Source organism: Streptomyces sp. NPDC054796 (genome assembly GCF_053611545.1).
The window spans coordinates 173,015-229,724 of sequence record NZ_JBSHAO010000004.1 but is presented as its reverse complement, the minus strand read 5'-3'; the positions used below and the strand labels follow the sequence as shown (position 1 = coordinate 229,724).

The following is a 56,710-nucleotide window of genomic DNA, read 5'->3' as shown; positions in this document are numbered from 1 at the left end:
GGCTCGGGGCCATGACGACCGAAAATCAAGCACCAATTTCCTTCCGGAATTCGGAATGCGGGCCAGAACCTGAACTCTCCGTAGTCAAGGAACGTTTCGCCATGCGTTTCACGTCCACCCCGCGCGGAGCGCGTCTCGCGCGCAGGCTCGTGACGCGGCGGCTCGACGGGTGGGGGTATCCGCAGGGGTCGGAGATCAACGACACCGTCACCCTGATCGCGGGTGAGCTGACCGCCAACGCGGTGCGCCACGGGCACGTTCCCGGGCGGGACTTCCAGCTCTGTCTGTTCACGACGGAGGACCACATCCGCGTCGAGGTGACGGACACGAGGGGCGAGCGTCGGCCGTCGTGCAGGGTCACAGGGCCCGACGCGGAGAGCGGGCGCGGGCTGTATCTCGTCGCGCGGCTCGCGGACCGGTGGGCCGTCACGACGGCCGGGCCCACGACGCCCGGCAAGACGGTGTGGGCGGAGATCTCGGTCCGCTGACCGCCCGTCGACGGAGGTCGGCGACGGGCCTCATAGCCTGTGACGCCGACAGCAAAGCTCCCTCTCACGGGATGTCCACGAGGAGTGTTCGCAGTGAGCCACCCCGGCCCGCCGCCCCAGTCGCCATACGGCTACCCGCCCCAGCAGCAGCCGTACGGGGCGAACGGGAGCCCCTACGCCATGCCACCCCAGCCCGGACTCCCGTACGCGTCCGCGTTCGCGCCGCCGCTCCCTCCGCGTGCGGGCTGGGGGCAGCGTGCGGGCGCGTTCCTGCTCGACGTGGCGATCAACTTCGGGCCGATGTGGCTGCTGATGGGCATCGCCATCGGCATCGGGGAAAGCTCGGGCGAGAGCAGCGAGGTCGTCGCGAGCATCCTGTCCTGGCTGGGGATCCTGGCGATGATCGTCGCCGTGGTCTTCCAGTTGATGCGCGAGGGCCTGACCGGGCAGACGGTGGGCAAGGGGGTGCTCGGCATCCGGGCCGTGCGCGAGCGCAACGTGCGGCAGCCGCTCGGCATCGGTCTCGCGCTCGGCCGCCGACTGCTCCAGTGCCTCAACTACGCGGTTTTCGGGCTCGGGTGGTGGTGGCCCCTGTGGGACGAGAAGAACCAGACGTTCGCCGACAAGCTCACCAGCGTGGTGGTCGTCCCCGTCGACGCGGTGCCCCTTCCTCAGCCCGGCCCCGGACCCACCGGCACCTGGCAGTAGCCGACCGGTCGAGTGACCGCGCGACGACGGGCCGTCAGCACCCCATCGGGGGGTTTACGCCGCCGTCGCGCCTCCCGTACGGGGGACTTCGCGCATCCCGTCGTCCGCGACCGGCAACGCAGGCTCCATGAACCGTTGTTCTTCGCCCGCCGCTCGTCGCGGCTCCCGTACGGGAGCCGCTCGCCGCACGGCCGCTCGCCGCGCGATACGGCGTTCCCCGTACGCCGGGACGGGCAAGGCGCGGCGCCGTGCGCCCTGACGGCAGGGCGGCGCGTGGGGCGCGGCGGCGGGCGTGGGGCGTCGCGGGGATGGTGGCCGTGGTCACCGTGCTGTGCGCGCTGGTGGCGGGCGGTACCTGGGACAAGCTCGTCAGCGGGGGCTTCGACGCGTCGGGCACGGAGGCCGTACGCGCCGAGTCCCACGTGGCCGAGCGCTTCCACGCGGGGCCGCCGCACCTGACGCTCCTCGCCCGCACGGGCAAGGGCGGGCGCGGGGTGGACGCTCCCGGCGCCGTACGGGACGGGCGGAAGCTGACGGAGCGGCTGCGGGACGCGCCCGGAGTGCTGTCGGCGCACTCGTACTGGACGACGGGCGACCGCACCCAGCGCGCCGACGACGGCGACGCCGCGCTCGCCACCGCCGTACTGTCAGGATCCGACGCCGAACGCACGGAGACGGCGCGCACTCTCGTCCCTCAACTCACCGGCAAACAGGGCGGGTTGAAGGTGGGGGCGACGGGCACGGCGTGGACGGCCGTCCAGTCGACCGACGGCAGCGAGCACGATCTCGTACGGGCCGAACTCCTCACCGCACCCCTGGTGTTCCTCGTCCTCGTCTTCGCCTTCCGCTCTCTCGTCGCGGCCTTTCTGCCCGTGGTCGTGGCCGCCGTCGCCTCGGTCGTCACGCTGGCGCTGCTCAGGCCGCTGTCCTCGGCCATGTCCCTCTCCGTCTTCTCCGCGAACCTCACCACCGCGCTCGGGTTCGGCCTCGCCGTCGACTACTGCCTGTTCCTCCTGACCCGCTACCGGCACGAGACCGCCCAGGGCCTCGCGCCGCCGGACGCCGTGGCCGTGTGCCTGCGCACGGCGGGCCGGGCCGTCGGCTTCTCGGTCGCGACGATCGCGCTCGCGATGGCGGCACTGTTCGTCTTTCCCGTCGGCTTCCTGCGTTCGATGGCGTGCGCGGGCATCGTCGTGACGGTGTGCGCCGGGCTCGTCGCGCTGATCCTCCTCCCGGCGCTGCTACTGCTTCTGGGGCCGTATCTGGAGCGTTGGGACCCGGCCGCGCGGCTGCTGCCACGGGGCGGCGGCGCCGGTTCCGGCGGGGACCCCTGGGAGTCCAGCCCCGGCTGGCGCCGTGCGGCGCGGGCCGTGTGCCGCAGGCCCGTCGCGTGGGGTGCGGCGGCGCTCGCCGTCCTCTGCCTCCTCGCGACGCCCGTCGCACACCTCACGCTGGGCCCGATCGACGAGCGGACGCTGCCGAGGTCCGCCGAGTCCCACGCCGTCGCGGAGGAGATCAAGGACGGGTTCACGGGCGCGTCGGGGACGACGGCCGTCGTGGTCCTCCCCCACCTGGAGGCGGCGGGCAAGGGCGCGGACGAGGGGCCGGGCGAGGGTGAACTCGGCGACTACGCGCGGCGGTTGTCGACGGCCGGTGCCGTCACGGAGGTGGCCGCGAGCACGGGTGACCGGTACCGGGAGGGGCGGCGCACCGCCGAGGGCCGCTCCGGGTCCGGGTCCGGACCGGGGGCCGAGGGGGCGTGGCTGTCGCTGCACGTCGACGCGACGCCGGAGTCGGAGACGGCGGCCGACACCGTACGCGAGGTGCGGGACACGCCCGTCGCGCACACCGCGTGGGTCGGCGGCGACGCGGCCCGGTTCGCGGACACGCAGCGGGAGTTGCGCGACGCGCTGGGCACCGCCGCGGCCCTGATCGGCACGGCAACGGCACTCCTGCTGTTCCTCTTCACCGGCAGCGTGCTGATCCCGGTGAAGGCGGTCCTGGTGGGGGCGCTGAGCCTGGGCGCGTGCTTCGGCGCGGTGGTGTGGGTCTTCCAGGACGGCCACGCGGCCGGTGCGCTGGGGGTGTCCGCGCAGACCGGCACGGTGGACGCCTGCATGCTGCTGCTCGTGTTCTGCGTGGCCTTCGGACTGTCCATGGACTACGAGGTGTTCCTGCTCTCCCGCATCCAGGAGGAGTACCGCCGCACGGACGACAACCGGCTCGCCGTGGAGCGCGGCATCGAGCAGACCGGTCGGCTGGTGACGGTGGCGGCGCTGGCCGTGGCCATCGCGATGGCGGCCCTGGCCACGTCGGGGATCACCCTGCTGAAGCTGCTGGGCTTCGGCCTCGCGCTGGCGGTGGTCGTGGACGCCACGCTCGTACGTGCCGTGCTCGTACCGGCCGCGATGCGGCTCGCGGGGCGGGCCAACTGGTGGGCGCCGCGGCCCCTGCGGTGGCTGCACGGGAGGTTCGGGCTGCGGGAGGAGGGGGCGGGGGCGGGCCCGGGTTGTGGGGGTGGCGGGCCGAGACCGGGGCCCGATCCGACGGGCTGAGCCCCGCCCGCCCGCCCCGTCACCCCCGTCCGCGCCCCGTCGCACTCAGGAAGGAAAACCCGCCATGCACGTCCCTCACCACCACCTCGTACGACCCGCCCTCCGGGCGCTCGGGCACCAGGTGTGGCTGGCCGAGGTCTCGTACACCTTCTGGTACGACCTGTGCCTGCTGCGCACCCGCATCGAAGCCCTCGGCCGCGGCGCCCCCACGGCCGCGCCCCACCTGCGCCGCGCGGGTCGCGCGCTGACCCGCGCCCGGTTGGCCATGGCGGTGCGATGGGGGCACGGGGCGGTACGGGAACTGGAACGGTCCCGCCGTGAACTCCTGTGCGCGACACGGCGGTTACCGGTGCGGACGCCAGTGGGAGTACAGATCGCCGGCCACCTGGAGGGCCTCCCCCACATCTGGTCCTACGCCGCGGGCTTCCCCGCCCCGCCCCTCGCGGGAGACCGCCCGTGAGCCTCCCCCTCGTCACATGTGTGCGTCCCGTCGACGCGCCGGGCCAGTACCTGGCCCGGCCAGGTGCCCGCGTCTCCGGCCAGGAAGCGGGCGGTGGGGGTGAAGCCGTTGCGTTCGTAGAACGCGACGAGTTCGCCTCCGCCGCCCGCCCAGCAGTCCACCCGCAGCAGGCCGACACCCGCCCGGCGGGCCTCCTCCACGGCGCGGGCCAGCAGCGCGGCACCGATGCCCAGACCGGCGTGCCGCCGGTCGGAGACCAGCAGGCGCACATAGCGCTCGGGTTCCCCGGCCGGGGCGATCGGCATGTGCGGGCTGGGCCCGGTACCCAGGATCAGGGCGCCGACGGGAGCCCCGGACAGCTCCGCGATGTACGGGTCGTCCTCGGCCGTGTACCGCTCCACCCGTGCCGCCCCGCCCGGCCTCCGCGAGTACGGTGTCGTGCCCCACTGCTCGGTGTTGCCCCGCGCGTTCATCCACGCCACGGCGCCGTCGAGCATGCCGAGAACGGCCTCCGCGTCGGAAGGGCCGCCCGGTCTGATCCGTATGCGCTGTGTGCTGGTGTCCTGGGCGCTCGTGTCTTGTGTGCTGACGTCCATGTCTGTGCTCTCGTCCACGGCGGAAGCCTAGGAGGGCGCGGGCGATACGTCAGGGACGGGCCGACGCCACCGGGAAGACCGAGGACATCCCCGCGTTACCGTGGCGGAAACCCGCTGACAGCCACGCGGCGGACCCGGTGAAACCGTCCCAGGACCTGCCGGTGCCCGCCGCCGCCCCGAACGACACGAGAAGAGTTCCATGGTGGCCCGCGCTCTCGACCCCCAGATCCTGGAAGCCCTTACGGCCGGCGCGGACGGTGGATTCCGCCCGCCCCGGCCCGCCGCCCGGGGCGACTGGAAGACCCTGCGCGCCATCACCGAGGAGTCGATGGCCCAGCTGCTCGCGCTGCCGCCCGAGCACACCGATGTCGCGCGGGCCACCCACCACGTCACCTCCCACGACGGCGCCACCGTACCGGCACGCTGGTACACCCCCGCAGGCCACACCACCGGCGCGGCCGGACCGGCGGTGGTGTATCTGCACGGTGGCGGAATGATCGCCGGAACGGTGGACCTCTACGACAAGGTGGTCGCCGCCTACGTGGCCGACAGCGGGGTGCCCGCGCTGGCCGTCGACTACCGTCGCGCCCCGGAACACCCGCACCCCACCCCCGTCGAGGACAGTTACGCGGGCCTCGTATGGCTGGCAGCGCACGCCGGTGAGCTGGGCGTCGACAGCCGCAGGATCGCCTTGATGGGAGACAGCGGCGGTGGCGGTCTCGCGGCTGCCGCGGCGCTGCTGGCACGGGAGCGGAGCGGTCCGGCAATCGCCAAGCAGATCCTGGTCTACCCGATGCTGGACGACCGCACGACCGAGCCCGAAGCGGCCCTGGCCCCGTTCGTCGGCTCGTCCTACGACGACAACCACACCCGCTGGCAGGCCGTTCTCGGCGACACCGCGGAAGGCCCCGGCGGCCCCGGGTCTCGCGGGGTTCCCGGTGTTCCCGCCACCGCCGCTCCCGCCCGCGCACACGACGTGTCCGGACTGCCTCCCGCCTACGTGGAGGTGGGCGAGCTGGACATCTTCCGCGACGAGTCCATGGAGTACGCCCGGCGCATGGCCACGGCGGGAACCCCCGTCGAACTGCACGTCCACCCGGGCTGCCCGCACGGATTCGACCTCCTGGCCCCGCAGGCCGACGTCGTGCGCCGCTCACGAGCCGACAGGCTGCGCGCGCTCACCACCCTCTGACCGCCGCCCGGCAGCCGCAGCCACAGCCACAGCCGCTCTACGGTGCTCCAGGTCCGGGTGACTCGCCCGGTGGGGAAGGGGCGGGTGCAGGCCACGGGGTCGGCGATGTTGTCGAGCGTGCTGCCGTGACGTCGGTAGAGGGCCGCGAAGACTTCCTGGACCACGTCCTCGGCCGTGGGGATGTCGGGTCGCGGCCTGCAACCTCGGTCAGGTCCGCGCGTCTGTCAAGGCGTAGGAGATGTTCCGCCCTGGTGGGGACGTGCGTGTCCAGCATGCGCGGGACACGTCGCCGTCGGATGTGAGACCTGAGGAAGATCATGCGGAAAGTCGGAGCTGTCGCCGCCGCCCGCTGAGGACGGCCTTCACCTTCACCCGGGCCCGGCCCCGTACTCACCCGCACTCACCGAGAGAGACATGATGAAGCGACACAAGCGCACGAGGGCTTCGGCCCGTCTGCTGGGCCTGTCGGCGGCGGTGCTGTCCGCGGCAGCAGCGGCCTTCACGTATACCGCTGCAACCGGCGCCGCGGCGCCGAACGAGGCGACGGAACGGAGCACGGGCCCTTCGTCCGGGGCCACGAGAACGGTCCGCTACGACTTGGGCGACGAGGCATGGAAGCTGCCACAGACAGGTGAGCCGGCCGAGCTGAGCGGCGTGGTGCACTACCCCGCCAACCTGGGCACGGGGCGGCATCCACTGATCGTGATGCTGCACGGCTGGCACGAGACCTGCGCCGACCGGAAGGCGGACGCGGCACGCACCGCCGCCGAAGCCAGCGGGGACGATGCCGCGTACGAAGCCGCCAGCGCCAAGCTGTTCGCCTGGCCGTGTGCGAAGGGAACACCCGCCCTGCCCAGCGAACGCGGATATGACTACGTGGCCCGCGAGTTGGCCGCTCAGGGGTTCGTCGTGGCCTCGGTCGGCGCCAACGGCATCAACGCCTCCCCTCTGTCGGGGGATGACAACGCTGCCGCGCGGGCGGATGTCATCAACCGGCATCTGCGCATGTGGCAGGAGCTCAGCTCCAAGGGCAAGGGCGAGCTGGCCGGGAAGTTCGTCGACCCGGCGACCGGAGCGGCACGACACGTCGGCTTCGCCCACCACGTGGACATGGGCAACGTGGGGATCATGGGGCACTCCAGGGCAGGGGCCGGAGCCACCTGGCAGGCGGCCGACAGCCATCGGAGGCAGTGGCCCAAGGGCGTCGACGTCAAGGCGGTGGCGGCAGTGGCACCCGCCTACAACGTGATGACGGAGGACATGTCCCCGTACACGATCACCAAGACTCCCTTCGCCGTCTTCCGGGGAACATGCGACGGGCAGGTCGGCGGTGAGGCGTTCTCGTTCGCGGCCGACGCGGCCAAGGGGAACCGCAGCGGCTTCTACCGGTTCGCGATCCACGGGGCGAACCACAACTACTTCAACACGCAGTGGTCGCCTCAGAGCCGTCAGGTCGCGGCCTTCGACGACGCCACACCGGTGAAAGGACACCCCGGGCAGTGCACCGACCGCGAGGACGCGGCGCCGACCAGACAGCTCACCGAACCGCAGCAGCGCCATGTCGCCACCACATACCTCGGCGCCTTCTTCCGCCGCCACCTCCTCGGCGACACCGGGCAGGACCAGGTGCTGACGGGGGTGCGACACCCCGACGCGGCCATCACAGATGTGGACGCCACCAGCACCGCTCCCTGAGAGGGGGCGGCGACCGGGCCCCGGCCCGGATCCGGGTTCGGGTCCGGGTCCGGGTCCGGGTCCGGGTTCGGGTCCGGCATGTGCGGGGCCTCTCCGTGGGGCGCGTCTACTTGCGCTTGTAGACCTCGTGGCCGCCGATCTCGTGCATGAGATAGAGCTTCGAGGGCGTATCCGGGTCAGGGAAGGACGCCCGCATCCGGCACTTCTCCACCCGCCCGCTGTCGGGTCTGAACGCGATGTCCGCGCCGGGCCCTTCGTCGGGGAAGTCCTCCAGCTTCCAGGTGCCCGTTCCCGAGATGCGCGCGCCCTCCGCCGGGGCGCCCTCGCCGGGCGCGCAGTCCGCCCCGAGGCTGATGTTCGTCGCGCTGAACCCGCCGTCCTCGCGGAAGTGCATCTCGCCGCCCTGGTCGCCCTTCCAGACCCCGGTGAGGTCGGACTCGTCCACGTCGGGCGGTGGGCCGCCGAGGAAGCCGAAGTACACGATGACGCCGAGCGCGACGACCGCGACCGTGACCCCGCCCACCGCGATGCCCAGAGGGCGCAGCCACCTCCTGGCGCGGGAAGCGTCGGTGGCCGGTGCGTCGTCAGTCGAAGTCATTGAAGTGGTCCTCGTGTGCGTAGTCGTCCGACTGCGCGTAGCGGCGGGCTTCGTCCAGGATGCGCTCCTCGGCCTGCGCATCAGCGCTCGGGCCACCCGGGGTGATCGGTTTCGCCGGGCCCTCGTTCTCCGTCTGACGGCCGAGGTTTCTGCCGTATTCGTTGTTGACCAGGTCCGCCATGTGGTCCGGGTGTGCCGATTTCGGGTGGTACGCCTCGTGCGCGTCGGCCCAGAGCTTCGCCTTGTCCTCTCCCATGAGGTAGGTCAGTTTGGCCTGCCAGATCGCGTGACGGAAGGCGTTCTTGTCGAGGTTCGGGTTCTGCGCTGCCTCTTCCTCCGCCGTCTTCGACGCCCACTCCGAGATCTTCAGATAGGCGGTGCCCTCCAGCGGTCTGCTCTTCATCAGGTCCCGCTCCGCCCATCCGACCTGGCCGACGTACTCCGAGTCCCCCCACCTCGGGTGCTCGCCGTTCTCGTCCCACTCGTACGGCCACCTCGTGTCCTTCTTGTACTGCTTCTCCAGCTCGATGCCGCGGTGCCGGATCGCCGCCCGTCTCAGGTCCGCGAGCGCGTGGTCGCGGTCCTTGATGACGGGTGCGTCGGCGAAGCCGGTCTTCGAGAGGTCGGCCAGCTTGCGCAGGGCCTTCGCCGCGTCGTCGTCGGATGTGGTGGCCTTGTCCAGGAAGCCCGTGACCTCGGTCTTGACGGCCTCCAGCTCGGCGGTCGTGGGCGGGTCCTCGCCCTTGTCCGTCAGCGGTCTGACGAGGAACGCGCCCTCGCCGATGTCCTCGACCGCGATGCCCTTCTTCTTGGCCCGGTCCAGCGCGTCCAGCAGGTCGTTCTGGTAGCCGAAAATCTCGCCCCGCGCGTCCTTGAGGATGTTGTGGACCGAGGTCGCCTGGGAGACCGCGTCGCCGAACTCGGCCGCCGTCTTGGTGACGAACTCCTTCGTGACCGTGGCGTTGAGGCCCGACCAGGTCGCCTTCTTCGCCTTGGCGTCCAGCTCGTCCTCGGCGCGCTTCTTGAGCTTCTCCAGCTTGCGCACCATCTCTTCCCAGTCGGTGATGGCCGCGTCGAGCTTCTTGATCTCGCCGTCGCGTAACGCGCTGAGGTCCATCAGCGGTCGGCCCCCTTGTCGAAGCCGTCCTCCAAGGAGGAGATCTGGCTGATGACGGTGCCGAGATAGCCGTCCCGGTCCTTGTGGACGTGCTTCGTGTAGTCCAGGTGGTTGGAGATGTGGGCGCACGCGTCGAGTACGTTGCGCAGTTGGTCGATCCAGCGCGTCGCCACGTATTCGAGCGCGCCGCCGACGGCGAAGTCCTTCGCCAGTTCCCCGCCCGCCTTGAGGCTGCTGGCGCGGGCGTGGTCGCCGTCCTTGTCCAGGTCGTTGTGGAGCTTGAAGGCGGCATCCCCGATCGCCGCCAGCTCTTTCTGATCTACCGTCAGGTCACCCTTGGGCGGTGGCCCTCCGCTGGGAGGAGCCTGGTTGAGCCGCATCCCCACGGGCTCCCGCTCATTCCGCCCGCCCGTGCCCGCGTTCGTGTCCGGCCCCGTACCGGACTTGATCTGCGCCCATTCGTCCTCGAACGACACGCGTACCACCCCCGTGTGGTCGACCGGCCGTTCCGGCCGATGCGCGGAACGTAGCAAGGGGGACGCACCACACGCACCCCCCTTCTCGGCCAACGCACCGTCAACTCCCCTACGCGTAACGGAGGTTGACGTACCGTCACGCCACCGAGCCGATGCGCCCCGGCAGCGTCGTCACGTCGTGGTGGATGGGGGTGTGCGCGCCCGTGAGGGAGGTGCCCGAGCCGCCGCGGCGGACGGCGACGATCTCGGAGGCGATCGACAGCGCCGTCTCCTCGGGCGTACGCGCCCCCAGGTCGAGGCCGATCGGCGAGTGCAGGCGGGACAGCTCGATCTCCGTCAGCCCCGCCTCGCGCAGCCGCCCGAGCCGGTCCTCGTGAGTACGCCGCGAGCCCATCGCGCCGACGTACGCGACGGGCTGCCGCAGCGCCCGCTCCAGCAGCGGCACATCGAACTTCGCGTCGTGCGTGAGGACGCAGACCACCGTGCGCCCGTCGAGACCCCCCGCGGCGGCACGCTCCTCCAGATGGCGGTGCGGCCAGTCGACGACGACCTCGTCGGCCTCCGGGAAGCGGGCCGCCGTCGCGAAGACGGGGCGCGCGTCGCACACCGTGACGCGGTAGCCGAGGAAGCGCCCGGCGCGCACGAGCGCGGCGGCGAAGTCGATCGCGCCGTACACCAGCATCAGCGGCGGCGGCACGCTCGACTCGACCAGCAGCGTCAGGGGGCTGCCGCAGCGGCTGCCCTCCGCGCCGATCGCGACGGTCGCCGTGCGCCCCGCGTCGAGCAGGGCGCGGGCCTCGGCCGCCGCCGTGGCGTCCAGCGCGGGGTGGCCGCCAAGGGTGCCGGACACCGTGCCATCGGCGCGTACGTGCAGCGCTCCGCCCAGCAGGTCGTCCGGGCCCTCCACGACGCGGGCCACGGCCGCGCTCTCCCCGCGCGCCGCCGCGCCGAGCGCGGCGGCGAAGGTGGCGCGCCGCGCGCTGTCGGCCCGTACCGGCGTGACCAGGATGTCGATGACGCCGCCGCAGGTCAGGCCGACGGCGAACGCGTCCTCGTCGCTGTATCCGAAGCGCTCGGACACGACGGTGTCCTCGGCCAGCGCCTGCCGGCACAGTTCGTAGACCGCGCCCTCCACGCAGCCGCCCGACACGCTGCCGACCGCCTCGCCCGCCGCGTCGACGGCGAGCGCCGCACCCGGCTGCCGGGGCGCACTGCCGCCCACGGCCACGACCGTGGCGACCGCGAAGTCGCGCCCCTCCTCGCACCACTGGTGCAGTTCGGCAGCGATGTCCAGCATCTGGTGCTCCTTAACGTGTAGGGGACGGGTTCGTGGCCGCGCGGTCGTACAGGCGGGCGTTTCGTACGAGCGAGCGTACGGCCGCGCGGCCCGCCCGTTACCTGCCCAGCCAGCCCTCGATCGGGCTGAGCGCGAAGTAGACGAGGAACACGGCCGCCAGTGCCCACATCAGCCAGCCGGGGTCGCGCCACTTCCCCTGGACCGCCTTGATGAGGACGTACGAGACGCAGCCTGCCGCGATGCCCGCCGTGATGGAGTACGTGAACGGCATCAGCACCGTCGTCAGGAAGACCGGGACGGAGGTCGCCGGGTCGTTCCAGTCGATGTGCTGTGCGTTGGTCATCATCATCGAACCGATGACGACCAGCGCGGCAGCCGCCACCTGTGTCGGGATGACCTGCGCCAGTGGGGTGAAGAACAGGCACAGGGTGAAGCCCAGCCCGGTGACGACGCTGGCGAGACCGGTACGCGCTCCGTCCCCGACACCCGCCGTCGACTCCACGAAGACGGTCTGCCCGGAGGCCCCGGCGACGCCGCCGACGACGCCGCCCGCGCCATCGATGGCCAGCGCCTTGTTGAGCCCCGGCATCTTGCCGTCCTTGTCGGCGAGGTCCGCCTGCTGGCCGATGCCGATGATGGTGCCGATGGCGTCGAAGAACCCGGCGAGGACGAGAGTGAAGACGATGACGCCCACCGTGACCGCGCCGACGTCGGCGATGCCGTCGAAGGAGACATTGCCGAACAGCCCGAAGTCGGGGGTGCTGACGACACCGCCGGTGATCTCGGGCGCATTCCTGCCGCCCCAGTCCTTCTTGTCCAGCCCGGCGAACTGGTGCACCGCGGCGGCGAAGAGCGTGCCGCCCACGATGCCGATCAGGATGGCGCCCGGCACGCGCCGCACCTGGAGCATGAAGATCAGCAGCACGGTGACCGCGAAGCACAGCACCGGCCAGCCGGTGAGCATGTCGTGCGTGCCGAGCTGGATCGGCTTCTCGCCCGCGAGCCCGCCGGGCCCCGGCATGCTGGTGACGAAGCCCGCCTGCACGAGCCCGATCAGGGTGACGAACAGGCCGATGCCCATGGTGATGGCGTGCTTCATCGCCAGCGGGATGGCGTCCATGATGAGCCGCCGCAGCCCGGTGACGACGAGCAGGATGATGACGGCACCGTAGATGACGCACATGCCGAACGCGTTGGCCCAGGTCATCTCGGGGGCGACCTGGAAGGCGAGCACGGCGGAGACGCTGAGCCCGGCCGCGAGGGCGAGCGGCACATTGCCGAGCAGGCCCATGACGATGGTGGTGGCCGCGGCGGCGAACGCCGTCGCTGTGGTGACCTGGCCCGCGTCAAGGGTGGCCTTGCTCGCGTCGGGGACGGAGAGGATAACGGGGTTGAGCAGGACGATGTAGGCCATCGCCATGAAGGTGGTGACACCGCCGCGCACCTCGCGGGCGAGCGTCGAGCCTCTGTCGGAGATGTGGAAGTAGCGGTCGAGCCAGGACCGTCCTGCGGGGACGCGTGAGCCGGGGCCCGCGTCCTCCGCCGAGGTCTTCGGCTCCACTTGCGAGTGGGTCATGGTGTGCTGACTCCCAAGGTTCATAGGGGCACCCCTGGCGGAGTGCCGGGGATTTGGGATGCACGACCCGGGGGACGGCCCGAGACGAACGGTGGGGTGGGGGGTATGGGCGGGGGCGGCTGTTGTGAACGCCCCCGCCCGTCGAACGGCCACGCGCCGGCGGGACTACGTGCCCGTCAGGTGCTCCGGGCGGACCGGGACGCGGTTCAGCGCCAGGCCCGTCGCGTCGCGTATGGCCGCGACGACGGCCGGGGTGGACGAGAGCGTCGGGGCCTCGCCGATGCCGCGCAGCCCGTACGGCGCGTGCTCGTCCGCCAGCTCCAGGACATCCACGGGGATGGTGGGGGTGTCGAGGATGGTGGGGATCAGATAGTCCGTGAAGGAGGGGTTGCGGACCTTCGCACTCGGGTCCACCACGATCTCCTCCATGACGGCCAGGCCCAGGCCCTGTGTCGTACCGCCCTGGATCTGGCCGACGGTGGACAGCGGGTTCAGGGACTTGCCGACGTCCTGCGCGCAGGCCAGTTCGATGACCTTGACCAGGCCGAGGTCGGTGTCGACCTCGACCACGGCGCGGTGCGCGGCGAAGCTGTACTGCACGTGCCCGAAGCCCTGCCCGGTCTTCAGGTCGAACGGCTCGGTCGGCCGGTGCCGGAACTCCAGCTCCAGGTCGATGGCCGTGTCGCCCAGCACCTCGGCCAGGTCCGCGACGACCTCACCGCCGTCGGTGACGACCTTCCCGCCCTCAAGGAGGAGTTCGGCACGCGCCCACGCCGGGTGGTACGAGCCGAACTTGGCCCGCCCCAGCTCCAGCACCTTCGCGCGCACGGCCTCGCAGGTGTTCTTGACCGCGCCGCCCGTCATGTACGTCTGCCGGGAAGCGGAGGTGGAGCCCGCCGAGCCGACCTGCGTGTTCGCGGGGTGGATGGTGACGTCGGTGACACCCAGTTCGGTGCGCGCGATCTGCGCGTGCACGGTGACACCGCCCTGGCCGACCTCGGCCATCGCCGTGTGCACCAGCGCGACGGGCCGGCCGCCGACGACTTCGAGGCGCACCCGCGCGGTGGAGTAGTCGTCGAAGCCCTCGGAGAAGCCGACGTTCTTGATGCCCACCGCGTAGCCGACGCCCCGCACGACACCCTCGCCGTGCGTGGTGTTGGACAGGCCGCCCGGCAGCGCCCGCACATCCACGGTCGTACCGCCCGTGCCGGGGTCACCGGAGCCGCCTGAACCGCTCTCCCACTGCTTCTCCGGGGGCAGCGGCATGGCCTTGACGCGGCGCAGGATCTCCGCCACCGGCGCCGGGGAGTCCACCTCCTGGCCCGTGGGCATGACCGAGCCCTGCGACATGGCGTTCTTCTGGCGCAGCTCGACGGGGTCCATGCCCAGCGCCTCGGCGAGCCGGTCCATCTGCGACTCGTACGCGAAGCACGCCTGCACCGCGCCGAAGCCGCGCATGGCCCCGCAGGGCGGGTTGTTGGTGTAGAGCGCGAGTGCTTCGACGTCGACGTTGGGGATGTCGTACGGGCCGACCGCGAGCGAGGCGGCGTTGCCGACGACGGCCGGGGACGAGGAGGCGTAGGCGCCGCCGTCCAGGACGATGCGCGCCGTCATGTAGAGGATCGTGCCGTCGCTGGTGGCGCCGTGCTCGTAGGTGAGCTTGGCGGGGTGGCGGTGCACATGCCCGAAGAACGACTCGTACCGGTTGTAGACGATCTTCACGGGCTTGCCCGTGGCCATCGCCAGCAGGCACGCGTGCGCCTGCATGGACAGGTCCTCGCGGGCCCCGAAGGCGCCGCCGACGCCCGAGAGCGTCAGCCGCACCTTGTCGGCGGGGAGACCGAGGACGGGCGCGAGCTGGTCGCGGTCGACGTGCAGCCACTGGGTGGCGATGTACAGGTCGACACCGCCGTCCTCGGCGGGCACGGCGAGCCCCGACTCCGGGCCGAGGAACGCCTGGTCCTGCATGCCCACTTCGTAGTCGTGCCGCACGACCACGTCGGCCCGCGCCTTCGCCGACGCCACGTCACCGCACTTCACGGGCTGCCGGTGGACGACGTTGGGGTGCGGGGAGTGGGGCGCGTGGTGGTCGTCGCGGCCCGGGTGCAGGAGCGTCGCGTCCGGGCCCGTCGCGCTCTGCTCGTCGTGGACGGGAGGCAGCTCCTCGTAGTCCACGACGATCTTCGCCGCCGCTCGGCGCGCGGTCTCCGGGTGGTCGGCGGCGACGATGGCGACGGCCTCGCCGTGGTAGCGCACCCGGTCCTTGGCCAGCACCGGCTGGTCGTGGATCTCCAGCCCGAAGTGGGTCTTGGCGGGGAGGTCGTCGTGCGTCATCACCGAGTAGACGCCGGGTGTCTTCAGCGCCTCGGACACGTCGACGGAACGGATCAGCGCGTGGGCGTGCGGGCTGCGCAGGGTGAAGCCCCACAGCATGTCCTCGTGCCACAGGTCGGACGAGTAGGCGAACTCGCCGGTGACCTTGAGCGTGCCGTCGGGGCGCAGCGTGGACTCGCCGATGCCGCCCTTCGTGGTGCTGCCCTGGGTGATCTCGGTGGGGGTCCTGGTGGCTCCGGCCATGGTCAGACCGCCTTTTCCGTCGTGGCGTGGTCGCCGCGTGCCGCGGCCAGCCGTACCGCGTCGAGGATCTTCTCGTAGCCGGTGCAGCGGCACAGGTTGCCCGAGAGCGCCTCGCGGATGTCGGCGTCGGACGGCTGCGGGTTGCGCTCGATCAGCTCGTCGGCCGCGACGAGGAGTCCTGGCGTGCAGAAGCCGCACTGGACGGCGCCCGCGTCGATGAACGCCTGCTGGACGGGGGCGAGTTCGGCGCCCGCGTCCTGGGTCGGCTTCGCCTCCCAGCGCTGCTCGGCGGCGGCACTGGTGCGGTGGGCCGCTGCGGCGGGGCCGCCGGTGGCGTCGCTTCCGCAGGCGCCGCTCGCGCAGCCGCCCGCCGCGCGTGCACGTGCCTTCGCGTAGTCCGCGAGCCCTTCGACGGTGACGACCTCGCGGCCCTCGACCTGACCGGCGGCGACGAGACAGGCGCAGACGGGCTCGCCGTCGAGCCGGACCGTACAGGAGCCGCATTCGCCCTGCTCACAGGCGTTCTTCGAGCCGGGCAGGCCCATGCGCTCGCGCAGGACGTAGAGCAGGGACTCGCCCTCCCACACGTCGTCCGCCTCGTGCCGCCGTCCGTTGACGGTGAATGTCACGCGCACTGTGCGCCCCCTTCGCTGGTGTTTCCGCTCGTACGGGCGCCGGTTCCGGCTCCGGTGCCGGTTCCGTTTCCCGAGCCGTTCGCCGGGCCCGTGGCCCGGTAGCTCTCCCAGGCCCAGCCGAGCGTGCGGCGGGCCATGACGCCGACCGCGTGGCGGCGGTAGCGGGCGCTGCCGCGTACGTCGTCGATCGGGTTGCAGGCCCCCGAGCACAGCTCGGCGAACTGCTTCGCGACCGACGGAGTGATGATCTTCCCGCTGTCCCAGAAGCCGCCCTCCTCCAGCGCCGCGTTGAGGAAGTCCTCGGCCGCCGTGGCGCGGAAGGGGGTGGGCGCGGCCGAGCCGACGCCGGTCCGCACGGTGCGCGTGTCCGGGTGCAGCGCGATGCCGAACGCGCAGACCGCGATGACCATGGCGTTGCGGGTGCCGATCTTCGAGAACTGCTGGGGCCCGTCCGCCTTCCTGATGTGCACGGCCCTGATCAGCTCGTCGTCGGCCAGTGCGTTGCGCTTGACCCCCGTGTAGAACTCCTCGGCGGGGATGAGGCGGGTGCCGCGCACCGAGACCGCCTCGACCTCGGTCCCGGCCGCGAGCAGCGCCGGATGCGAGTCCCCGGCGGGCGAGGCCGCCCCGAGGTTGCCGCCGACGCTGCCCCGGTTGCGGATCTGCGGGGAGCCGACGGTGTGGCCCGCGAGGGCGAGCCCCGGCAGCTCGGTACGCAGGTGCTCGATGATGTGCGTGTACGGGACGGAGGCCCCGAGCCGCACGTGTTCCTCGCCGGTCTCCCACTCCCGAAGCTCGGCGATACGGTTCAGGTCCAGCAGGTACTCGGGACGACGGTGGTCGAAGTTGATCTCGACCATGACATCGGTACCGCCCGCGATGGGCACAGCGGTGGGGTGCTCGGCCTTCGCGGCGAGCGCCTCCTCCCAACTGGCGGGGCGCAGGAACTCCATGGTGTCTCTTCTCGATTCGCTGACTTCGCTCGATGCGTCGTACGAGGGGGTGAGGGCGGGGTGGGGTGGGGTGGGGTCGGAGGGGGTACGGGTCGGCCCGCGAGGGCCTGTTCATGTCCTGTTCACGCGATGCCGCCTCAGTACACCGATCCGTGCCCCGCCCGGTGCAGTCACCGAAACCATGAAGCGTTTGGCTGGCCAGCGGCCATGTCTTGTAGATTCGAACGAAAACCGGAGAACAGAAACCTCGCGGCATTCCACCGGCAACACGGCGCACACGGATACCCCGCCGCGCCGCGGGCAGGGCCGAAGGCACGGGGCTTCCGGCCCCGGCCACCACCGGGCGCCTCCCCCACGGGCGCCCACCACCTACCGGGTGCTTCCCACGGGCGCCCATGACCACGTACCGAATCCGACCCGAGCACGACCGAGCACGGCCCGCACACCCCCCGCGGGCACGCCCCGCGCACCCGCGGGCACGGCCGGACCCGGATCCTGACCGAAAGAACGGCGGCGACCACCATGCGGCTGCGCGCACTCCTGGAGACCGGCTCCCTCGGCCTCCGCCTCCTCGGCGGCGAGGACGAGCTGGACCGCACCGTACGCGGCGTCATGACCACCGACCTGCGCGATCCCAGCCGCTACCTCTCCGGGGGCGAGCTGGTGCTGACGGGTCTGGCCTGGCGCCACTCGCCCGAGGACTCCGAGCCCTTCGTCCGCATCCTCGGCGCGGCCGGGGTCGCCGGGCTCGCGGCGGGCGAGGCCGAGACGGGCCCGGTGCCGGAGGACCTGGTGGCGGCCTGTGCCAGGCACCGGCTGCCGCTGTTCTCCGTGTCCGAGGACGTGGCCTTCGCGACGATCACCGAGCACGTCGTGCGACAGGTCTCGACGGAGCGCGCGGGCGATCTGGCCGCCGTGGTGGACCGGCACCGGCGCCTGATGTCCTCGGGCCCGGCCGGGGGCGGCCCCGACGTGGTCCTGGACCTCCTCGTCACCGACCTCGACCTGCGCGCCTGGGTGCTCTCGCCCACGGGGCGCACCGTCGCGGGCTCGGGCGAGCTGGCCCCGGACATCTCCGCGCGGCTCGCGGGCGAGCACCTGGCGGCGGCGCGGACGGGGCGCCTCGGCCCGCACCGGGTCACCGTCGAGGGCGCCACGTACTCGCTGTTCCCCGTCAGCGGCGGGGGCCGCGACCTGCGCGAGACGGTGCTCTCGGACTGGCTGCTGGCCGTCGAGGCCGACGCGGGCGACTGGCCCGCCGAACGGCTGGACCTGCTGCACGGCGTCACCCAGCTCATCGCCGTCGAACGCGACCGGCGCGACGCGTCGCGCACGGTGCGGCGCAGACTCGCGCAAGAGGTGCTCGAACTGGTCCAGACGGGTGCGCCGCCCGCCGAGATCGCGGCGCGGCTGCGCGTCGCGGCGCCCGTGCTGCTGCCCGGCCTAGGGTCCGCGCCGCACTGGCAGGTCGTGGTGGCCCGCGTCGAGTGGGAGGACAGCGCCGTCCCGGGCGGGCCCGTCACCCAGTCGCTGCTGGAGGAGACGCTGGTGGACCCGCGCGCCGACGGCACCGACGTGTCCGACCGCATCGCCGTCGCCCATACGGGTGAGGAGGCGGTGGCGCTGGTGCCGTTGCCCGCGCTCAGCGGGGAGGCGGGGCGGCTGCGGGAGGGCGACGGGGAGGGGTGGACGGGGTCCGCATCCGGGTCCGGCTCGGGGTCGGGGCCCGCCACGGATTCCGGTTCCAGTTCCGGTGCTGGCTCCGGCTCCGCTTCCGTCGCGGAGGCCGGTGCGGAGACGGGCCTGGAGGCCGACGCGCTGCTGGGCGCGCTGCGCGCGACCATGGAACGCGGCCTGGGCGACGACGGCCGCCTCACCCTCGGCGTCAGCGCGCCCGTCCACTCCGCCGAGGGGCTGCGCGGCGCGCTGGAGGAGGCGCGCCACGCCCGTCGCGTCGCCGCCGCGCGGCCGGGGCGGGTCTGCGCGGCGGGCCACGAGGAGCTGGCCTCGCACGTGCTGCTGCTGCCCTTCGTGCCGGACGACGTGCGGCGCGCGTTCACCGCCCGCCTGCTGGCGCCCCTGCACGACTACGACCGCCGCCACCGCGCCGAACTGGTCCCCACCCTGGAGGCGTTCCTCTCCGCCGACGGCTCCTGGACCCGCTGCGCCTCACGCCTGCACCTCCACGTCAACACACTGCGCTACCGCGTGGGGCGGATCGAGCAGTTGACGGGCCGCGATCTGTCGCGGCTGGAGGACAAGCTGGACTTCTTCCTGGCGCTGCGCATGAGCTGAGGGGGCCGGCGGCCGGGGCCGGTGCCTGACGCGACGTCAGGAACGCCCGTCCGCGCGCCCGTCCAGGCGTGCCGACACCTCGCCGAACACATGGGGCGAGGCGCTTTCGATGAACTCGGAGGGGAAGCCGGGCCGGAACCCGGTGACCTCCTCCAGCCTCCGCACCGCGTCCTCGGGCAGCCGCACCTCCGCCGCGCCGAGGTTGTCCGTCAACTGCCCGACCGTACGGGCCCCGACGATGGGGTGCACAGCCGCCGAGTGCGCCCTGGTCCAGGCGATGGCGGCCTGCGAGGGCGTGACCCCCAGCTCGTCGGCGACCTCCTGGACAGCCCGCGCCACGGCGTGCTCGTGCTCGCTGACCGAGTCGACGGAGCGGCGGGTCCCCTCGCCAGGATCGCCCGGACCGCCGGGCCGCGTGTACTTCCCCGAGAGCACCCCGCTCCCCAGCGGCCCCCATGCAGCGACGGTCATCCCGAACGCCTCGGCCATGGGCAGCAGTTCGCGCTCGACGTCGCGGTTGAGCAGGCTGTAGGGAACCTGGAGCCCGGCGAAGGGCGTCCAGTCGCGCCACTCGGCCAAGGTGTTGGCGCGGGCGACGAACCAGGCGGGCGCGTCGGAGATCCCCACGTACAGGATCTTCCCCGCCCGTACGGCGTCGTCCAGCGCCCGCATCGTCTCCTCGACCGGCGTGTGCCGGTCCCACATGTGGACCCAGTACACGTCGATGTGGTCGGTGCGCAGTTGCCGCAGGCTGGTCTCCAGGGAGCGGGTGAGGTTCTTGCGGTGGTTGCCCGCAGCGTTGGGGTCGGTGCCGTCCCGGGTGACGGTGTACTTCGTCGCGACGACGAAGCGGTCCCTGCGCCCCTTGAGCGCCTCGCCGAGGACGGCCTCGCTCTCCCCGTCCCGGTAGTTGACGGCGGTGTCCACGACATTGCCGCCCGCCTCCGCGTACACGTCCACCATGCGCCCGCACTCCTCCGGCGAGACCCCGCCCCCACCGGACTCCCCGAACGTCATGGCGCCCAGAAACAGCTCTGACACCCGGAGTCCGGTCCTGCCGAAGAGTCGGTAGCGCACGGTGGTGTTCCCTCTCGTCGTTGAAACGTGTGGTGGGCGCGGTGGCGGGTGAAGTGCTCAGGAGGTGCGGTACTCGGCCAGCTTTTCCCTGGCCATCGCCGTGAAGGGATGCTCCGCGCCGAGAACCCGCTCCCTGCCTTCGAGTACCGCCGCCATGTGCGCGATGGCCTCTTCCCGCTCGCCCGTCGCGAAGAGCGTGAGGCCCAGCAGGGTCCGGGCCGACAGGGTGACGGGGAACTCCGGCCCGTAGGAGCGCTCGTACGCCGCGCACGCGGCCCGGACCCGGGGCAGCGCCTCGGCGAGCTGCCCCGTGGCGTACAGCGCATGGGCGTAGTTCAGCTCGGCGACCAGGGTGATGGTGTGGTCGGGGCCCAGCTCGCGACGGCAGTCGTCGAGCAGCGCCGGGCCCCTGGCCGCCGCCTCCTCCAGCTCGGCGCCCGTACAGACCTCCAGTTCCACGGTCCGCACGAGCAGAGTGCGCGGGTGCATGGGGCCGAGAGCTTCCGCGTACCCTCGCTCGGCGCGTCGCAGGTGAGGCATCGCTTCTTCCAGGCGTCCCCGCTGCCACAGGGTGAGGGCCAGCCCCTCGCAGACCGCCATGGTCTCCCCGCCGGCCTCGCCGAACACCCGCTCGTCCGCCGCGAGCAGCTCGCGGTACAGGCTCTCGGCCTCCTCGTACCGGCCGAGCCGGTAGAGGGAGCGTGCCACCCGGTAGCGCAGCCGCAGCAGCCACGGGTGGTCGGCCCCGAAACGCCCACCGGCCAGCTCCAGCGCCTTCTCCGCGAGGCTGAGCGACGACGAGCGGTCCCCCGAGCGGTGCAGGGCGACGACGAGCCGTCGCACGCACTCGCCCACCAGCCCGACGGTGTCCCGGCCGACGGAGGGCCAGCTGACGGCCCTGCGCAGCAGCATGAGCGTGTGCGGCACGAGGAGGGCCAGGAACGGGTTCGCGCCCGTACGCTCCGGTTGCTCGGGGAGAACACCGCGCAGCAGCCGGGCCGCGGTGGCGACCGTCTGGTCCCGCTCCCCCTCCGGCACCCCCCGCGCCACGCTGTCCAGCAGCACCGCGTGCGTACGCAGCGTCCTCGGGGTGCCGGGAGTCAGGGACGTGAGGGAGTGGTCGAGGAGGCCGCGCAGGGCCACCTCCACGCGGTGACGGGGGAGGCTCCGGCCCAGTTCCGCGCCCGTCAGGAGGGACACGGGCAGGGGGTCGCCGGCCCAGCAGGAGAGGAGGCGGAGCAGGGTGACCGCTTCGGGGAGGCCCTGGTCGACGAGGGCGTTCAGGGAGAACTGCCAGGTGCGGGAGACGAGATGCCGGGAGTCGTTGCCGCCCAGCGCGTCCGCTCCCTGGTCGATCAGCTCGATCGCGTCGAACCCCGCGCCCCCTTCGAGGTGGCGCCCGTACTCGGACATGGACCACGGCTCGATCACCTGATGGGCCAGGAAGCCACCCGCCAGGGTCAGGGCCAGCGGCAGGCGCCCGAGACGGTCGGCGATGGCCGCGGCCTCCTCCTCCGTGCCGGTCTCGGGCGCGAGGTCGCACAGCACACGCGCGGCCTCCTCGCGCGGCAGCACGCCCAGTTCGAGCAGATCGGCGCCCGGCCACCAGCGGGGTGCCGCCTGGCGGGACGTGACCAGGACGATCCCGCGCGGACTCGTACGCAGCCAGCTTCCGTCGCGCAGCACGGCGGGGTCGTCGGCGTTGTCGAGGACCAGCAGCCAGGGTTCGGCCGACGCGTCGAGACGGTCCCAGACCATGTCGGCCGCCGCGCGCAGCCCGCTGCGCGCGGCCTGCAACTCGCCGTCGCCCGCGCCCCGGTCGGCCGCGACGGCCAGCATTCCGGAGCGCAGAGAGGCGGCGTCGGACGCGTTGACCCACAGACCGGTGCGGGCGCACTCGCCCGTCGCATGCTGGAACACCTCGTAGGCGACCGCCGTCTTGCCGCAGCCGCCGAGGCCGTGCAGCACATAGACCTGGCCGCCCGCCTCCCGCGCGACAGCGGCGCGCAGGCGCGCCATCAGTTCCGTACGGTCACGCAGCCTGGCCGGTACCCGGCCCACGGCAGGGCGGCGCACGGAGTCCGTACCGGTCCAGACCTCGTGCGGCTGGACGCCGTGGTGGTGGTGTTCGGTGATGTGCTGGTCGCCGGTGGCCTGGTAGACGCGGCCCTCGCCCTCGGCCCTTCCGTCGTAGTGTCCGGTCACAGGGCGCCGGCGCTCCTGTCGTTCCCGTCGCGGTGCGTGCCGATGTGCTGGTCGCGTCCGGCCTGGTAGACGCGGGCGCCGCCGGAGGCCGTCGCGTGCTGGGTGACGACGGGGCCCGCCTGGGGTTCCGGTTCCGGGGACAGCTCGGAGAGGAGGCGGCGCAGCTCGTCGGCGACCTCGGGACGGGTGGCGAGCAGCCGCCTGACCCTGCCCTGCCACTCCGCGCCCAGCTCGGCCTCGGCTTCTTCGTCACCGGCTTCGCGCGCGGTGATCAGATCGGCGCGCGACTCCTCCAGCTCGCCCGCGATGGCGTCGGCACGGTCAGGGCGGGCGCGCCGCCACAGGGCGACGAACCGCTCCCTGGCGTTCTCCCATGCCTCCGTGGTCAGCAGGGTGACCAGGGTTGTCCCCGCCGTGCCCGCCAGCGCCGCGATCTCCGGATCCACGAAAAGAAACCCCCGAAACTCCGCCCAGACTGTTCGCGCGCCCAGCCTAGGCGAGCCGGACCTCGCCGTATACGGAGATCTGGTCAACCTCCCTGATGGGGACGGCCGTTGAGGCGGGGACGCCGTCGGGGCGCCGCCGCTCCGCTTCACGCCGGCAGCAGCCGCCAGAGCGCGATCAGCGCGAAGAGCACCGTGAGGCTCGTCAGCACCACCATCGCCGCGGCAGTGGCGCGGCTCGTCCCCTGGGTACCGGGTAAGTGACGTTTACCGTCCACGCGTCCTCTTTTCCCGTACGGCGACAACGGTCACAGCGCCAGGGTGACGGGAGGGTGGTGAAGGCGTACAGGGGGTCACGGAGGAGCACTGCGGCACGCGCCGCTCTCGGGGTGCGCCGTGGGCGGGCCGCTCGTGAGCCCCGGGCGGAGGGAGCGCGCGTGCTGTCGGGTGCTGGTGGCGGCGTGGGTGCGGGGAGGCGCTCGGGGCGGGCGGGCGGTTTCCACTGTCGCGGAACGCGCGGGCGCGGGCCGCTCCCGCGGCTCGTACCGGGGCTTTCCGTACCGGCTCAGTCCGTGCCGCGTACCACCGGTGACGGGCGCAGCCTGCGCAGCCAGTTCTCCGTGCGGGAGAGGTGGGCGCTGATGGCCGCCGAGGCGGCGGCCGGGTCCTTCGCGGCCAGCGCGTCGATCAGCGCCTCGTGTCCGAGATCGCTGAGGGCGCGGACCTGCGCGGCCTCCGGGGTGCCGTAGACGCTGTAGTGCCTGCCGCGCGAGCGCAGCACCCCGGCGAGCGCCGCCAGTGTCTCGTTGCCGCTGGCCTCGCACACGGTGGCGTGGAACTCGCGGTCCAGGGTGTGCAGTTCCTCCTCGTCCTCCGTGCGCGCGAGCCGGTCCTGGAGCGCCCGCAGCCGCGCGACGACCGCCTCGTCGGCGCGCGCCGCCGCCAGCGCGGCGGCGTGCGACTCCAGCGCCCTGCGCACGTCGTACAGCTCCAGCAGCCCGTCCAGCGGCAGTACGTCGACCGTCGCGGCGAACCCCGCCAGCATCTGCGCGGGCCGCAGCCCTGAGACGAACGTGCCCGCGCCGTGCCGGGACTCCAGCATGCCGAGCGCCGCGAGCGACCGTACGGCCTCCCGGAGCGAGCCGCGCGACACGCCCAGCCGGGCGCACAGTTCGGGCTCGGGCGGCAGTTGCTGGCCCGCGACCAGCTCGCCGCCGGCGATCATGGCGCGCAGTCCGCTCGCCGCCGTGTCGGTCGCCGCCATCCCCGTGCTCCTCCGCTCCGCGCCGCCCGCCGCTCGGGCCCCGCTTCCGCTCACTCTCCCGGCAACCATGGCACATCCGAGTCATCAGATGACTTACCGGAGCCGCCCGAAAGTCCGTGACGACGAATTTACACGCGACCCCTGTTCACAAGGCTCTTCGCGTTCTACCGTCCCGGGGACATCAAAAGTCATCGGACAACTCTGTGGAGTGGAATGACCTCCTCCCCCGCCGCCGCCCTCCGTCATGGCGCTCGTACCGCGCTGGACGACTGGGCACTCGACCCGGCCGTACGCCACCTCAACCACGGCTCCTTCGGTGCCGTCCCGCGCGCCGCGCTCGCCGAACAGCGGGCGCTGGCCGAGGAGATGGAGGCCGATCCCTGCCGCTGGTTCCGCGGCCTCCCCGAGCGCGTGGCGCGGGCCCGCACGGACGTGGCCCGCTATCTGCGTACCGGCGCCGACTCCCTCGCGCTCGTCGCGAACGCCAGCGCGGGTGTGAGCACCGTCCTCGGGTCCGTCGTCCTGCCGCGCGGCTCCGAGGTGCTGCTGACCGACCACACCTACGGTGCCGTCGCCATGGGCGCGGAGCGCGCCGCGCGGCGCGCCGGGGCGCGGGTGCGGACGCTGCACGTCCCGCTCGACGCGACAGCCGAGCAGGTCACGGCCCTCTTCGCTGACGCGCTCGGGCCTTCCGTCGCGCTCGTCGTCGTCGACCAGATCACCTCCCCCACCGCGCGCCTCTTCCCGGTGGGCGACATCGCGCGCCTCGCGCACGAGGCGGGCGCCCGCGTGCTCGTGGACGGCGCCCACGCTCCCGGCATGCTCGCCGATCCCGTCGGGCTGTCGGGCGAGGCCGACTACTGGGTCGGCAACCTGCACAAGTGGCCCTGCGCCCCGCGGGGCACGGCCGCGCTCGTGGCGCGCGGCGAGCAGGCGCAGGAGCTGTACCCGCTCACCGACTCGTGGGGCACGCCCGACCCGTTCCCCCAGCGCTTCGACCAGCAGGGCACCGTCGACCTGACCGCCTGGCTGGCGGCGCCCCGCGCGCTCGGGTTCGTCGAGGAGCGCTACGGGTGGGACGCGGCGCGCGCCCACATGGCACGGCTCGCCGAAGCGGGCCAGCGCACGGTGGCGCGGGCGCTCGACGCCGACCTGACGGCGGTCGCGGGCTGCGAGGCCCCCGCCATGCGGCTCGTTCCGCTGCCGCCCGAGCTGGCGACGGACCAGGAAGCGGCGCACGCGCTCCAGCGGCGCATCGCGGACACGACGGGCTGCGAGACGGCCGTCACCTGCTTCGGCGGACGCGGCTTCCTGCGCCTGTCCGCGCACCTCTACACGACCGAGGCCGACTTCGCGCTGCTGGCCGAGCGCGTGCCCGGCTGTCTGACGGCCGCGTAGACCCATAGGCGGCGGGCGGCGGGCGGCAACAGGGGTGCCCCGTCGCCGCGGAACGACAACCGCAGGACGACGAGAACCACAGGACGAGCAGCGGAGAAGCGGAACAGAAGGACGGGAAGGTCAGCGTGCGCACCAAATCCATCGAGGCGACCCTGCGGGACGCCGAACGGCCCTCGACACGGCTGGCCCGCTCCCTGGGCCCGCTCCAGCTCACGATGATGGGCATCGGCGTCACCATCGGCGGCGGCATCTTCGTGCTCACCGGCACGGCGGCGGCCAACTACGCGGGCCCCGCCATCGCGGTCTCCTTCGCGCTCGGCGCCCTCACCTCGGGGCTCGTGGCCCTGTGCTACATGGAGTTCGCGAGCACGGTGCCGGTCGCGGGCAGCGCGTACACCTTCGCCTACGTCTCCCTCGGCGAACTGGCCGCCTGGCTCATCGGCTGGGACCTCATCCTCGACATGACCATGGGTGCGGGGGCCGTGGCCAGCGGCTGGTCACAGTACGTCGCCGACTTCCTCGCGTCGTTCGGCGTCCACCTGCCCGCCTCGGTCGCGGGCCCCGAGGCGGTGGTCAACGTCCCGGCAGTGCTGATCATCCTCGTGCTGACCGCTGTGCTGGCCTCCGGTGTGCGGACCACGTCCCGCATCAACACGGCCATGACGCTGGTCAAGCTCGCGGCCATCCTGATCTTCCTCTGTGTCGGCGTCTTCCACATCGACACGGCCAACTGGGCCCCGTTCGTGCCCGCTTCGCAGCCGCCGGGCGGTGACGGCGGGGTGTGGGAGCAGCCGCTGCTGGGCTGGGCCGGGATCAGCACGAACGCCACGTTCGGGTTCGCGGGCATCCTCACGGGCGGTGCGATCGTCTTCGGCGCGTACTCCGGCTTCGACATCATGGCGAGCAGTGCCGAGGAGGCCAAGCGGCCCCAGCGCACCCTGCCGATCGCGCTGATGGCGACGGTCGTCGTGTGCGCCACGCTCTACGTCGCCGTCGCGCTGGTGGTCACCGGCATGGACCACTACACGCGGCTGGACAACGCGGCCCCCGTCACCGCCGCGCTGAAGGCCGTCGGGGCCGACTGGGCGGTGCGGGTCGTGGGCATCGGGGCCATCTGCGGGCTGACGACCGTCGTCATGATCATGCTGCTGGGGCAGAGCAGGGTCTTCCTCGCGATGAGCAGGGACAGGCTGCTGCCCGAGTGGTACTCGCGGGTCCACCCCGTGACGCGCAGCCCGCGCCGCATCACCTGGACGCTCGGGCTGCTCGTCGCCTTCATGACGGCGGTCCTGCCGATCCAGGACCTGGCCGAACTGGGCAACATCGGCATGCTGACCTCGTTCATCGCGGTCTGCGTCGGCGTGATGTACCTGCGCAGGGCACGCCCGGAACTGCGCCGCGGCTTCCGTACGCCATGGGTCCCGTTCCTGCCCGTGGTCGCGCTGCTGCTCTGCCTGCTCCTGGTGGGCAGCCTGCCGCTGATCACCTGGGCGCGGTTCCTGGGCTGGATGGCCGTGGGCCTGCTCATCTACGTGCTGTGGGGGCGCAAGCACAGCAGGGTCGCGACGGGTGAACTCGCGGCGGCGGACGGGGACGGCGGGCCCGGTGAGGGCGGCGGACCCGGGGAAGACACCTCGCTCGTCCCGACGGAGCCGGGCGGCACCGGAGCCGCCCGGCCATGAAGGGGCCGCCCTCTCCGGGCGGGGTCAGGTACGCGGCACGGGGTTGCCCCGTGCGGTGCCGTGCTCCTTCAGGAAGGCGCCCGCGTGGGCCGCGGCCTCTTCCCTCGTGCTGAAGGAGAGGGCGCCGTCGGCCTCCCCGTGCGCGCCGTCGGCACCCTGCCCGTTCCACCGCCAGCCGCCCCGCGCCGGGTCCCACGCCAACTCGGCGCTCCCGCCGAACAGTTCGACGGTGACCGGCTCCCACTCCGCCGCTGCCGCCGCCGATCTGCTCACGGCGTCGGGCCACTTCTTGCGGGCACCCTGCCGGGTGATGCCCCATGCGGCTCCCATGCGCTCGTAGCTGGCGCCGTAGGCACCGGCCGTGCGCGCCGCCTTCGCCGTCAGCCGCTCGACCTCCTCGTCCACCACCTTCCAGGCGGCCAGGACCGACAGGGCCACCTCGGCGGGGTCCGCGTCCCACATGCGCTCCTCCGGCAGCCCGGTCTCGCGGGCGCGCACCGCCGAGGCGAGCGGGTTGAGGGCGTCGCAGAGTGCCTCGGTGAGCGCGACCCGTTCGGCGCTGGTGATCTCGATGGATGCCATGGTGGCAACTTTAGTTTCCGCGCCGCTCGATCGGAAACTAAAGTTGTCGATTGGCATATGCCGATATCGTTCGAGGCCGCCCAGCGGCCCCGACGCCTCACAGCGTGGGCGGGACCGGGGAGGTGAGCAGGTCGAACGCGTCGTAGACCGTCGCGGCGAGCGTCAGGAACGGGATCGTGCCCGCGATCTCCAGCACCCGCCGCATCGGCGCGGGCACCCGGGCCAGCACGAGAGCCCCGCCCGTCTCGCGCACGGACATGTGCGTGGACAGCAGCGCGTTGAGCCCGGAGGAGTCGCAGAAGGTGATGCCGGAGCAGTCCGCGATGACGTGGTCGTGACCGGCGTCGCGCACCTCGGCGACCGCCCGCCGCCACACGTGCTCGCTGGCCAGGTCCAGCTCTCCGACGGGACACAGCAGCGCCATGCCGTCGCGTCCGCGCACGGGAGGGGGGATGAAGAGACCGGAACCCACCTCGGCGAACACGGGCTGCGGTTCCTTCGCGTCGTGGCCTGAGAGCATGTCACGTGATCTTGGCGCGCCAACTCCAAGATCACAAGCGGATCGCACGGTCCCGGTCCTGTGAACTCCCCGCTCCCGTCGCGGGGACGGCTCCGGGCGACGCCGGTCGGGGCACGTCTCGCGGGGGCACGTCGACGCCGCGGGCCGCGGCCACCAGCGAGGCCGTGAACGGGTGCCGGGGTGCGGTCAGTACGCGGGTGGCAGGGCCCTGTTCGACGATCTCGCCCGCGTCGAGCACGGCCACGCGGTCGGCCAGTGCCGCCGTGTCCAGGTCGTGCGTGATGAGGACGAGACTCATGCCGTCCCGCTCTTCCCGCGGCTCCGGGCCCGGCTCCGGGCCCGGCTCCGGCCGCCCATGTTCCTGCTCCCCCTCCTGTTCCCGCTCCGCGAGCAGGCCGACGAGCAGATCGAGCACGGCCGCGCGGGTGACCGTGTCCAGGCCCGAGGTGATCTCGTCGCACACGAGCACGCGGGGGCGGGCCGCCAACGCGCGGGCCAGCGCGGCGCGTTGCAGCTCGCCGCCCGAGAGCCCGCCGGGGCGGCGCGCGGCGAGCGACTCGTCCAGGCCGACGCGCGAGAGCGCGGCGCGCGCCTCGCGCAGCGCCTCCCGTGCGTCGGCCCCGCGCAGACGTACGGCGGTGCGCGCGACCTGCGACAGCACGTCGCGGTGCTCGTCGAAGGCGGCGCGCGCGTCCTGGAACACGTACTGCACCGCCGCCAGTTCCGCGCGCGTACGCGCCCGCAGGCCGCGTGGCAGCGGGGCACCGTCGAGCGTCACCTCGCCGTCCCAGTCGCGGTGCAGCCCGGACACGCAGCGGCCGAGGGTCGTCTTGCCGCTCCCCGACCGGCCGACGACCGCCAGGCACTCGCCCGGCGCCACCGCCAGCTCCGCCGCGCGCAGCGCGCGCACGGTGCCCCGGTCCCCGGCGCGGTCCCGGTAGCGGGCCACGTCCACGCGTACGCGCAGCCCGCGCGCGTCCGGCACCGGTCCCGGCCCCGGCCCCGGGACGGCCGCCTCCGCCTCTGACTCCGTGTCCGTGTCCGTATCCGTATCCGCGACGACGGGGCGCGGGACGCCGAACTTCGCGTCCGCAGCGAGGAGTTGACGGGTCCATGGGTCGCGGGGCCCGGCCAGCACGCGCCGTGCGGTTCCCCGCTCGACGACGCGCCCTTCCCTCATCACCACGACCTCGTCGGCCAGTTCGCGCACCACGTCCAGGTCATGGCTGAGGAGGAGCACGGCGATGCCGCGCCGTGCCACGGCCGCCAGCTCGGTCACGACGCGCCGCTTCGTCAGCGCGTCCTGACCTGTCGTCGGCTCGTCCGCGACGACCACCCGCGCGCCCAGCAGCAGTGCCTGTGCCAGCACGACCCGCTGCTGTTGCCCGCCCGAGAGCTGGTGCGGGTAGCGGCGCGTCACGTCGGCGCCGTCGGGGAGCTGGGCCGCCTCCAGCGCGCGCAGCACGCGCACACGTGCCTCGGCGCGACGTCGCCTCCAGCGCCCACGGCCCGCCTCGGCCCGCACCTGGGCGCGTGCGATGTCGTGGAGCAGCGCGCCCACCCTGCGCGCCGGGTTGAGGACGGCGGCCGGGTGCTGCGGCACATAGCCGACGAGGCCGCCGCCCGCGATCCGTACGTCGCCCTCCACCACCGCACCCGCCGGGTACTCGCCGAGCAGGGCGAGACCCGTCGTGGTCTTGCCGCTCCCCGACGCGCCCACCAGGGCAGTGACCGCACCGGCGCGGGCGCGCAGCGACACCCCGTCGACGATCGCCCGGCCGCCGATCTCCACCCGCAGCCCGTCGATCTCGGCCGCCACCTCGGCCTCCGTCTCGGCCACCGCGTCCCCGTCCGTCACTTGCGCCACGCCTTCCATGCCCCCGTCTTCGTCCTTGTCCTTCCGGCTCCGCCCCGGCCGCGCGCGAGCGCCGCGTCAAAGAGCAGGTTCGTGCCCATCGACAGGCACACGATCAGCAGCGCGGGCACCACCACGGCCCAGGGCTGGACGAAGAGCCCGGTGCGGTTCCTGTCCACCATCACGGCCCAGTCGGGGGCGTCAGGCGCGACGCCGACGCCCAGGAAGGAGGCCGTCGCCACCAGGTAGAGGACGCCCGTCATCCGTACGCCCGCGTCGGCCAGCAGCGTGCGCAGCGCGGACCGCGCCACGTAGCCGAGCGCCGTACGCACCCAGCTCTCGCCCTGCATCCGCAGCGCCTCCACCGCCGCGCGTGCGGCGATCTCGGCCGCCGTGGCGCGGACGATCCGCGTCGTGTCGGGGACGTTGACCAGCGCCACCAGCAGGGCGAGCCCCAGCGCTCCCGGCGAGAACACCGTCGCGACCAGCAGGACCATCAGCAGGGACGGCACGGCCAGCACCACGTCGAGCGGGCGCATCAGCAGTTCCTCCAGCCACGTGCGGTGCGTCAGCGCGGCGGCGAAGCCGAGGGGGAGCGAGACCGCGTACGCGAGGACCGTCGCCGCGAGCGCGACCAGCACCACGGACCTGCCGCCCAGCAGGACCTGCCGCCACACGTCGCGCCCGGTGAAGTCCGTGCCCAGCCAGTGCCCGTCGCCCAGCGTGAACGACGCGCCGCGCGCGCCCGCCTCGCCCGCGAACAGGGGCCCGAGCAGGGCGAGTACGAGCGGTACGCCCACACACAGCAGCCCCGCTCCGAACCGGCCCGGCCGGAACGCGGCACCGGCAACCCGCGCGGCGCCACCCGTATCCGCGTTCACGCCGCCACCCCCGCCCTCGGCGCGAGCCGGTGTGCGACGAGATCGGCGCCGAGGTTCAGCACCACCGTCACCACCCCGAAGACCACGGCGAGCCCCTGCACCACGGGCACGTCGCGCGCGGCGACCGCGTCCATCAGCACCGTGCCGAGCCCGGGGATCACGAACAGCGCCTCCACGACGATCACTCCGCCCAGCAGCCAGTCGACCGTGCGCGCCAACTGCTGGGTGGCGGGCGCGACGGCGTTCGGGAGAGCGTGCGCGAAACGGACGCGCGCGGCGGAGAGCCCGTACCGGCGCGCCTGCGCGACGTACGGGGAAGCCAGCGCGTCGATCATCCCGGCCCGCACCAGCCTGCTGAGGGAACAGACGGGACGGGCGAGCAGCACCACGACGGGCAGCACCAGCACCGCCGGATCGGCGGTCAGGTCGCTCCCGTAGCCGACGGCGGTCGGCGGCAGCCAGCCGAGCCGCAGCGCGAACACGACGACGAGCAGCACCCCGAAGGCGAACTCCGGCACCGCGTAGACGCCCAGCGTGAGGGAGCTGATCAGCCGGTCGACGCGCCCGCCCTCGCGCCGCGCCGCCAGCACCCCGAGCCCGACGGCGACGGGCACCAGCAGCACGACGGTCAGCCCGGCCAGCACCAGCGTGGGCCCGAAGCCCTCGCCGAGGTACCCGCTCACGGGACGGCCTGTGGCCAGCGAGGTGCCCAGGTCGCCGTGCGGCAGTCCGGCGGCCCAGTCGGCGAACCGCTCGTACGCGGGCCGGTCCAGGTCCAGCGACTCGCGGATCGCGGCGATGCGCGCCGGGTCGGGCTGGTCGCCCGCGAGCGCGACGGCCGCGTCCCCCGGCAGCGCCTCCGTCAGCGCGAAGACGAGCAGCACGACGGCCACCGTCTGGACCAGCCCGAGCAGCAGCCGTCTGAGCACCCACGAGCGCGGCCACACGACGCGCCCGGCCGACGCGGCAAGGGCGCGCAGGAGTGCTGCCGGGGCGAGAGCGGGGGCAGGTGGCGTCACGCCAGCCACACCTTGTCGAAGCGCGCCCAGTCCAGGGTGTTCGCGGGTGCCTCGCGGGCGACCCCGCCGACCTTCTTGGCCGTGCCGACGATCCAGTCCGCGAAACCCCACACCAGGAAGCCGCCCTCGGCGTGGAGGCGGCGCTGCATCCGTGCGTAGAGGTCGGCGCGCGCCGAGTCGTCGGCCGTGGACTGGGCCTCGTGGTAGAGCGCGTCGAAGTCCTTGTGCTGCCACTTGGTGGCGTTGGTGGTGGAGCCGGTCAGGAGCCGCTGGGATATGTGGGTGCCGATGGGCATGGCGCCCGAGCGGTAGGAGCACAGGGTGCCGGAGTCGAGGATGTCGCTCCAGTAGCTGTCGGGGTCCCCCTGCCTGACCTTGACGGTGACGCCCGCCTTCGCCGCCTGGTCGCGGAAGATGCCCGCCGCCTCGGTGAACCCGGCGGCGACGTCCGACGTGTCCAGGGTGACCTTCAGGTCCTCGGCCCCGGCCTTCTTGAGCAGCTCGCGCGCGCGGTCGAGGTCCTGTTCGCGCTGGGGGAGGTCGTCCGCGTAGTTCTCGTAGCCCTTGCCGAACAGGTCGTTGCCCTTCTCGCCCGCGCCGGAGAGCGCGCCCTTGACCAGCTCCTCGCGGTCGGCGATGAGGAAGAACGCCTCGCGGACGCGCTTGTCGTCGAAGGGCGGCCTGTCCGTCTTCATGGCGAACGCCTGCATGGCGCTGTTCTTGAGCCGCACGATCTCGATCTGGCCCTTGCCCTCGTGGGCGCGCGCCGTCGTCGGGGCCAGCTCGTGCGCGTACTCGACCTGCCCGCCCAGGAGCGCGTTGATCCGGGCCGACTCCTCGTTGACACCGACGAACTCCAGCTCGTCCAGGTACGCGGGGCCGTCCCAGTAGTCCTCGTACCGCTTGAGCACGGTGGAGGTGCCCGGCTTGAAGGAGACGAAGCGGAAGGGGCCCGAGCCGACGGGCTTGTCGAAGCGCTTCTCGTCCTCCCCGGAGCCCTCGGGCCCCTCGGGCACGATGTAGGCGCCGAAGGCGGCCATGACGTGGGGGAACTCGGCCGTCGGACGCTTGAGCCGGAACTCCACGACCCTCTTGCCGACGGCGCGGCTCTCCTCCAGATCGATGGGCTCCAGATCGGCCTTGGAACGGAACGCCTTCTTGGGGTCGGCGATCCGGCGGTAGCTGTAGAGCACGTCGGCCGCCGTGACGGGCTTTCCGTCGTGGAACGTGGCCTCGCGCAGGGTGACCTTCCAGCGGTCGAGCGCCTTGTTGGACTCCCACTTGGCGGCGAGGCGGGGTTCGGCCGACAGATCGGGACCGTAGTCGGCCAGCTTGTCGAAGAGCGCCTTGGCGCGGGCCACGTCGCCGAAGAGGTTGGCGAGGTGCGGGTCCAGGGTCTCGTTGGCGCCGCCGCCCGCGAAGGCGGCGCGCAGCCGTCCGCCGCGACGGGGCTTGCCGCCCCCGGCACCATCAGCACCGGCACCCCCGGACGCGCCGCCGCACCCGGCCAGCCCGAACGTCCCGAACGCCGCCACCCCCGCCCCTGCCCCCGCCGCGAGGAAGCCGCGACGGCGCAGTGCGGGGAACGCCGGGGAGGAGGCGGGGATGTGTTCGTGTTCGTGTTCGTGGTCACGCATCGCGGTCATGGCGGTGAACTCCTCGGGGAGGGGGTGAAGGTCAGGGGCGAGGGGCGAGGGAACGGATAACAGAATTGGTTATCTGTTAACTGAAAGCTGTTATCTGAAAGCCGTTATCTGAAATCTGTTATCCGTCAGTTCCTGCGGGCCACGACATGGAGGCGGTCCGCGTCCGCCGTGCGGCCCGGCTCGTCGCCCTCCGTCCAGCGGGGCTCCGTGCGAGGCCCGGGGCCGTCGTGCAGTTCGAGGACGGTGAAGCCGTGCACCGTCAGGAAGTAGCGCAGCTCCTGCGGGAACAGCAGTCGCCAGGCCGAGTGCTGCTCGCGCGGCGGGGAGCCGTCGTCGGCGGTCCACACGCGCCTGCGGCGCAGCAGTTGGGCGGTGCGGTCGGCCCAGAGGGTGGTGACGGAGCGGTAGCCGGTGCCGTGCCAGGTGAAGGAGTTCTCGGCGGGCGCGTCGAGGAGTTCCGTACGGCCGAGGAAGAAAGCACCGTTGCGCATCTCCGCGACGAGGAGGCCGCCGGGGTCGAGGGCGCGGTGGCAGGAGTCGAGGAAGCCGTCGAGTTCGTCGTTGCCGTGGCAGTAGAGCAGCGCGCTGTCGAGGCAGACGACGGAATCGAACGCGCCCGCGCCCAGGTCGAACCCGCGCAGGTCGGCGCGGGCGTAGGCGGGTCCGGGGTGGTGGGTGCGGGCGTGGGCGAGCATGGCCTCGGACAGGTCGGCGCCCACGACGTCACGTCCGGCCGCGTACAGGTGCGCCGCGTCGCGCCCCGTGCCGCAGCCCAGGTCCAGCACGCGCCGTCCGGCCCCGTGGCGGCGCAGGCAGTCCTCGGCCCAGCGTGCGGCGAGCCGTTCCCGGTCAGGGAAGCGTGCCTCGTACAGCGCGGGGTTGTCGGTGAGGAGATTGGCGCCGGGTGCGGCGTCGGCGTCGACGGGCCGCTCTCCGGTGGTGGACTGGTCGGTGGTCATGGTGGTGGTTCCCCTCACACTGAGGCCGGCGCGTGTGCCGCCGCCGGAGTGGCTCGTACGGGCAGTGCGCGCAGCCGTCGCAGCCAGCAGACCCCCGCGGCCGACAGCAGCCCGAAGCACAGGCAGCACACCCACGGCAGCCACGCGGCACCGCGCGCCGCGCCCGCGTCCATGGCCCAGCCGACCAGGGCGTTGCCGCCCGCCGCCGCGATGCCGGAGACGACGTAGAAGACCCCGAAGTAGGTGCCGGTCAGCTCGGCGCGGCCGAAGTCGGGTATCAGCTCCATGACGAAGGGCTGGGCGATCATCACACCGAGATAGAGCAGCAGCGCCCCGCACAGGACGGGCAGCAGCGCGAGCAGCACCTGTCCCGTGCCCCCGCCGGTGTGCGCGCGGTCCTGCCCCGCGACCAGCAGCGGCGGCACGAAGGCCAGCCCCATCAGGCCCACGCCCGCGCTTATCCAGATGCCTCTGCCGCCGCGCCGCTTGAGTATTCGGGTCAGGCGCATCTGGAGGCCGAGGTTGGCGAGGGTGCCGACGAGGAAGACCAGTCCCGCCGCGCCCGCCCAGCCGGTGGCGGCGCGGGCTCCGTCGGGCAGCAGCAGGTAGAGCTGGTTCTCCATGGTGAACATGCCGACCATGGCGAGCGCGAAGGCCAGGAACGCGCGATTGGCGAGGACTTCGCGCCAGTCCCCCAGCACGCTGCCGCGCGCCGGAGGCACCTCGCGCGCGGGGAGCACCATGGCCTGCGCGACGGTGAGCAGCCCGAAGAGTGCGGCGGCGGTGAGCGCGGAGGCGCGGAAGTCGACGAGGAGCAGCGCGCTGCCGAGCAGCGGGCCGACGAGCGCTCCGGTCGTCGCGAACACGTTGAACAGCGCGAACGCCTCGGCCTTCCGCTCCCCCGCCTCCTGCGCGAGATACGCGCGTACGGCGGGGTTGAAGAGGGCCCCGGCGAACCCGCTCAGCACGGAGGCCGCCAGCAGTACCCCGAGCCCGTCGCCGAGCGCGAACAGGCCGAAGCCCACGGTCCGCAGGGCGCATCCGGCGATGATCACGCGGCGCGCGCCGAGCCGGTCGGCGGCCGAGCCGCCGATGATGAAGAGCCCCTGCTGGCTGAGGTTGCGGACGCCGAGGACGATGCCGACGACGGCCGCCGACATCCCCAGGTCCTCGCCGAGGTGGGTGGCGAGGTAGGGGATGAGGAGGTAGAAGCCGGTGTTGACGCCGAGCTGGTTGACCAGGAGGAGGCGTATCGCGAGCGGGAACTCCCGCATCTCACGCCACGTCTGCACGCTGGGGCCTTTCCGGGTGGGTGGGGTGTGCGGAACGCGTGGACCCTTCGGGCGCGGGCTCCTCGGGCGCGGGCCGGACGCCCAGGCCCGCGCGGTCGCTCGCCCGTACCGTCCCGTCCGTGCCGCCGATGCCCGTCCAGGGATCGTGCGCGAGGAGCAGGTGCCCGTCCAGGTCGGCCCAGCGGGCGCGGCCCGCGAGATGCACGGCGGGCGCGATGCCGAGGGAGCTGGCGGTGAGGCAGCCGAGCATCAGCTCCGTGCCGGTCCCGGCGAGCAGTTCCGCGATGCGCAGGGCCGCGTGGACGCCGCCGCACTTGGCGAGCTTGACGTTGACGCCGTGCACACGGCCCGCGAGGCGCCGGGCGTCCTCGAAGGTCACCGCGTCCTCGTCGGCGATGACCGGCAGCGGCGACGCCTCGGCGAGCCTGGCCAGCGCCTCGGGGTCGCCGGGCGCCAGGGGCTGTTCGACGGCCTCGACGCCGAGTTCGGCGAACCTGGGCAGCAGCCGCAGCGCCTGCTCCGGCGTCCACGCGCCATTGGGGTCGAGCAGGACGCGCACGTGAGGGGCGTGGTCGCGGATGGCGCGTACGCGGGCGAGGTCGTCCTCCGGGTCAGGCGCGCCCGCCTTGGCCTTGAGCAGGGTGAAGCCGCTCTCGGCGAGGCAGTGCGCGAGGACGGCGGCGCGCTCGGTCGTCGTGATGCCGATGGTGCGCGCGGTCGGCGCGCAGGGCGGCGCGAAGGAGCCCAGCAGGCGGTGCACGGGGGCGCCCGCGCGCTTGCCCGCGAGGTCGAGCAGCGCCGACTCGACGGCGGCGACGACGGCCCCTGGCACCCCCGCCCCCCTGTCCGCACCCGCACGCGCACGCGCACCCGCGCTCGTATCCGCACCGGCCCACGGGAACCCGTCCTCGCGCAGCGCGTCCAACGCGGCCTCCGGGTCGGGGCAATGTTCCAGGCCCGTGCCCGCCTCGGTCAGCAGCCGGGTCAGGGTGTCGGCGTCGAGCCCGTAGTACGCGCTGGCCACGGCCTCACCGTGCCCGCGCAGCCCGCCGTGCTCGACGGTGAACCAGACCGCGTCGCGCGCTGTCATGGTGGAGCGGGAGATGCGCAGGGGTTCGGCGAGCCGGAGCCGGACGGTACGGACGGCGGTCTTCATGACAGGGCCTCCCTGGTGGACGTCGAAGGACCGGGCGCCCCCGGCCGGGCAGCCGGAACCGCGCCCGCGCCCGGAAACGCGGCCGGAAAAACGGAGGTCCCGCGCGGCTCGGCCTTCGGATCGAGGACGGTCGCGCAGCGCGTCCAGCCCGTCGCCTCGGCGGCACGCGGATGCGGGATCTCGACGGGCCGGGTCGCGGCGCTCGCGGGGTCGATGCCGTGCGCGGTGGTGAAGTCGTCGTCGTAGACGGTGCCGAGGTAGCGGTGCGGCCCGTCGGGGAAGACGGTGGCGACGACCGCGCCCGGGTGGACGCGCGCGGCCCACGCCGCGACCAGCGCGGCGGCCCCCGTGCTCCAGCCGCCGCTGACGAAGCTGCCGCGCGCGAGCCGTCGGCAGGCGTCCGCCGACTCGGCCGGGCCGACCCAGTGGACCTCGTCGAAGGCGTCGTAGGCGACGTTGCGCGGGTGGATGCTGCTGCCGAGCCCGCGCATCAGACGGGGCCTGGCGGGCTGCCCGAAGATGGTCGAACCGGTGGCGTCGACCCCGATCAGCCGCAGCCGCGGCCAGTGGCGGCGCAGCGGCGCGACGATGCCCGCGCTGTGCCCGCCCGTGCCGACGCTGCACACCAGCACGTCCAAGTGGTCGAGCTGGCTGGCGAGTTCGGCGGCGAGGGAGGCGTACCCCGCGGTGTTGTCGGGGTTGTTGTACTGGTCGGGCCAGTACGCGCCGGGCAGTGTGGCCAGCAGCTCCCGCAGCCGCCGCAGCCGCGCCGCCTGCCAGCCGCCGCGCTCGGCGGGACGGTCGACCAGCTCCAGCCGTGCCCCGTAAGCGCGCAGCAACTGCCGCATGGAGGGCTCCAGTTCGGTGTCGCCCACCAGCACGACGGGGTGGCCGAGCGCCTGCCCTGCGAAGGCGAGGCCGATGCCGAGGGTGCCGGAGGTGGACTCCACCACGGGTGCGCCGGGCGGGAGTTCGCCGCGTTCGCGGGCGCCCATGAGCATGGAGACGGCGGCCCGCGCCTTCATGCCGCCCGCGCCCAGCCCTTCGAGCTTGGCCCAGAAGCCGGGCTGCGCGCAGGGCAGGTCGCTGGTGATGCGGGCGAGCGGGGTACGGCCGACGAGCGCGAGCAGGTCGGGGTTGGCGGTGGCGGGGCGCGCCGCGCCGGGCGCGGCACCTGCCGTGGCGGCCGGGGTCATGAGGCGGCTCCGTGACGGCCGACGGCACCGGATCGACCGACGGTGCCGTAGCGGTGGACGGTGCCGGGGCCGCCGTCGAGCCAGAAGAACGGGTACGGCTCGGCGCACACCGCGCTCACTCCGGAGTCCAGCAGTCTGGGCAGCACGGCGCTGCCGGTCTGCGCGAACATCACGAGCGGGATGCCGCGCCGCACCGCGCACCGGCGCAGCGCCTCGAAGCTGCCGTTGCCGAGCGTCATGCCGGAGGCGAGCACCGCGTCGCAGCGCTCCGACTCCGCCTCCGCCCGCGCGTCGGTGCGCACGGGTTCGCCCCACTCGGTCTCGCCGCCCTTGAGGTCGCAGGGCACGTAGCGCAGGCCGCGCGAACGCAGCGCCTCCAGCAGCGAGTTGACGACGCCGACGACGAGCACGGTGGCGCCGGGTGCCACGTCGAGCAGGTCCACGACGGCCCGCGCCCGCGCCCGCGACTTCTCCAGCGAGCTGCCCGCCGCCAGCGCGTAGGGGCTGGCGCCGTGTTCGGGCGTGTGCGGCAGTACGTGCATGAGGTAGGCGTCCAGCGCGGCCGTGCGCACGGCGGGCAGCGGGTGCCCGAGGAGGGTGGCGACGTCCGCGCCGACGCACGCGTCGAGCGCCGCCGCGGGCAGTTCGCCCGGCTCCGTCGCGCACGAGCCGACGGCCGAGCCGAGACGGAGGCTGAGCACCTCGTTGCGGTAGCCGGAGCCGCGCCCTTCATGGCGTACGGCCTGGCTGGTCGAGAAGGCCACGGTGATCCGCAGCCCGGCGGGGTCGGGCCCGAACGCGCCGTCCCGCACCCGCCGCACGAGCCGCCCGACCGCGTCGCCCTCGCCGGGTCCTGTAGCCGTGCCGGGGGCCGCAGCCACGTCGGATCCCACAGCCTCGCCAGGCCCCGTCGCCGTGCCGGGGGCCGTCATCGGCGGGCCACCCGGGGGCTGACGGCGGACAGCAGGGCCTCGACGCGCTCGCGTGCCGCACCGCCCTCGGGGTCGGCGGCCATGACGTGGCCGAGGTAGGTGTTGTTGCTGTCGGCGGGCTTGACCGCCGTGCCCGCCTTCGCGAACTGGACCTCCAGCACTCCGGGGCACTCCTCCAGCGCCTCGGCCCCGTCGAAGCCCTCCAGCACGCCCTCCTCCTCCGGCAGGAGGAAGCCGATGGCGGCGCTGTCCACGCCCGTGGCACGCGGCCCGAGTTCGGGCGCGCGGCCCAGCGCGACGTCGACGCAGGCGGCGGCGAGGTCGATGCCGGTGACGTGGCGTACGAGTTCGGTGATGCGGTTGCCCGCGGGGCGCGGGTTGACCTCGACGACGCGGGGCCCGTCCGGGGTCAGCTTGATCTCGGTGTGCGCGACGACCTGGTCGAGCCCGAGGCCCTTGAGCGCCGCCAGCGCCGTGTCCGCCGCCGCCTCGGCCTGTCCGGGGGCGAGCCGTGCGGGGAACATGTGCCCCGTCTCGACGAAGGCGGGCGCGCCGCCGAGGCTCTTGTCGGTGACGCCGACGACGTGCGCCGTCCCCGCGAAGGACACGGTCTCGACGCTGACCTCGGGCCCTTCGAGCAGTTCCTCCAGCAGGACGGAGGTCACCCGGCGCTGGCCGCGCGCGTTGACGGGGAAGCCGTCGAGGTCGCGGTAGGCGCGGGCGAGCGCGGCCTCGTCGTCCACGCGGCGCACGTACATCCCGGCGCACAGGTCGACCGGCTTGAGCACCAGCGGGTAGCCGATCTCGCGGGCCGACGACACCGCCGCGGCCCAGTCCGTGCAGACCGCGAAGCGCGGCCCCGGCACCCCGGCGTCGGCCAGGGCGCGGCGCGTCTCGTCCTTGCGGCAGGCGCGGGCCACGGAGCCGGCCGAGGGCCCCGGGAGCCCGAGGTGTTCCGCGAGGCGGGCGACGGTGGGCAGGTAGTAGTCGCAGGACGTGAGGACCCCGTCAAACCCGAACACCTCGTGCAGCTTCTCCACGTGGGGCAGCAGCGTGTCGGTGGCGTTCGTCTCGGCCGTGAGGACGTTGCACGCGCCGAGCAGCGGATGCGCCACCCCCTCGGGCGCCGACCTCAGATAGTGGTGCAGGTCCCTGGTGAGGAACGTGAACTCGTGCCCGTCCTCCCGGATCGCACGAGGCAGCAGCCTGCTCATCGATCCGACCCAGCTCTCGACCATCAGCAGATGACCCACGACTCTCCCTCGCCTCGCGATGGCACGCCTACGCACACGGGTCCCGCGCGCCGGTTTCCGGGGCGGGCCGTGTTGACCGAGCACACACGCTATCGATAATCATTTTCAATGTCATGTCGTTCGCGCGCCACTCTCCGACGCGCCCCCGCCCCTCACCCCGATTGCGAGACCGTGCCCTCCCCCCTCATATCCCGGCTCATCTCCCGCCGCCCGCGCCGGACTTCCCTGCTCCGCGCGCTCCTCGCGGGCGCCGCCGTCGCAACGACGGTGGCCCCCTCCGCGCCATCCGTCCCCTCCACGCCCGGCCCCGCCCGCGCGGATGTCGCCTTCGGCGACTGCCCCGGCTCCGTGCCCGCTCCCCCGGCCCCCGACCGGGTGGAGTGCGGCACGGTGCGCGTACCGCTGGACCACGGCCACCCCGAAGGGCGGCACCTGGACATCGCCGTCTCGCGCGTGCCCGCCTCCGGCACGCCCGGAGAACGGCGCGGCGTCCTCCTCGTCAACCCAGGCGGGCCGGGCGGCTCCGGCCTGTCGTACGCGGTGACCAAGCGCGCCAAGCTCCCCGAGCGGGTGCGGCGCGCCTACGACGTCATCGGCTTCGACCCGCGCGGCGTCGGCCACAGCGCACCCGCCGACTGCGGCAACATGGGCGGCCTGTTCGACGCGCCGGGCGCCGACCCGGTACCGCGTGGACGGGAAGCCGAGCGCGCGTATCTCGCCTCGCAGCGGCGCATGGCCGACGACTGCGCGCGGGGCGCGGGCGAGGCGCTGCCGCACCTGTCCACGACGGAGACCGCGCACGACATGGACGACATCCGCGCGGCACTCGGCGAGCCACGTATCGCCTACCTCGGCGTCAGCTACGGCACCTACCTCGGCGCCGCCTACGCCGCCCTCCATCCGCACCGGACGGGGCCGATGGTGCTGGACAGCGTGGTGGGCCCCTGGGACTGGCACGAGTTCGACGTACGGCAGGCCCGCGCGCTGCTGCGCCAGCGCCAGACCCTCTTCGGCTGGCTCGCGGACGGCGGCGGCGAGGGTTCCGGGCACTCCGCCCGCTCCGGTCGCCCCGGGCGCTCCGGGCTCGGCGGTACGGCGAAGGAGGTGCGCGCCTCGTACGCGAAGGTGCGCGCGGGGCTCGCGGCGCGGCCCGTCGACGGGTTCGGCCCGGCGGAGTTCGACCGCGCCGTCTACCGCGCGCTCGGCCGCACCGAGCGCTGGGCGGGGCTCGGCGAGGGGCTGCGCGCGTATCTGCGCGACGGCGACGTGGCGGGGCTGCGGCCCGAGGACCCCTTCGACGGGCCCGAGTCGCGCAACTACGAGGCCGCGAACCGCACCGTCAAGTGCGCCGACGGGCCAGGGCCCAGCCCGTCCCGCGTACTGCGCGACATCCGCGCGCTGCGGCGCGCCGACCCGCTGCCCGTCCTCACCGGACTTGAGGCGTCAGCGTGCGCGTACTGGTCCCACACGCCCGCGCACCGCACCCCGCTCAGCGCGCCGCACGCGCCGCCGGTGCTGCTGGTCGCCTCGGAACACGACCCCGTCACGCCGATCGAGGGCGCGCGTGAGCTGCGCGCGGGTCTGCCGCCGGGCTCCCGGCTGGTGACACTGCGGAAGGACTACTCCCACGGCGTCTTCGCCAGTCGCGGCAACGACTGCGTGGACGGCACAGTGGCGGCGTACCTGACGGGGGACGGCGCGCCTGACGCGGACGTGCGGTGCGAGGGGCCAGGGCTGCCGAGGCCGTAGCGACGGCTTCGCTACGGCCCCCGTACTCAGGGCCGGCCTCGCGGGGTCTCAGCCCTGGGTGCGGGGGCCCGAGGCGTGGTCGCGGACGCCGAGGCTCAGATGCTCGATGTGGTAGACGGCCTCGTCGAGCAGCTGGGCCACATGGTTGTCGTGGAGGCTGTAGACGATGCGGCGCCCCTGGCGCTCGCTGCCGACGAGGCTCAGCGCGCGCAGCAGCCGCAACTGGTGCGAGACCGCCGACTGCTCCATGCCGACCGCCTCGGCCAGCTCCGTGACGGGGAGCGGCCCCTCCCGCAGACGCGCCAGGATCAGCAGGCGCGAGGGGGTCGCCAGCGCCTGGAGGGTGGCGGCGACGGACGCCGCGCTCTCCGCGTCCAGCTTGGCAGCCGGGGCGCCCTGGCCTTCCACTCCGTGTCCCATGACAGGCATGGTACGGTCCGAGCAATACATGAAGACGTGTTCATGTATACACTTCTTCCTGTGGACCGCCGCAACTGGTCCCGTACTCCGCACGCACACCGCCGAGGTGCCCTCCGTCATGGCGATGACCCGTATCGACCGCCTGCCCGAAGCCCGCTGGGCGGGGGCCGCGGCGGTGGCCTTCCTGCTCGGGCTGACGCTCGACCTCTCCCCCGCGCCCGCGTGGTACGCCTGGGCCTGCTACGCCCTCTGCTACGCGGCGGGCGGCTGGGAGCCCGCGAAGGAGGGGCTTGCCGCGCTGCGCGAGAAGACCCTCGACGTGGACCTGCTGATGGTCGTCGCCGCGCTCGGCGCCGCCGCCATCGGGCAGCCACTGGAGGGCGCGCTGCTGATCGTCATCTTCGCGACGTCCGGCGCGCTGGAGGCGTTCGCGACGCAGCGCACCGCCGACTCCGTACGCGGTCTCCTCGACCTCGCCCCCCAGCGGGCCACCCGCGTCACAGCGGACGGAGCCGAAGAGTCCGTGGAGACGCGGCACCTGGTGCCGGGAGACATCGTCCTCGTGCGGCCCGGCGAGCGCGTCGGCGCCGACGGCACGGTCCTGGCGGGCGCCAGCGACGTGGACCAGGCGACCGTCACGGGCGAGCCGCTGCCCGTGCCCAGGTCCGTGGGCGACGAGGTCTTCGCCGGAACGCTCAACGGTAGCGGCTCGCTGCGCCTGCGCGTCACGCGCGCGGCCGAGGAGTCCGTCATCGCGCGCATCGTCGCCATGGTGGAGGAGGCCAGCCGCACCAAGGCGCCGGGGCAGCTCTTCGTCGAGAAGGTCGAGCAGCGCTACGCGCTGGGCATGGTCGCGGCGACGGTCGCCGTCTTCGCCGTGCCACTGGCCTTCGGCGCGGAGCTGGCGGCGGCGCTGACGCGGGCCATGACGTTCATGATCGTGGCCTCGCCCTGCGCGCTCGTCCTCGCCACCATGCCGCCGCTGCTCGCGGCCATCGCCAACGCGGGGCGGCACGGCGTGCTGGTCAAGTCGGCCGCCGTGATGGAACGGCTGGGGACGGTCACCCGGGTCGCGTTCGACAAGACGGGGACGCTGACGGAGGGCGCCCCACGACTCGTCGAGGCACGGCCCGTCGCGGACGGGGCCGTCGCAGGCGGGGCCCGTGCGGACGGGGCCCGTGCGGACGGGGCCCGTGCGGACGGGGCCGGTACGGCGGTGGCCGCCGACCGTCTGCTGGCGCTCGCCGCCGCGGCCGAGCGCGACAGCGAGCACCCGCTGGCGCGCGCCGTCGTCACGTCGGCCCGCGAGCGGGGCCTCCCCGTGCTCCCCGCGCGGGAGTTCACGGCCCGGCCCGGGCGCGGGGTGAGCGCCGAGGTCGAGGGCGTACGCGTGGAGGTCGGCGCGCCCACCCGAGCGGTCACGCGGACACCCGCGTCCGCGCCCGTACGGGTGCCCGCGTACGGGCCGGAGCCGTCGGCGGACGGGGCGCAGGGCGCCGCGAACGGCGAACTCGGGCAACCCGACGCGCTCGGCGAACCCGGCGAACCCGGCGAACTCGGCACGCTCGTCGGCGAGATCGAGGGCGCGGGGCTGACGGGAGCCGTCGTGCTGGTCGACGGGGTGCCCGCCGGGGTGCTGGCGTTCGAGGACCGGCCCAGGCCGCAGGCGCGGGCCGCCGTCGGCCGACTTCGTGAACTCACGCACAGGGCACCCCTGCTGCTCACCGGCGACCACCACGGCGCGGCCCTGCGGCTGGCGACGGAGACCGGGGTCGGCGAGGTACGGGCCGGGCTGCTGCCCGACGAGAAGGCCGAGGCCGTACGGGCCGAGGAGGCATCGGGGCAGCGCCTGCTGTTCGTCGGCGACGGCGTCAACGACGCGCCCGCGCTCGCCTCAGCGCACACGGGGCTCGCCATGGGCCGCGCCGGCTCGGACCTCGCGCTGGAGAGCGCGGACGCCGTGCTCGTACGCGACGAACTCGGCGCCGTGCCCGCCGTCGTCGCCCTCTCGCGGCGCGCGCGGCGCCTCGTGAAGCAGAACCTGGTCATCGCGGGCACGGCGATCGCGGTGCTGGTGGCCTGGGACCTCCTCGGGACGCTGCCGCTGCCGCTGGGAGTGGCGGGACACGAGGGGTCGACGGTGCTGGTCGGGCTGAACGGGCTGCGGTTGCTGCGCGACAGCGCTTGGCAGACAGGCCCCTCGGGTAAAACTTTGTGAACTGATTCACACCAGCCCCTTGGCCCCGGGCGTCACTCCGTGCTGAGATGCGCTCACATCCGGCTCGAAGCTCGACGGTGCGCTTGGGGAGGACACTGTGGCGGAGACCGCCATGTCACGTTCGTCACGTTCGGTACGGCTGGATCCCGGAGGCGGAGGAGACCGCCTCCCCGCGTTCAACGAGGAGGTCGTCACGGGCGGTCCGGCGAAGGGTCGCACACGGGGGTCGGCGGCGGGCCCGCCGGAAGAGACGACGGAGAGCGGAACGGAGAGCACGGGGAAGGGTTCGGGGGCAGGAGATCCGGCGGAGGGTGCGGCAGTGGACACGGTGACAGGTCCGACAGGTCCGACGGGTCCGACAGGCCCCGCGGGAGACGCGGCGAAGGGCCCGGCACTGGACGCCGCGGTGTGGCGGCTGAGGTCGCGCGGCTGCTGGGACGACGCCGCCGTACTGCTGGAGCCGTACGCCGAGACCGACCCGGACGCCTCGGTACGGCGCGCCGCGCTGCTCGTGGAACGGTGCATGTTCACGGGCGAGGGCTGGGCAGCGGCCGAGGACGCGCTGCGGGTGGCCGAGGCGGTGGCGCACCACGACGACGAGCGGGGCGCCGCGGCCTGCGAACGCGGCCATCTCGCGTACGCGTCCACGGTGCTGGGCGTGCGCGACCGCGCCGACGAGGCACGCGCCGCGCTCGGCAGAGCGGCGGCGCTGCTCGCGCCCGCCGCGCACGGGCGGGCCTCGCTGGACTTCCGGCGCGGGCTCGTCGCGGAGCACCTGAGCGACAACCCCCAGGCGGCGCGGGCCGCTTACCGCCGCGCCCACGCCGGGGCCACGGCGCACGGGGACACGCTGCTGTGCTCGTTCACCTGGCGGCACCTGGCCGGGCTCGCGCTACGGGACGGCGAACTGGCCGAGGCACGGCACGGGTTCACCGAGTCGCTGCGGCTGCGCGAGGAGCTGGGGTTCCTCGTCGGAATGGCCCCCGCGCTCGCGGCACTGGCCGACGCACAGCCCGAGCCCGAGTCCGGCCGCCTGCGCGCGGAGGCAGCCCGCCTCTTCCGCCTCCTCGACGGCATCCCCACCTGGCTCGCCGACCACCTCCCGCCCCCCGACACCGACGCATAGCGGACTTGCCGGGCCGGACGCACCAGACCTGGCAGATGCGCCCGGCCCGGCGGACGTGCGGTGCCATGGAGCCCGCAACGGACCTGCCGGGCCGGGACATTGACCCGTCGCCCGACACCGACGCACAGCGAACCCGCCGGACGGGACCAGACGGACCCGGCCGAAGCGGCACCCGCAACGGACGCAGCGAGCCGGGGCGTTGGCCCTTCGCCCGACGTGCCCCGGCCCTCCGCGTCAGCCGGAGACGTCGAGCACTGGCTGTGGCCGACCTGCGGACCGGGACGTTGGCCCGCGGCCCGCCACCGGCGCGCAGCAGACCTGACGGACACGGCTGACGCGACGGACGCGCCGGGCACGGGCGTTGGCCCGCCGCCCGACACCGGCCGCATAGCGGACCTGCCACACCGGACCTGGCAGATGCGCCCGGCCCGGACGACACGGCCGACGCGCGGCAGCCACACCACCCGGAACGGGCGTAGCAAGCGCGGGCGTTGGCCCGCAGCCCGCCGCCGGCGCGTAGCGGACCTGGCCGACGCCGCCGACGCGCGGCAGCCACGTCACCCGCAACGGACGCGCCGGGCACGGGTGTTGGCCCGGCGGGCGGCCGTGCCACGGTCAGCCATGTCAGGTGGAGACGTCGGGTACCGGCGTCGGGCGGGAGCCGTTCGTCAGTGATGCGGCACCGGCAATTCCGACCAGTGATGCCGCGACGGCGGGCCGCACCGCTACCAGCGGTGGTTCGCCGTGCACGGCCGTGTCCCGGAACGCCTGGAGCATCCGCACCGTGCCCTCCGCCGAGCGCTCCACGGGCCGCCCGTCCAGCGTGTACGGGGGCGGTGTGCGTTCCTCCTCGCGGGTGCGGCCGTCGGGGGACGCCCACGCCTCCGTCCTGATCCGCACCGACCAGGCCCGCTCCCCGGGCGCGCGCACGGACTCCGCGAGCGCACGGGCTCCACGCACGGAGACCCAGCTCCAGTGGCTGTCCGGTTCGCCCTGGAGGAAGCCGTGCCGGGTGAGGGCCAGCGCGCCGGTGGACAGCCGTACGGCCATGACGACCGCGGCGCGCGGCTCGCTCTCGTCCGCCAGGAACGCCGTCACCTCCACGGGCCAGGCGTTCGTGAGCGCCAGCACCGGGGAGAGGGTGTGGGTGCAGTAGGCGGTGGGCGCGATGCGTCCGCGCCAGTGCGCGGGGTCGCCGACGAGCGCTGCGACGTCCTCGGGGGACATGCCGTGCAGGTAGTCGGCCTCGACCATGCCGATGCGGCCCAGTTCCCCGGCGTCGGCCGCCGCGCGCAGGAGGCGGACGTGCGGGTGGGCCACGTAGTTCTCGGCGAAGGAGTACGTGGCGGACGAGCGCTCCGTCGCGGCGATGAGCCGCCGCCCCTCCTCCTCGTCCGCGCACGCCGCGCTCTCGGACAGCACATGCACGCCACGTTCCAGGAAGGCGATGGCGAGCGGCGCGTGCGCGTCGAAGTCGTTGGCGAGCACCACTCCGTCGAGACGGTGCTCCAGGAGGTCCTGCCACCGTTCCGTCAGCACGGCGCCCGGCAGTTCGGTCCGGGCCGCGGCGCGCCGCCCGCCGTCGCGGTCGCACGCCGCCGCGACGTCCATGCCCAGCCGACGGCACCAGCCCGCCAGGTGCAGCCCCCGCCTCAGTCCGACCACGCCGATCCGCATACGCGGCATCCTGGCCCGGCACCCCTCCCCCGGAGCAACCGGTTTTCGGACAGGCGCCCGCCGGGGCCCGTTCGACGGGCCCCGGCGGGCATCGGCGGCCGCTGGGACAACAGCGGTCAGGGCGCGTCAGGAAATCACGGGTCCTCCAGAAGATGTGGGCGTCCGTCCGTTTCCGGACCCGTCTCACGCTAAGTGCCCGCGCGTCAGCGGACATCCGCCGTCGGAACGATCGCGATCTCTTACCAGAGATAGAGAGCCGGGCCGCAGCCCGGACGGGGCTTCGACGGCCCGCCCTAACCGGCCGCGGCGACGTGCTCGCGCAGCACACGTTCCGCCGTGACGAGGTCGCGGCACTGGAGAGCGTCGAGCAGCGCCAGGTGCTCGGACGCCTCGCCCAGCAGCTCGGCGGCGCACGCCGCCTTCGCACCCGCACCCGGTGCCGCCGTGCGGGCCGGGCAGCGCTGGGCGCGCAACTGGACGTCCTCGGCGACCTCGGCCAGTCGCCGGTTGCCCGTCAGCTCCAGCAGGGCGCGGTGGAAGACGCGGTCGGCGGCGGCGTACGCGCTGCGGTCGCCGCGCGCCGCCGCCGTCAGGGTGTCGTCGGCGAGGGGGCGCAGGTCGTCCCAGCGCTCGGGCGGCACCGTACGGGCGAGCCGCAGCACCGCGGGAACCTCCAGCATCACCCGTATCTCGGCGAGTTCGGCGAGGTCGCGCGCGCTGCACTCGGCGACGCGGAAGCCGCGGTTGGGCACGGTCTCGACCGAGCCCTCGCTGGCGAGCTGCTGCATGGCCTCGCGCACGGGCGTCGGGGAGACGCCGAAGCGTTCGGCGAGCGCGGGCGCCGAGTAGACCTCGCCGGAGGCGAGTTCGCCGGAGAGCAGCGCGTCGCGCAGCGCGGAGAGGATCTGGGCGCGTACGGAGTGACGTTCCGGCAGCTTCGGCTTCACCGCTCCGGGCGCGCCGGGAGCCAGTACGCGGGCAGCGGCGGGCGCGGGGACACGTCCGGCAGAGGGAGCGGGGGCGGCGGGGCGCTCGGGCGGGGCCGTCGCCGTGCCCGGCGGTGCCGGTTCACTGTGCACGTGTTCACCGCGCGCCGCCGGATCGCCGTCGGCCCGCGAGGCGGGCCCCGGCTGGGCGGGGACGCGGGTCCGGAGCGCGTTACGTCCGGGCCGTATGGGCCCCTCCGCTCGGGTCTGCTCCATCTGTCCCCTCCTGGTGTCGATGAGCACGATAGGCGGAGGAGCCGCGAGATCAAACCTCGATCTTTTCGGGTAAGGTAAGGCTTACCTGCTATTGATCGTCGATTCGGTGGTCCTTCCATGGCTATGCGCGCCCTCGCCCCGCCCGCCGCGACCAGCGCCGTCTCGCCGTTCACGGCCGCCTACGCGCGGCTGACCGAGGTCTTCCCGTATCTGACCGTCATCGAGAGCGAGCAGCCGCGCACCGGCGAAGGATGGGTCCGCGCGACGGAGCTCGCCGAGGGCGGCGCGGCACTGGAGGACTTCCTCTCCTGGGACGACGCGCAGGTGCTCCGCGACTACGGGAAGCGGGCGCGGCCCGACGTCATCGCGAGCTTCGGCCTCCACCGCTACGCGTACCCGGTCTGCCTGCTCGTCACCATCCCCTGGTTCCTGTACCGGCGGGTGCCGCGCATCCCGGCCGGGGCGGTCTCCTTCCAGCGGACGCTGGGCCAGGTCTCCGTCCGCATCGAGGAGTTCGCGTGCCTCCCGGACGACCCGGCGGCAGACTCGCCCGGCGCACGCGTCGTCCCCGACGAGGAGGCGCTGCGCGCCGAGGTGCGGCAGGCGGTGGCCGAGCATCTGGCCCCGGTCCTCGAAGGCTTCCGCCCGCGCATGCGGCGCAGGGAGCGGGCGCTGTGGGGCATGGCGACGGACGAGATCACCGAGGGCCTCTGGTATCTCGGGCACCTCCTCGGCGAGGAGGAGCGCGCGATGCGCGAGGCGGGCGAGCTGCTGCCGGGCGCCACCGCGCCGTACGCGCAGGGCGCCTCCTTCCGCGAGCTGACCGGCCCCGAGGGCGAGACCCTGGCGACGCGCGACCGCGCGAGCTGCTGCTTCTTCTACACCCTCCGCCCCGAGGACACCTGCGTCACCTGCCCGCGCACCTGTGACGCCGAGCGCGTCGAGCGGCTGACCAGCAGCCGCTAGCCCGTTCGACCCAGAACGCCCCTGTCCGTGGGGGCTGACGCCCTTTGGCTGTCTCTTGTGGCGAAACCGCCTGCCGCGAGGTGCCGCTGAGCCAAGATGCTCGGCGACAGCGAAGCAAGCCAAGCAAGCACGGCGCCGCCGATCCTCCGGTCTTCCGGTACTCCGGCCTTCCGGTCCTCCGATGTGTGGTCCGCCGTGCGGCAAGGGGCACAGCCGATGAGACTGACGGACATATCGCTGAACTGGGTACTGGCGAGCGCCGTGCTGCTCGTGGGCGCCCTCGCGGCGGTCGTCGTGATGACACGGGGACGCAAGCACGGTGACAGCGGTGCCGGCGGCGCCGATGGCGACGGGCAGGACAAGGGCACGCCGACGGACTCGTGGGAGCGCATGGAAGAGCGTCGACGCCGCAAGGAGACGCTGTACGCGACGGCGTCCTATCTGCTCCTGTTCTGCTGTGCGGCGGTCGCCGCCGCGCTCTCCTTCCACGGGCTCGTCGGCTTCGGCCGCCAGAACCTGCGCCTCTCCGGCGGCTGGGAGTACCTCGTCCCCTTCGGCCTCGACGGCGCCGCCATGTTCTCCGCGGTGATCGCCGTGCGGGAGGCCAGCCACGGGGACGCCTCACTCGGGTCCCGGCTGCTGGTGTGGACGTTCGCGGGCGCCGCCGCCTGGTTCAACTGGGTGCACGCACCCCGGGGCATCGACCACGCCGGGGCACCGCAGTTCTTCGCCGGGATGTCGCTCTCCGCAGCGATCCTCTTCGACCGCGCGCTCAAGCAGACCCGGCGCGCCGCGCTGCGCGAACAGGGCCTGGTGCCGCGCCCTTTGCCGCAGATCCGGGTCGTGCGCTGGGTGCGCGCGCCACGGGAGACGTTCCGCGCCTGGTCGCTGATGCTGCTGGAAGGCGTTCGGACGCTGGACGAGGCGGTCGACGAGGTGCGCGACGAGCGCCGCAGGAACGAGCAGGACCGTATCCGCAGAAGGGAGCAGGAGAAGCTGGACCGGGCCCGGGTCAAGGCACTCAACCGCCAGCACCGCATGTGGGGCAGGGGGCGCGGCACCCGCCAGCTCGACGTGGAGCTGGCGGCGCCAGGAGCGGGCACCGTCGCCCAGCCGGGCGCCACGCCCGGTGCCCCACTCGCCGCCGACCCCGGGGGCGGCGCCCCGGGCCAGCTTCCGGCGCGCTCGCGGCCCGCGCTCCAGGCCGTCGTGGACGACGGTGGGGCGGGCGCGACGGGCGCGACGGGCTTGGCGTCGGCGGGTCCGGCGGGTTCGGCGGGCGGCCCCGGCGCGGAGGCGCGGTCGCGCGGGACGGACAGGCACAGGGACGGGAGCCCGCAGGACAGGTCAGGGGCCGACGACGAGTCCAACGCCGCCAGCCCCCGGCTCGACTCGCTGGAGGAGAAACTCGCCGAGATCGAGCGGCAGTTCGGCTGAGGGCGGCGCGGGAACGGCCGGCTCGACGGCCAGGACCGCGCCCCTGACCCGTCGAACCGTCGCGTGACCCGTCGAGCCGTACGGCACGCACGGTGCCCGGTCCCCCGTCGTCACCGGCGCGGGACCGGGCGCCGTCTCTGTTCAGGGCCCGGATCCAGGGTCTACGGGTGCAGCGCGGTCCTGGCCTCCTCCGTGACGTCGAGGGAGGCCGTCGTCGCGACCGTGAGGAGGACGTCGCCACCGGAGAGGGCCGGGACGCCCAGGGCCGCGCTCAGTTCGCTCGCCGCGTTGTCGCTGAGCACCAGCGCGCCCCGGAACCGCACCGAGCCGTCCCGCGTGACGCGCGTGTCCCCCTTGTCCCCCTCGCTCTTGAAGCGCCCCAGATAGGCGGGCTTGCCGTCGATGCGGCCCGTGACGGTGCGGGTGTCCAGGTCCGTCTGGAGGCCGCCGAGGGTGACGCGCGTACCGGCCCCGGCACCGGCGAACGTCAGCCCGCTCCCGTATGCGACGACGCCGCCCTTGATCCTGCCGCCGCCCACGGCGAGGTGGCTGCGCTCGTCGACGGGCAGCTCGGCACCGCCGCCCCGCACGAGGTCGGCGCCCGCGCGTTCGCTCACGTCGGCGCGGCTCTTGGTCACGGCGACGGCCTGGGTACCGAGCTTCGCGCGCACCTCCTGGCCGAGCGCGACCAGGCCCTTGCCGTCCCTGAACCGCACGGGCACCTCCGCGCGTGGCACGTCGCCGCCGGCGGCGGGGCCCTGCGGAGGCGGTCCGGGCCGAGGCCCGGCGAGGGCCGTCGGGCAGACGAGCGCGGCGACGGCCGTACCCGCGCAGGCCAGCGCCGCCGCACGGGCGAGCGCGCGGCCCCGGCGGTGAGGGGGCGCCGTTCGCCGCGCGGCGCTGGTCGGGGCTTCCGGAAGCTGGTATCGCGCACGCATGGGTCCACGGACCCCTTTCTGCTTCTGCGACGAGGACGGCGCCCGCCGCGTGCCGGGCACTGCCCATGACCCTCCCGTGCGGGTGGGGGCCGGGCCACCGTCGCGACTCGCTTCCAGCCGTACGGACGACGCCGGGTTCATTCGATCCGGTGCCGTCCGCCCCGTCCTGCCCTCGGCGGGCGGGTCAGCTCTCCCATACGGCCACGGCCGTACGGTCCCCGTCGTGTCCACGCGCCCGGAGCTGCACGTCGGCGAGGTAGGCGGCCAGGCCGGGCGGCTCGCCCTTCGCCACCTCGCCCCAGCGTGCGGCGAGGTGCGCGGCGAAGGCGGGCTCCTCGCGCATCGGCGCCGCGAAGCCCGGGCTGCACAGGAGCAGCGTGTCGCCGGGGCGCGCGACGGACGCGCGGAACCGGAAGCGGCGGCGCCGGAAGCCCTCCGCTTCGCCGCCCTGGGGTGTCTCTCGCGGATCGGGCGGGGTGGGCGCCGGGCCGGGCGGCCGGCCTGGTGGCTGTCCTTGCGGCTGGACGCGCAGGTCCATCGTGGGCTCCGGCGCGGCGGCCTGGTCCTGGGCGCCGGTGGGCTCGTACGGGCGCGCGCCGTAGCCGACGACGGGCGCGCCGGTCACGTCCTTCTCGTCCGGCACGGCGGGCTCAAGGTCCTGCCAGGAGCCGTCGCGCAGCCGGAGGAGGCCGCCCTCTCCGGCTCCGAAGAAGACCCGCGTCGAACAGCGCGGGTCGGCGGGCAGCAGCAGGCAGCGAAGATCGGCCGTGTACTGGTCGGGCCGCAGGCCCAGCGCGGCGGCCTGGGCGCGCAGCATGCCGTAGCTGCGGTCGGTGAGACGGTTCAGGCCGGACTTCAGCGCCTCCCTCCGGCCGCCGTGGATGTCCTCGACGAGGCGGGCGTGGCTGCGGCCCAGCGCGCCGCCGATCGACTGGCACACCTCGCGCGCTGCGCGGTGCGCGCCGGGCACGCCGGGCGGCCCCGCAGCGACGGCGACCATCAGCAGCGCGTTCTCGCCCTCGCCGAACCGTGCGGTGAGCAGCGCGTCCGCGCGCAGTTCACCGCTCCGGCGGGCCGCCTCGCCCCGTACGGAGGCGGCGCGGAGGGTCAGGGAGCCGTAGTGCGCGCCGTCGAGCACGGTGTCGGGCACCAGCTCCGAGAGCGCGGCCGGATCGGCGACGGGCAGCGCGACGGGCTCCGCGCCGTGCGCGGGCGGTACCTCGCCGACGTGGGCTGGACGCGGCACGGGTTCCGCCGCGCGGGCGGGCGGGGACGGGGCGCGCTCGTCGGGAGCGGTGCGGGGGCCGGGGACGAGGGGCGACGGCTGCGTCACGTCACGCCCGCTCCCAGGGCTCGCCCCTGGCTCGGACGGGGCGCGGCCACTGGGCGGGGTGCCGGGGCCGGTCCCGGGGTCGCCGCCCTCGGCGGGCGCGGGGTCGGCGCCGGTCCCGGTGTCGGTCGCCATCTCGTTTCCGGGCGAGGCGGACGCGTACGGCTCCGTGACACCGGGGCGGGGAGCAGCGGGCGCGGGCCCGGTCACCGCCTCATCGCCGGGCAGGGCGGACGCGTACGGCTCCGTGGCGCCGGGACGGGGAGCGGCGGAGGCGGGCCCGTGCGGCTCGGACTCAGACGCGGACGCGGGCTCGGGCTCCTTGGGTTCGCGTGGGGGAGGGACGGGGCGCCCCGGTGGCTCGGGGGCGGGTGCGGCGTCCGGTGTCTCCTGCTCCGGGGCGTCCCCGCCGCGGGGGGCCGTCTCGGGGCCCATGGTGCGGGTCACCGAGTCGAAGCGGTCGTCCAGGGTGTCACCGGCGCGGGTGCGGCCGGTGTCGGGCGCCTCCGGGTCGTACAACTCGCTCCACCAGTCGTCCCGTTCGCCGGGACCCGGACCACGATGATCCCCCTCTTGGCTCATGCCCTTATTGTCCACCGCACGGCCTCAGGGGGAAGGCCGTACGGTAGAACGAGTGACCTTTGTTCACACAGCGTGACCAGCACAGCGAGCGCAAGCGGGCACACTCGTGCACCCTTGGCCCATGGTGACCACGGGAACCATGGGCACATGGCAGTTGCTGCTCGTCGGGCTCGTCATGCTGCTCGGCCTCTTCGGCGCCGTGCTCCCCGGGGTGCCAGGACCGCTGGTCGTCTGGGCCGCCGTCTTCTGGTGGTCGGTGTACGAGCGGGCCGGGCCCGCGTGGTGGCTGCTCGTGGTGGCCACGGGGCTGCTGCTCGCGAACGCCGCGGTGCAGCTGCTGATCCCCTCGCGGGTGCGCCGCTCGACGGACGTGCGCCGTTGGGCGCTGCTGTTCGCGGGCGGCACGGGCATCGTGGGGTTCTTCGTCGTACCGGTGATCGGGGTGGTACCGGGGTTCCTCGCCGGGTTGTACGGGTGGGAACGCGTCCGGCTCGGCAGCCGTGCCTCGGCCGCCGCGTCGGCGCGTACGGTCATGCGCGCCATCGGGCTCAAGGTGCTGATCGAGCTGTCCGCCTGCCTGCTGGTCGCGGGCGCGTGGCTCGCGGTGCTGGTGCGGTGGTGACCCCCGGGGCGGCCCCCGCCCGTGACCCGTGACCCCCAACCCGTCGACGCGCCCGTCAGTCCGTCACAGCACCCCCTCCAGCGTGAGCAGCAGCCGCTTGCGGTCGAGGCCGCCCGCGTAGCCCGTCAGGGTGCCGTCGGCGCCGATGACGCGGTGGCACGGGCGGACGATCAGCAGGGGGTTGGCGCCGATCGCGCCGCCGACGGCGCGCACCGCCGCGCGGGAGGCGCCGACGCGCGCGGCGATCTCGCCGTACGTGGTCGTCGCGCCGAACGGGACGCTGTCCAGCGCGGTCCAGACGCGCTCCCTGAACTCCGTGCCCCGTGTGGTGAAGCGGAGGCTGAACTCCTTCAGGTCGCCCGCGAAGTACGCGTCCAGTTGCGCGCGGGCCTCGGCGAAGGCCGTGTCGTCCCGCATCCAGTGCGGCTGCGGCACGGTGGCACCCCGCTGTCCTGGCACCGAGAGCGAGGCGAGCGCCGTGCCGTCGCCTGTGAGGGTGAGGGGGCCCAGGGGGCTGTCGTGCAGGGCCCACACAGTGACGGGCGCGGTGGGCGTGGTGTCGGTCTCCGTGTCGGTCTCGGCCGTGCTCATCGGGCGTTCTCCTGACTTTCCGTGGTGGCGTTCCAGAGGTGGTGCAGTGCGTACGAGCGCCAGGGGCGCCAGTCCTCCGCGTCGGCGAGGGAGGCTCCGGTGAGGGAGAGGCCGTGGCGTACGCCGACGTCGCCCGGGAGGAAGACGTCCGGGTCCCCGAGCGCGCGCATGCGCATATAGCCCGCCGTCCAGGGGCCGATGCCGCGCAGCGCGAGCAGCGCCCGCTCGGCCTCGTCGCGGTCGGCGCCGGGGTCCAGGGCGACGGTGCCGTCCGCGAGCGCCGCCGTCACCGTGCGCAGTGTCGCGCGCCGCGACTCGGGCATGCCCAGCTCGCCCAGCGGCGCCCCCGCGAGGAGACCGGCGTCCGGGAACAGGTGGGTCAGGCCGCCGTCGGGCGCGGGCAGCGGCTTCCCGTACGCGGCGACGAGCGTTCCCGCGAGGGTCCTGGCAGCGGCGACGGTGATCTGCTGGCCGAGCACCGCGCGTACGGCCAGCTCGTGCGGGTCGGCCGCGCCGGGCGAGCGCAGTCCGGGCGCGGCGGCGACGAGGGGGCCCAGTACGGGGTGGCAGCCGAGGCGCTCGGCGACGGCGTACGGGTCGGCGTCGAGGTCGAACAGGCGGCGGATCCGCTGCACGGCGGTCGTCAGATCGCGCAGGTCGGCGAGGTGGAGGCGGCATTCGAGCCAGCCGCTGCCATGGCGCGGACCTCGCCCACCGTCCGGTGCCGGTGCCGGTTCCGGTTCCAGTGCCAGTGCCGGTTCCAGTGCCGGTTCCAGTGCCAGTGCCGGTTCCAGTGCCAGTGCCGGTTCCAGTGCCGGTTCCAGTGCCAGTGCCGGTGCCGGTGCCGGTGCATGTGTCTGACGTCCGTGCGCCGTGTCCGCGCCCGCGTGCTCGTGCACCTCCACGATGCCCGTGCCGTACGGCAGGCTCAGGGTGCGTCGGTACGTGCGGTGCCCCGGCGCGCCCGTCATCTCCTCGACGCCGGGGATCGCGCGCCGCTCCAGGAAGCCGAAGACCTGCCCGGCGTCGTACGGGCCCCGGTAGGCGAGCCGCAGCGGCACCCCCGTGGCCGCCGTCGCGTCGGCACCGGCGTCGGCGGAATCGCCCGCCCCCGCCCCCGTCCCGGTGCGCGGGGCGAGCGGCAGCGTGTGGCCGCCGCGTGCCGCGCTCTCGCGCAGCGCGCTCGGCGTGCGCGCGTAGATCTCCCGCATCGTGTCGTTGAACTGCCGGACGCTCGCGAAGCCCGAGGCGAACGCGACCTCCGTCACCGGCAG

48 protein-coding genes (1 of these 48 only partly in view) are annotated in these 56,710 nt (G+C 73.8%); 15 read left to right on the top strand and 33 right to left on the bottom strand.

What is annotated here, in order from left to right:
* Positions 1-101: 101 nt before the first annotated feature.
* The 4 genes from ACWGJ2_RS05535 to ACWGJ2_RS05520 all read left to right on the top strand — a co-directional run bounded on the left by ACWGJ2_RS05535 (position 102) and on the right by ACWGJ2_RS05520 (position 4,211).
* Positions 102-488 carry an ATP-binding protein gene (locus ACWGJ2_RS05535; RefSeq protein ID WP_453344639.1) on the top strand — a complete coding sequence of 129 codons (387 nt, stop codon included), beginning with the start codon at positions 102-104 and terminating at the stop codon, positions 486-488.
* A gap of 93 nt (positions 489-581) precedes the next feature.
* Positions 582-1,196, top strand: coding sequence for an RDD family protein (locus tag ACWGJ2_RS05530; RefSeq protein ID WP_453344638.1), 615 nt, complete (start codon positions 582-584; stop codon positions 1,194-1,196).
* A 248-nt stretch (positions 1,197-1,444) separates the two neighbouring features.
* The gene (locus ACWGJ2_RS05525; protein ID WP_453344637.1) at positions 1,445-3,751 is read left to right on the top strand and encodes an MMPL family transporter; all 2,307 of its coding nucleotides are present in this window, start codon (positions 1,445-1,447) and stop codon (positions 3,749-3,751) included.
* Positions 3,752-3,815: 64 nt separating this feature from the next.
* Positions 3,816-4,211, top strand: a complete 396-nt coding sequence (locus ACWGJ2_RS05520) for a hypothetical protein (RefSeq protein WP_453344636.1) — start codon at positions 3,816-3,818, stop codon at positions 4,209-4,211.
* On the opposite strand, the gene ACWGJ2_RS05515 is transcribed toward ACWGJ2_RS05520, so the two are convergent.
* Positions 4,163-4,807: a GNAT family N-acetyltransferase gene (locus ACWGJ2_RS05515; RefSeq protein WP_453344686.1), complete on the bottom strand. Its 645-nt coding sequence runs from the start codon at positions 4,805-4,807 to the stop codon at positions 4,163-4,165. The genes ACWGJ2_RS05520 and ACWGJ2_RS05515 overlap by 49 nt on opposite strands.
* A gap of 199 nt (positions 4,808-5,006) precedes the next feature.
* Here ACWGJ2_RS05515 and ACWGJ2_RS05510 point away from each other — a divergent pair, with 199 nt between their 5' ends.
* Positions 5,007-5,999 (top strand): alpha/beta hydrolase, encoded by a 993-nt coding sequence (locus ACWGJ2_RS05510; RefSeq protein WP_453344635.1) that lies wholly within the window; start codon positions 5,007-5,009, stop codon positions 5,997-5,999.
* Between the two features lie 414 nt (positions 6,000-6,413).
* On the top strand, positions 6,414-7,694 hold the full coding sequence (locus tag ACWGJ2_RS05505) for an alpha/beta hydrolase (RefSeq protein WP_453344634.1): 1,281 nt from the start codon (positions 6,414-6,416) through the stop codon (positions 7,692-7,694).
* 106 nt (positions 7,695-7,800) lie between these two features.
* On the opposite strand, the gene ACWGJ2_RS05500 is transcribed toward ACWGJ2_RS05505, so the two are convergent.
* From ACWGJ2_RS05500 to ACWGJ2_RS05465, 8 genes are all read right to left on the bottom strand, one after another.
* On the bottom strand, positions 7,801-8,292 hold the full coding sequence (locus ACWGJ2_RS05500; protein ID WP_453344633.1) for a hypothetical protein: 492 nt from the start codon (positions 8,290-8,292) through the stop codon (positions 7,801-7,803).
* Positions 8,279-9,409, bottom strand: coding sequence for a DUF6973 domain-containing protein (locus ACWGJ2_RS05495; RefSeq protein WP_453344632.1), 1,131 nt, complete (start codon positions 9,407-9,409; stop codon positions 8,279-8,281). Before ACWGJ2_RS05495 ends, ACWGJ2_RS05500 begins: the two co-directional genes overlap by 14 nt.
* Positions 9,409-9,885, bottom strand: coding sequence for a hypothetical protein (locus tag ACWGJ2_RS05490; protein ID WP_453344631.1), 477 nt, complete (start codon positions 9,883-9,885; stop codon positions 9,409-9,411). The genes ACWGJ2_RS05495 and ACWGJ2_RS05490 overlap by 1 nt, the downstream gene beginning before the upstream one ends.
* A 136-nt stretch (positions 9,886-10,021) precedes the next feature.
* On the bottom strand, positions 10,022-11,182 hold the full coding sequence (locus ACWGJ2_RS05485; RefSeq protein WP_453344630.1) for an XdhC family protein: 1,161 nt from the start codon (positions 11,180-11,182) through the stop codon (positions 10,022-10,024).
* Positions 11,183-11,279: 97 nt separating this feature from the next.
* Positions 11,280-12,758, bottom strand: a complete 1,479-nt coding sequence (locus tag ACWGJ2_RS05480) for an NCS2 family permease (RefSeq protein WP_453344629.1) — start codon at positions 12,756-12,758, stop codon at positions 11,280-11,282.
* Between the two features lie 165 nt (positions 12,759-12,923).
* The gene (pucD, locus tag ACWGJ2_RS05475; protein ID WP_453344628.1) at positions 12,924-15,335 is read right to left on the bottom strand and encodes a xanthine dehydrogenase subunit D; all 2,412 of its coding nucleotides are present in this window, start codon (positions 15,333-15,335) and stop codon (positions 12,924-12,926) included.
* A 2-nt stretch (positions 15,336-15,337) separates the two neighbouring features.
* On the bottom strand, positions 15,338-15,970 hold the full coding sequence (locus ACWGJ2_RS05470; protein ID WP_453344627.1) for a (2Fe-2S)-binding protein: 633 nt from the start codon (positions 15,968-15,970) through the stop codon (positions 15,338-15,340).
* Positions 15,961-16,923, bottom strand: a complete 963-nt coding sequence (locus tag ACWGJ2_RS05465; protein ID WP_453344626.1) for an FAD binding domain-containing protein — start codon at positions 16,921-16,923, stop codon at positions 15,961-15,963. Before ACWGJ2_RS05465 ends, ACWGJ2_RS05470 begins: the two co-directional genes overlap by 10 nt.
* Before the next feature lie 522 nt (positions 16,924-17,445).
* Here ACWGJ2_RS05465 and ACWGJ2_RS05460 point away from each other — a divergent pair.
* Complete coding sequence (locus tag ACWGJ2_RS05460) at positions 17,446-19,218, top strand: PucR family transcriptional regulator (RefSeq protein ID WP_453344625.1); 1,773 nt, start codon at positions 17,446-17,448, stop codon at positions 19,216-19,218.
* Between the two features lie 36 nt (positions 19,219-19,254).
* On the opposite strand, the gene ACWGJ2_RS05455 is transcribed toward ACWGJ2_RS05460, so the two are convergent.
* The 5 genes from ACWGJ2_RS05455 to ACWGJ2_RS05435 form a co-directional block, all read right to left on the bottom strand.
* Positions 19,255-20,295, bottom strand: coding sequence for an aldo/keto reductase (locus ACWGJ2_RS05455; RefSeq protein WP_453344624.1), 1,041 nt, complete (start codon positions 20,293-20,295; stop codon positions 19,255-19,257).
* A 57-nt stretch (positions 20,296-20,352) separates the two neighbouring features.
* Complete coding sequence (locus ACWGJ2_RS05450; RefSeq protein WP_453344623.1) at positions 20,353-22,500, bottom strand: tetratricopeptide repeat protein; 2,148 nt, start codon at positions 22,498-22,500, stop codon at positions 20,353-20,355.
* Entirely contained in the window at positions 22,497-22,946 is a 450-nt protein-coding gene (locus ACWGJ2_RS05445; protein ID WP_453344622.1) for a hypothetical protein, read from the bottom strand. The genes ACWGJ2_RS05450 and ACWGJ2_RS05445 overlap by 4 nt, the downstream gene beginning before the upstream one ends.
* Positions 22,947-23,092: 146 nt before the next feature.
* Positions 23,093-23,221 carry a hypothetical protein gene (locus ACWGJ2_RS05440; protein WP_453344621.1) on the bottom strand — a complete coding sequence of 43 codons (129 nt, stop codon included), beginning with the start codon at positions 23,219-23,221 and terminating at the stop codon, positions 23,093-23,095.
* Between the two features lie 287 nt (positions 23,222-23,508).
* The gene (locus tag ACWGJ2_RS05435) at positions 23,509-24,207 is read right to left on the bottom strand and encodes a FadR/GntR family transcriptional regulator (RefSeq protein ID WP_453344620.1); all 699 of its coding nucleotides are present in this window, start codon (positions 24,205-24,207) and stop codon (positions 23,509-23,511) included.
* 213 nt (positions 24,208-24,420) lie between these two features.
* On the opposite strand from ACWGJ2_RS05435, the gene ACWGJ2_RS05430 reads away from it, so the two are divergent.
* Positions 24,421-25,605 (top strand): aminotransferase class V-fold PLP-dependent enzyme, encoded by a 1,185-nt coding sequence (locus tag ACWGJ2_RS05430; RefSeq protein WP_453344619.1) that lies wholly within the window; start codon positions 24,421-24,423, stop codon positions 25,603-25,605.
* 125 nt (positions 25,606-25,730) lie between these two features.
* Entirely contained in the window at positions 25,731-27,287 is a 1,557-nt protein-coding gene (locus tag ACWGJ2_RS05425; protein ID WP_453344618.1) for an APC family permease, read from the top strand.
* Between the two features lie 24 nt (positions 27,288-27,311).
* Here ACWGJ2_RS05425 and ACWGJ2_RS05420 read toward each other — a convergent pair whose 3' ends face one another.
* The 12 genes from ACWGJ2_RS05420 to ACWGJ2_RS05365 all read right to left on the bottom strand — a co-directional run bounded on the left by ACWGJ2_RS05420 (position 27,312) and on the right by ACWGJ2_RS05365 (position 40,578).
* Positions 27,312-27,869 carry a hypothetical protein gene (locus ACWGJ2_RS05420; protein ID WP_453344617.1) on the bottom strand — a complete coding sequence of 186 codons (558 nt, stop codon included), beginning with the start codon at positions 27,867-27,869 and terminating at the stop codon, positions 27,312-27,314.
* Positions 27,870-27,966: 97 nt separating this feature from the next.
* Positions 27,967-28,389, bottom strand: a complete 423-nt coding sequence (locus tag ACWGJ2_RS05415) for an STAS domain-containing protein (RefSeq protein ID WP_453344616.1) — start codon at positions 28,387-28,389, stop codon at positions 27,967-27,969.
* A 31-nt stretch (positions 28,390-28,420) separates the two neighbouring features.
* The gene (locus ACWGJ2_RS05410) at positions 28,421-30,265 is read right to left on the bottom strand and encodes an ABC transporter ATP-binding protein (protein ID WP_453344615.1); all 1,845 of its coding nucleotides are present in this window, start codon (positions 30,263-30,265) and stop codon (positions 28,421-28,423) included.
* Positions 30,244-31,125: an ABC transporter permease gene (locus tag ACWGJ2_RS05405; RefSeq protein ID WP_453344614.1), complete on the bottom strand. Its 882-nt coding sequence runs from the start codon at positions 31,123-31,125 to the stop codon at positions 30,244-30,246. Before ACWGJ2_RS05405 ends, ACWGJ2_RS05410 begins: the two co-directional genes overlap by 22 nt.
* On the bottom strand, positions 31,122-32,072 hold the full coding sequence (locus ACWGJ2_RS05400) for an ABC transporter permease (protein ID WP_453344685.1): 951 nt from the start codon (positions 32,070-32,072) through the stop codon (positions 31,122-31,124). Before ACWGJ2_RS05400 ends, ACWGJ2_RS05405 begins: the two co-directional genes overlap by 4 nt.
* 68 nt (positions 32,073-32,140) lie before the next feature.
* The gene (locus tag ACWGJ2_RS05395) at positions 32,141-33,781 is read right to left on the bottom strand and encodes an ABC transporter substrate-binding protein (protein WP_453344684.1); all 1,641 of its coding nucleotides are present in this window, start codon (positions 33,779-33,781) and stop codon (positions 32,141-32,143) included.
* 134 nt (positions 33,782-33,915) lie between these two features.
* On the bottom strand, positions 33,916-34,749 hold the full coding sequence (locus ACWGJ2_RS05390; RefSeq protein ID WP_453344613.1) for a class I SAM-dependent DNA methyltransferase: 834 nt from the start codon (positions 34,747-34,749) through the stop codon (positions 33,916-33,918).
* A 14-nt stretch (positions 34,750-34,763) separates the two neighbouring features.
* The gene (locus ACWGJ2_RS05385; RefSeq protein WP_453344612.1) at positions 34,764-36,041 is read right to left on the bottom strand and encodes an MFS transporter; all 1,278 of its coding nucleotides are present in this window, start codon (positions 36,039-36,041) and stop codon (positions 34,764-34,766) included.
* Positions 36,025-37,197 (bottom strand): dipeptide epimerase, encoded by a 1,173-nt coding sequence (locus ACWGJ2_RS05380; protein WP_453344611.1) that lies wholly within the window; start codon positions 37,195-37,197, stop codon positions 36,025-36,027. The genes ACWGJ2_RS05385 and ACWGJ2_RS05380 overlap by 17 nt, the downstream gene beginning before the upstream one ends.
* Positions 37,194-38,393: a PLP-dependent cysteine synthase family protein gene (locus ACWGJ2_RS05375; RefSeq protein WP_453344610.1), complete on the bottom strand. Its 1,200-nt coding sequence runs from the start codon at positions 38,391-38,393 to the stop codon at positions 37,194-37,196. The genes ACWGJ2_RS05380 and ACWGJ2_RS05375 overlap by 4 nt, the downstream gene beginning before the upstream one ends.
* Positions 38,390-39,274 carry a Rossmann-like domain-containing protein gene (locus ACWGJ2_RS05370; protein ID WP_453344609.1) on the bottom strand — a complete coding sequence of 295 codons (885 nt, stop codon included), beginning with the start codon at positions 39,272-39,274 and terminating at the stop codon, positions 38,390-38,392. Before ACWGJ2_RS05370 ends, ACWGJ2_RS05375 begins: the two co-directional genes overlap by 4 nt.
* Before the next feature lie 47 nt (positions 39,275-39,321).
* The gene (locus ACWGJ2_RS05365; RefSeq protein ID WP_453344608.1) at positions 39,322-40,578 is read right to left on the bottom strand and encodes an ATP-grasp domain-containing protein; all 1,257 of its coding nucleotides are present in this window, start codon (positions 40,576-40,578) and stop codon (positions 39,322-39,324) included.
* 171 nt (positions 40,579-40,749) lie between these two features.
* Here ACWGJ2_RS05365 and ACWGJ2_RS05360 point away from each other — a divergent pair, with 171 nt between their 5' ends.
* Positions 40,750-42,327 (top strand): alpha/beta fold hydrolase, encoded by a 1,578-nt coding sequence (locus tag ACWGJ2_RS05360; RefSeq protein ID WP_453344607.1) that lies wholly within the window; start codon positions 40,750-40,752, stop codon positions 42,325-42,327.
* 48 nt (positions 42,328-42,375) lie between these two features.
* On the opposite strand, the gene ACWGJ2_RS05355 is transcribed toward ACWGJ2_RS05360, so the two are convergent.
* The gene (locus tag ACWGJ2_RS05355; RefSeq protein ID WP_453344606.1) at positions 42,376-42,747 is read right to left on the bottom strand and encodes an ArsR/SmtB family transcription factor; all 372 of its coding nucleotides are present in this window, start codon (positions 42,745-42,747) and stop codon (positions 42,376-42,378) included.
* A gap of 118 nt (positions 42,748-42,865) precedes the next feature.
* Here ACWGJ2_RS05355 and ACWGJ2_RS05350 point away from each other — a divergent pair, with 118 nt between their 5' ends.
* Together ACWGJ2_RS05350 and ACWGJ2_RS05345 are read left to right on the top strand one after the other, a co-directional pair.
* The gene (locus ACWGJ2_RS05350) at positions 42,866-44,965 is read left to right on the top strand and encodes a heavy metal translocating P-type ATPase (RefSeq protein WP_453344605.1); all 2,100 of its coding nucleotides are present in this window, start codon (positions 42,866-42,868) and stop codon (positions 44,963-44,965) included.
* Positions 44,966-45,359: 394 nt separating this feature from the next.
* Entirely contained in the window at positions 45,360-46,091 is a 732-nt protein-coding gene (locus tag ACWGJ2_RS05345; protein WP_453344683.1) for a hypothetical protein, read from the top strand.
* Positions 46,092-46,715: 624 nt separating this feature from the next.
* Here the strand turns inward: ACWGJ2_RS05345 and ACWGJ2_RS05340 are convergent.
* A complete protein-coding gene (locus tag ACWGJ2_RS05340) occupies positions 46,716-47,768 on the bottom strand; it encodes a Gfo/Idh/MocA family protein (RefSeq protein WP_453344604.1) in 1,053 nt (350 codons plus the stop codon).
* A 293-nt stretch (positions 47,769-48,061) separates the two neighbouring features.
* Positions 48,062-48,970 carry a GntR family transcriptional regulator gene (locus ACWGJ2_RS05335; protein WP_453344603.1) on the bottom strand — a complete coding sequence of 303 codons (909 nt, stop codon included), beginning with the start codon at positions 48,968-48,970 and terminating at the stop codon, positions 48,062-48,064.
* Positions 48,971-49,087: 117 nt separating this feature from the next.
* Here ACWGJ2_RS05335 and ACWGJ2_RS05330 point away from each other — a divergent pair, with 117 nt between their 5' ends.
* The gene (locus tag ACWGJ2_RS05330; protein ID WP_453344602.1) at positions 49,088-49,936 is read left to right on the top strand and encodes a (2Fe-2S)-binding protein; all 849 of its coding nucleotides are present in this window, start codon (positions 49,088-49,090) and stop codon (positions 49,934-49,936) included.
* Between the two features lie 216 nt (positions 49,937-50,152).
* Positions 50,153-51,373 carry a DUF2637 domain-containing protein gene (locus ACWGJ2_RS05325; protein ID WP_453344601.1) on the top strand — a complete coding sequence of 407 codons (1,221 nt, stop codon included), beginning with the start codon at positions 50,153-50,155 and terminating at the stop codon, positions 51,371-51,373.
* Positions 51,374-51,534: 161 nt separating this feature from the next.
* On the opposite strand, the gene ACWGJ2_RS05320 is transcribed toward ACWGJ2_RS05325, so the two are convergent.
* Together ACWGJ2_RS05320 and ACWGJ2_RS05315 are read right to left on the bottom strand one after the other, a co-directional pair.
* Positions 51,535-52,311 carry a hypothetical protein gene (locus tag ACWGJ2_RS05320; protein WP_453344600.1) on the bottom strand — a complete coding sequence of 259 codons (777 nt, stop codon included), beginning with the start codon at positions 52,309-52,311 and terminating at the stop codon, positions 51,535-51,537.
* A gap of 184 nt (positions 52,312-52,495) precedes the next feature.
* Positions 52,496-54,223, bottom strand: coding sequence for a protein phosphatase 2C domain-containing protein (locus ACWGJ2_RS05315; RefSeq protein WP_453344599.1), 1,728 nt, complete (start codon positions 54,221-54,223; stop codon positions 52,496-52,498).
* Between the two features lie 139 nt (positions 54,224-54,362).
* Here ACWGJ2_RS05315 and ACWGJ2_RS05310 point away from each other — a divergent pair, with 139 nt between their 5' ends.
* Complete coding sequence (locus ACWGJ2_RS05310) at positions 54,363-54,845, top strand: DUF456 domain-containing protein (protein ID WP_453344682.1); 483 nt, start codon at positions 54,363-54,365, stop codon at positions 54,843-54,845.
* Between the two features lie 63 nt (positions 54,846-54,908).
* On the opposite strand, the gene ACWGJ2_RS05305 is transcribed toward ACWGJ2_RS05310, so the two are convergent.
* The gene (locus ACWGJ2_RS05305; protein ID WP_453344598.1) at positions 54,909-55,436 is read right to left on the bottom strand and encodes a methylated-DNA--[protein]-cysteine S-methyltransferase; all 528 of its coding nucleotides are present in this window, start codon (positions 55,434-55,436) and stop codon (positions 54,909-54,911) included.
* On the bottom strand, positions 55,433-56,710 hold the 3' portion of the coding sequence (locus tag ACWGJ2_RS05300; protein WP_453344597.1) for a DNA-3-methyladenine glycosylase 2 family protein. Its footprint extends 441 nt past the window's final position; the window shows 1,278 of its 1,719 coding nt (coding positions 442-1,719); its start codon lies beyond the right edge, outside the window — the gene reads right to left on this strand; the stop codon is at positions 55,433-55,435. The genes ACWGJ2_RS05305 and ACWGJ2_RS05300 overlap by 4 nt, the downstream gene beginning before the upstream one ends.

What these genes read in the sequence shown, in the direction of transcription:
- ACWGJ2_RS05535 (WP_453344639.1), top strand. Translation starts at nt 102, where the DNA reads ATGCGTTTCACGTCCACCCCGCGCGGAGCGCGTCTCGCGCGCAGGCTC.
- ACWGJ2_RS05520 (WP_453344636.1), top strand. Translation starts at nt 3,816, where the DNA reads ATGCACGTCCCTCACCACCACCTCGTACGACCCGCCCTCCGGGCGCTC.
- ACWGJ2_RS05515 (WP_453344686.1), bottom strand. Translation starts at nt 4,807, where the DNA reads ATGGACGTCAGCACACAAGACACGAGCGCCCAGGACACCAGCACACAG.
- ACWGJ2_RS05510 (WP_453344635.1), top strand. Translation starts at nt 5,007, where the DNA reads ATGGTGGCCCGCGCTCTCGACCCCCAGATCCTGGAAGCCCTTACGGCC.
- ACWGJ2_RS05505 (WP_453344634.1), top strand. Translation starts at nt 6,414, where the DNA reads ATGATGAAGCGACACAAGCGCACGAGGGCTTCGGCCCGTCTGCTGGGC.
- ACWGJ2_RS05500 (WP_453344633.1), bottom strand. Translation starts at nt 8,292, where the DNA reads ATGACTTCGACTGACGACGCACCGGCCACCGACGCTTCCCGCGCCAGG.
- ACWGJ2_RS05495 (WP_453344632.1), bottom strand. Translation starts at nt 9,409, where the DNA reads ATGGACCTCAGCGCGTTACGCGACGGCGAGATCAAGAAGCTCGACGCG.
- ACWGJ2_RS05485 (WP_453344630.1), bottom strand. Translation starts at nt 11,182, where the DNA reads ATGCTGGACATCGCTGCCGAACTGCACCAGTGGTGCGAGGAGGGGCGC.
- ACWGJ2_RS05480 (WP_453344629.1), bottom strand. Translation starts at nt 12,758, where the DNA reads ATGACCCACTCGCAAGTGGAGCCGAAGACCTCGGCGGAGGACGCGGGC.
- pucD (WP_453344628.1), bottom strand. Translation starts at nt 15,335, where the DNA reads ATGGCCGGAGCCACCAGGACCCCCACCGAGATCACCCAGGGCAGCACC.
- ACWGJ2_RS05465 (WP_453344626.1), bottom strand. Translation starts at nt 16,923, where the DNA reads ATGGAGTTCCTGCGCCCCGCCAGTTGGGAGGAGGCGCTCGCCGCGAAG.
- ACWGJ2_RS05460 (WP_453344625.1), top strand. Translation starts at nt 17,446, where the DNA reads ATGCGGCTGCGCGCACTCCTGGAGACCGGCTCCCTCGGCCTCCGCCTC.
- ACWGJ2_RS05435 (WP_453344620.1), bottom strand. Translation starts at nt 24,207, where the DNA reads ATGGCGGCGACCGACACGGCGGCGAGCGGACTGCGCGCCATGATCGCC.
- ACWGJ2_RS05430 (WP_453344619.1), top strand. Translation starts at nt 24,421, where the DNA reads ATGACCTCCTCCCCCGCCGCCGCCCTCCGTCATGGCGCTCGTACCGCG.
- ACWGJ2_RS05420 (WP_453344617.1), bottom strand. Translation starts at nt 27,869, where the DNA reads ATGGCATCCATCGAGATCACCAGCGCCGAACGGGTCGCGCTCACCGAG.
- ACWGJ2_RS05415 (WP_453344616.1), bottom strand. Translation starts at nt 28,389, where the DNA reads ATGCTCTCAGGCCACGACGCGAAGGAACCGCAGCCCGTGTTCGCCGAG.
- ACWGJ2_RS05410 (WP_453344615.1), bottom strand. Translation starts at nt 30,265, where the DNA reads ATGGAAGGCGTGGCGCAAGTGACGGACGGGGACGCGGTGGCCGAGACG.
- ACWGJ2_RS05395 (WP_453344684.1), bottom strand. Translation starts at nt 33,781, where the DNA reads ATGCGTGACCACGAACACGAACACGAACACATCCCCGCCTCCTCCCCG.
- ACWGJ2_RS05390 (WP_453344613.1), bottom strand. Translation starts at nt 34,749, where the DNA reads ATGACCACCGACCAGTCCACCACCGGAGAGCGGCCCGTCGACGCCGAC.
- ACWGJ2_RS05380 (WP_453344611.1), bottom strand. Translation starts at nt 37,197, where the DNA reads ATGAAGACCGCCGTCCGTACCGTCCGGCTCCGGCTCGCCGAACCCCTG.
- ACWGJ2_RS05375 (WP_453344610.1), bottom strand. Translation starts at nt 38,393, where the DNA reads ATGACCCCGGCCGCCACGGCAGGTGCCGCGCCCGGCGCGGCGCGCCCC.
- ACWGJ2_RS05355 (WP_453344606.1), bottom strand. Translation starts at nt 42,747, where the DNA reads ATGGGACACGGAGTGGAAGGCCAGGGCGCCCCGGCTGCCAAGCTGGAC.
- ACWGJ2_RS05350 (WP_453344605.1), top strand. Translation starts at nt 42,866, where the DNA reads ATGGCGATGACCCGTATCGACCGCCTGCCCGAAGCCCGCTGGGCGGGG.
- ACWGJ2_RS05340 (WP_453344604.1), bottom strand. Translation starts at nt 47,768, where the DNA reads ATGCGGATCGGCGTGGTCGGACTGAGGCGGGGGCTGCACCTGGCGGGC.
- ACWGJ2_RS05335 (WP_453344603.1), bottom strand. Translation starts at nt 48,970, where the DNA reads ATGGAGCAGACCCGAGCGGAGGGGCCCATACGGCCCGGACGTAACGCG.
- ACWGJ2_RS05330 (WP_453344602.1), top strand. Translation starts at nt 49,088, where the DNA reads ATGGCTATGCGCGCCCTCGCCCCGCCCGCCGCGACCAGCGCCGTCTCG.
- ACWGJ2_RS05325 (WP_453344601.1), top strand. Translation starts at nt 50,153, where the DNA reads ATGAGACTGACGGACATATCGCTGAACTGGGTACTGGCGAGCGCCGTG.
- ACWGJ2_RS05320 (WP_453344600.1), bottom strand. Translation starts at nt 52,311, where the DNA reads ATGCGTGCGCGATACCAGCTTCCGGAAGCCCCGACCAGCGCCGCGCGG.
- ACWGJ2_RS05315 (WP_453344599.1), bottom strand. Translation starts at nt 54,223, where the DNA reads ATGAGCCAAGAGGGGGATCATCGTGGTCCGGGTCCCGGCGAACGGGAC.
- ACWGJ2_RS05310 (WP_453344682.1), top strand. Translation starts at nt 54,363, where the DNA reads ATGGGCACATGGCAGTTGCTGCTCGTCGGGCTCGTCATGCTGCTCGGC.
- ACWGJ2_RS05305 (WP_453344598.1), bottom strand. Translation starts at nt 55,436, where the DNA reads ATGAGCACGGCCGAGACCGACACGGAGACCGACACCACGCCCACCGCG.